The 57,671-nt window shown below is 71.1% G+C and carries 46 protein-coding genes (1 of these 46 running past the window's edge); 22 read left to right on the forward strand and 24 right to left on the reverse strand.

Translation table 11 applies throughout. From position 1 onward, the window contains the following. Nucleotides 1–62 precede the first annotated feature (62 nt). Both AB0M29_RS25940 and pulA read right to left on the reverse strand, forming a co-directional pair. Nucleotides 63–356, reverse strand: a complete 294-nt coding sequence (locus AB0M29_RS25940; RefSeq protein ID WP_365386593.1) for a hypothetical protein — start codon at nucleotides 354–356, stop codon at nucleotides 63–65. A gap of 88 nt (nucleotides 357–444) precedes the next feature. Further along, nucleotides 445–5,898, reverse strand: a complete 5,454-nt coding sequence (pulA, locus tag AB0M29_RS25945; RefSeq protein WP_365386595.1) for a pullulanase-type alpha-1,6-glucosidase — start codon at nucleotides 5,896–5,898, stop codon at nucleotides 445–447. A gap of 430 nt (nucleotides 5,899–6,328) precedes the next feature. Between pulA and AB0M29_RS25950 the strand changes: the two genes are divergently transcribed. From AB0M29_RS25950 to AB0M29_RS25975, 6 genes are all read left to right on the forward strand, one after another. Then, entirely contained in the window at nucleotides 6,329–7,630 is a 1,302-nt protein-coding gene (locus tag AB0M29_RS25950) for an extracellular solute-binding protein (RefSeq protein ID WP_365386598.1), read from the forward strand. Nucleotides 7,631–7,786: 156 nt separating this feature from the next. After that, a complete protein-coding gene (locus tag AB0M29_RS25955) occupies nucleotides 7,787–8,767 on the forward strand; it encodes a sugar ABC transporter permease (RefSeq protein WP_365386599.1) in 981 nt (326 codons plus the stop codon). A 13-nt stretch (nucleotides 8,768–8,780) separates the two neighbouring features. Then, nucleotides 8,781–9,689, forward strand: coding sequence for a carbohydrate ABC transporter permease (locus AB0M29_RS25960; RefSeq protein WP_365386601.1), 909 nt, complete (start codon nucleotides 8,781–8,783; stop codon nucleotides 9,687–9,689). 79 nt (nucleotides 9,690–9,768) lie between these two features. Continuing rightward, nucleotides 9,769–11,505, forward strand: coding sequence for a glycoside hydrolase family 13 protein (locus tag AB0M29_RS25965; protein WP_365386603.1), 1,737 nt, complete (start codon nucleotides 9,769–9,771; stop codon nucleotides 11,503–11,505). Between the two features lie 34 nt (nucleotides 11,506–11,539). Next, complete coding sequence (locus AB0M29_RS25970) at nucleotides 11,540–12,625, forward strand: LacI family DNA-binding transcriptional regulator (protein ID WP_365386606.1); 1,086 nt, start codon at nucleotides 11,540–11,542, stop codon at nucleotides 12,623–12,625. A gap of 43 nt (nucleotides 12,626–12,668) precedes the next feature. Beyond that, nucleotides 12,669–13,571, forward strand: a complete 903-nt coding sequence (locus AB0M29_RS25975) for a phosphatase PAP2 family protein (protein WP_365386608.1) — start codon at nucleotides 12,669–12,671, stop codon at nucleotides 13,569–13,571. Here AB0M29_RS25975 and AB0M29_RS25980 read toward each other — a convergent pair. Beyond that, nucleotides 13,559–16,624, reverse strand: coding sequence for a bifunctional [glutamine synthetase] adenylyltransferase/[glutamine synthetase]-adenylyl-L-tyrosine phosphorylase (locus AB0M29_RS25980; RefSeq protein WP_365386610.1), 3,066 nt, complete (start codon nucleotides 16,622–16,624; stop codon nucleotides 13,559–13,561). The two genes, AB0M29_RS25975 and AB0M29_RS25980, sit on opposite strands and share 13 nt — an antisense overlap. Nucleotides 16,625–16,928: 304 nt before the next feature. Here AB0M29_RS25980 and AB0M29_RS25985 point away from each other — a divergent pair, with 304 nt between their 5' ends. Genes AB0M29_RS25985 through AB0M29_RS25995 form a run of 3 tightly spaced genes read left to right on the forward strand, consistent with a single transcriptional unit; the run spans nucleotide 16,929 to nucleotide 20,211 of the window. Then, a complete protein-coding gene (locus AB0M29_RS25985) occupies nucleotides 16,929–17,816 on the forward strand; it encodes an alkaline phosphatase family protein (RefSeq protein WP_365386613.1) in 888 nt (295 codons plus the stop codon). Between the two features lie 3 nt (nucleotides 17,817–17,819). Further along, nucleotides 17,820–19,133: an MFS transporter gene (locus AB0M29_RS25990; RefSeq protein ID WP_365386615.1), complete on the forward strand. Its 1,314-nt coding sequence runs from the start codon at nucleotides 17,820–17,822 to the stop codon at nucleotides 19,131–19,133. 52 nt (nucleotides 19,134–19,185) lie between these two features. Next, complete coding sequence (locus AB0M29_RS25995; protein ID WP_365386754.1) at nucleotides 19,186–20,211, forward strand: TolB-like translocation protein; 1,026 nt, start codon at nucleotides 19,186–19,188, stop codon at nucleotides 20,209–20,211. Nucleotides 20,212–20,237: 26 nt separating this feature from the next. Here AB0M29_RS25995 and AB0M29_RS26000 read toward each other — a convergent pair whose 3' ends face one another. From AB0M29_RS26000 to AB0M29_RS26080, 17 genes are all read right to left on the reverse strand, one after another. Beyond that, on the reverse strand, nucleotides 20,238–21,152 hold the full coding sequence (locus tag AB0M29_RS26000; protein ID WP_365386617.1) for a class I SAM-dependent methyltransferase: 915 nt from the start codon (nucleotides 21,150–21,152) through the stop codon (nucleotides 20,238–20,240). Between the two features lie 157 nt (nucleotides 21,153–21,309). After that, on the reverse strand, nucleotides 21,310–22,671 hold the full coding sequence (gene glnA, locus AB0M29_RS26005; RefSeq protein ID WP_365386619.1) for a type I glutamate--ammonia ligase: 1,362 nt from the start codon (nucleotides 22,669–22,671) through the stop codon (nucleotides 21,310–21,312). A 145-nt stretch (nucleotides 22,672–22,816) separates the two neighbouring features. Next, nucleotides 22,817–23,551 carry a hypothetical protein gene (locus AB0M29_RS26010; protein WP_365386621.1) on the reverse strand — a complete coding sequence of 245 codons (735 nt, stop codon included), beginning with the start codon at nucleotides 23,549–23,551 and terminating at the stop codon, nucleotides 22,817–22,819. A 22-nt stretch (nucleotides 23,552–23,573) separates the two neighbouring features. Continuing rightward, on the reverse strand, nucleotides 23,574–24,167 hold the full coding sequence (locus tag AB0M29_RS26015) for a hypothetical protein (RefSeq protein ID WP_365386623.1): 594 nt from the start codon (nucleotides 24,165–24,167) through the stop codon (nucleotides 23,574–23,576). Between the two features lie 11 nt (nucleotides 24,168–24,178). Beyond that, nucleotides 24,179–24,895: a hypothetical protein gene (locus AB0M29_RS26020; RefSeq protein WP_365386625.1), complete on the reverse strand. Its 717-nt coding sequence runs from the start codon at nucleotides 24,893–24,895 to the stop codon at nucleotides 24,179–24,181. A 15-nt stretch (nucleotides 24,896–24,910) separates the two neighbouring features. Further along, nucleotides 24,911–25,366, reverse strand: coding sequence for a hypothetical protein (locus tag AB0M29_RS26025; protein WP_365386756.1), 456 nt, complete (start codon nucleotides 25,364–25,366; stop codon nucleotides 24,911–24,913). Nucleotides 25,367–25,476: 110 nt separating this feature from the next. Then, entirely contained in the window at nucleotides 25,477–26,772 is a 1,296-nt protein-coding gene (locus AB0M29_RS26030; RefSeq protein WP_365386627.1) for an MlaD family protein, read from the reverse strand. Beyond that, a complete protein-coding gene (locus AB0M29_RS26035) occupies nucleotides 26,772–27,893 on the reverse strand; it encodes an MCE family protein (protein ID WP_365386758.1) in 1,122 nt (373 codons plus the stop codon). The genes AB0M29_RS26030 and AB0M29_RS26035 overlap by 1 nt, the downstream gene beginning before the upstream one ends. 17 nt (nucleotides 27,894–27,910) lie before the next feature. Next, nucleotides 27,911–29,035, reverse strand: coding sequence for an MCE family protein (locus tag AB0M29_RS26040; protein WP_365386629.1), 1,125 nt, complete (start codon nucleotides 29,033–29,035; stop codon nucleotides 27,911–27,913). Beyond that, nucleotides 29,032–30,039, reverse strand: a complete 1,008-nt coding sequence (locus tag AB0M29_RS26045; protein ID WP_365386760.1) for an MCE family protein — start codon at nucleotides 30,037–30,039, stop codon at nucleotides 29,032–29,034. The genes AB0M29_RS26040 and AB0M29_RS26045 overlap by 4 nt, the downstream gene beginning before the upstream one ends. A gap of 89 nt (nucleotides 30,040–30,128) precedes the next feature. Beyond that, entirely contained in the window at nucleotides 30,129–31,160 is a 1,032-nt protein-coding gene (locus tag AB0M29_RS26050) for an MCE family protein (RefSeq protein WP_365386631.1), read from the reverse strand. Next, the gene (locus AB0M29_RS26055; protein ID WP_365386634.1) at nucleotides 31,157–32,425 is read right to left on the reverse strand and encodes an MCE family protein; all 1,269 of its coding nucleotides are present in this window, start codon (nucleotides 32,423–32,425) and stop codon (nucleotides 31,157–31,159) included. Before AB0M29_RS26055 ends, AB0M29_RS26050 begins: the two co-directional genes overlap by 4 nt. Next, entirely contained in the window at nucleotides 32,422–33,297 is an 876-nt protein-coding gene (locus tag AB0M29_RS26060; RefSeq protein ID WP_365386637.1) for an ABC transporter permease, read from the reverse strand. Before AB0M29_RS26060 ends, AB0M29_RS26055 begins: the two co-directional genes overlap by 4 nt. Before the next feature lie 3 nt (nucleotides 33,298–33,300). Next, on the reverse strand, nucleotides 33,301–34,107 hold the full coding sequence (locus tag AB0M29_RS26065; RefSeq protein WP_365386639.1) for an ABC transporter permease: 807 nt from the start codon (nucleotides 34,105–34,107) through the stop codon (nucleotides 33,301–33,303). Beyond that, nucleotides 34,104–35,084: an ATP-binding cassette domain-containing protein gene (locus AB0M29_RS26070; RefSeq protein ID WP_365386641.1), complete on the reverse strand. Its 981-nt coding sequence runs from the start codon at nucleotides 35,082–35,084 to the stop codon at nucleotides 34,104–34,106. The genes AB0M29_RS26065 and AB0M29_RS26070 overlap by 4 nt, the downstream gene beginning before the upstream one ends. 31 nt (nucleotides 35,085–35,115) lie before the next feature. Beyond that, complete coding sequence (locus tag AB0M29_RS26075; protein ID WP_365386642.1) at nucleotides 35,116–36,867, reverse strand: DUF6801 domain-containing protein; 1,752 nt, start codon at nucleotides 36,865–36,867, stop codon at nucleotides 35,116–35,118. Nucleotides 36,868–37,134: 267 nt separating this feature from the next. After that, complete coding sequence (locus tag AB0M29_RS26080) at nucleotides 37,135–37,761, reverse strand: hypothetical protein (protein ID WP_365386644.1); 627 nt, start codon at nucleotides 37,759–37,761, stop codon at nucleotides 37,135–37,137. 441 nt (nucleotides 37,762–38,202) lie between these two features. Here AB0M29_RS26080 and AB0M29_RS26085 point away from each other — a divergent pair, with 441 nt between their 5' ends. The 7 genes from AB0M29_RS26085 (at nucleotide 38,203) to AB0M29_RS26115 (ending at nucleotide 48,152) form a co-directional block, all read left to right on the forward strand. Beyond that, complete coding sequence (locus AB0M29_RS26085; RefSeq protein ID WP_365386646.1) at nucleotides 38,203–39,405, forward strand: helix-turn-helix domain-containing protein; 1,203 nt, start codon at nucleotides 38,203–38,205, stop codon at nucleotides 39,403–39,405. Between the two features lie 129 nt (nucleotides 39,406–39,534). Continuing rightward, nucleotides 39,535–40,560, forward strand: a complete 1,026-nt coding sequence (locus tag AB0M29_RS26090) for a LacI family DNA-binding transcriptional regulator (protein ID WP_365386648.1) — start codon at nucleotides 39,535–39,537, stop codon at nucleotides 40,558–40,560. Nucleotides 40,561–40,941: 381 nt separating this feature from the next. Beyond that, nucleotides 40,942–42,342, forward strand: a complete 1,401-nt coding sequence (locus tag AB0M29_RS26095; RefSeq protein WP_365386649.1) for an extracellular solute-binding protein — start codon at nucleotides 40,942–40,944, stop codon at nucleotides 42,340–42,342. A gap of 84 nt (nucleotides 42,343–42,426) precedes the next feature. Continuing rightward, on the forward strand, nucleotides 42,427–43,377 hold the full coding sequence (locus AB0M29_RS26100) for a sugar ABC transporter permease (protein ID WP_365386650.1): 951 nt from the start codon (nucleotides 42,427–42,429) through the stop codon (nucleotides 43,375–43,377). Between the two features lie 15 nt (nucleotides 43,378–43,392). After that, nucleotides 43,393–44,283: a carbohydrate ABC transporter permease gene (locus AB0M29_RS26105; protein ID WP_365386651.1), complete on the forward strand. Its 891-nt coding sequence runs from the start codon at nucleotides 43,393–43,395 to the stop codon at nucleotides 44,281–44,283. 123 nt (nucleotides 44,284–44,406) lie between these two features. Next, on the forward strand, nucleotides 44,407–46,065 hold the full coding sequence (locus tag AB0M29_RS26110) for a glycoside hydrolase family 13 protein (protein ID WP_365386653.1): 1,659 nt from the start codon (nucleotides 44,407–44,409) through the stop codon (nucleotides 46,063–46,065). Nucleotides 46,066–46,400: 335 nt separating this feature from the next. Further along, on the forward strand, nucleotides 46,401–48,152 hold the full coding sequence (locus AB0M29_RS26115) for an NAD+ synthase (RefSeq protein WP_365386654.1): 1,752 nt from the start codon (nucleotides 46,401–46,403) through the stop codon (nucleotides 48,150–48,152). 36 nt (nucleotides 48,153–48,188) lie between these two features. On the opposite strand, the gene AB0M29_RS26120 is transcribed toward AB0M29_RS26115, so the two are convergent. The 3 genes from AB0M29_RS26120 to AB0M29_RS26130 form a co-directional block, all read right to left on the reverse strand. Further along, entirely contained in the window at nucleotides 48,189–49,220 is a 1,032-nt protein-coding gene (locus AB0M29_RS26120; RefSeq protein ID WP_365386656.1) for an endonuclease/exonuclease/phosphatase family protein, read from the reverse strand. Between the two features lie 225 nt (nucleotides 49,221–49,445). Further along, nucleotides 49,446–50,060: a TetR/AcrR family transcriptional regulator gene (locus AB0M29_RS26125; protein WP_365386658.1), complete on the reverse strand. Its 615-nt coding sequence runs from the start codon at nucleotides 50,058–50,060 to the stop codon at nucleotides 49,446–49,448. Further along, nucleotides 50,057–51,646, reverse strand: a complete 1,590-nt coding sequence (locus tag AB0M29_RS26130) for an MFS transporter (protein ID WP_365386659.1) — start codon at nucleotides 51,644–51,646, stop codon at nucleotides 50,057–50,059. The genes AB0M29_RS26125 and AB0M29_RS26130 overlap by 4 nt, the downstream gene beginning before the upstream one ends. A 161-nt stretch (nucleotides 51,647–51,807) precedes the next feature. Between AB0M29_RS26130 and panB the strand changes: the two genes are divergently transcribed. The 6 genes from panB (at nucleotide 51,808) to AB0M29_RS26160 (ending at nucleotide 56,657) form a co-directional block, all read left to right on the forward strand. Beyond that, the gene (gene panB, locus AB0M29_RS26135) at nucleotides 51,808–52,671 is read left to right on the forward strand and encodes a 3-methyl-2-oxobutanoate hydroxymethyltransferase (protein WP_365386662.1); all 864 of its coding nucleotides are present in this window, start codon (nucleotides 51,808–51,810) and stop codon (nucleotides 52,669–52,671) included. 136 nt (nucleotides 52,672–52,807) lie between these two features. After that, a complete protein-coding gene (locus tag AB0M29_RS26140) occupies nucleotides 52,808–53,356 on the forward strand; it encodes a hypothetical protein (protein WP_365386663.1) in 549 nt (182 codons plus the stop codon). Next, nucleotides 53,356–53,967, forward strand: a complete 612-nt coding sequence (locus tag AB0M29_RS26145; RefSeq protein WP_365386666.1) for a sigma-70 family RNA polymerase sigma factor — start codon at nucleotides 53,356–53,358, stop codon at nucleotides 53,965–53,967. Before AB0M29_RS26140 ends, AB0M29_RS26145 begins: the two co-directional genes overlap by 1 nt. Next, entirely contained in the window at nucleotides 53,964–54,647 is a 684-nt protein-coding gene (locus AB0M29_RS26150; RefSeq protein WP_365386669.1) for a zf-HC2 domain-containing protein, read from the forward strand. The genes AB0M29_RS26145 and AB0M29_RS26150 overlap by 4 nt, the downstream gene beginning before the upstream one ends. A gap of 130 nt (nucleotides 54,648–54,777) precedes the next feature. Beyond that, on the forward strand, nucleotides 54,778–55,827 hold the full coding sequence (locus tag AB0M29_RS26155; protein WP_365386671.1) for an ATP-binding cassette domain-containing protein: 1,050 nt from the start codon (nucleotides 54,778–54,780) through the stop codon (nucleotides 55,825–55,827). Continuing rightward, entirely contained in the window at nucleotides 55,824–56,657 is an 834-nt protein-coding gene (locus AB0M29_RS26160; protein WP_365386673.1) for an ABC transporter permease, read from the forward strand. Before AB0M29_RS26155 ends, AB0M29_RS26160 begins: the two co-directional genes overlap by 4 nt. 23 nt (nucleotides 56,658–56,680) lie before the next feature. Here AB0M29_RS26160 and AB0M29_RS26165 read toward each other — a convergent pair whose 3' ends face one another. Continuing rightward, nucleotides 56,681–57,671: the final stretch of a BTAD domain-containing putative transcriptional regulator gene (locus AB0M29_RS26165; RefSeq protein ID WP_365386676.1), read on the reverse strand. Its footprint extends 2,795 nt past the window's final position; the window shows 991 of its 3,786 coding nt (coding positions 2,796–3,786); its start codon lies beyond the right edge, outside the window; it ends in the stop codon at nucleotides 56,681–56,683.

Here is a 57,671-nt window from a genome sequence, read left to right on the forward strand (position 1 = left end):
TCATCCTCGGACAACACCAGCTCGGCCACCGGCCGCCCCATCTTCGCCATGAACACAGCCTACTAATTCAACGAACTCCCGGCGCAGGACACTAGCACCGCGAAACCGGCGATCCGCCCGTCGCGTACCGCGCAGAGCACGACGCGCTCGTCGGACGCGATGGCCTTCTCCACCCCGGCGCGCTGCCGCTGCAGCTCCTCGGCGCCGCTGTAGTCCTCCGGGGGGAGGTGGCCTTCGTAGTACGTGGCGCGGGCGCGGGCGTGGATGTCCGCGATGGCGTCCAGGTCTTCTGCGATGGCCCGGCGGACCATGACGGACGGAGTGCTCATGTGGAACTTGACGCGCTGGACGGCCATTTGGTTCCCGTGATCATGACGCCGGGCCAGGACCCCCATAGTCCTGGCCCGGCGCGTTCTGTGTCGCGGCCCCGTCAGCGGGCGGGTGTCAGCCCGTCGTGCGGAAGACCGCCACCGTGCGGGCCGGGACCGTGAAGGTGCCGGTGCCGCTGGTGTAGCGGGAGGTCTTCACGACCGGGTCGCCGCCCTCCCGCTGGGTGGGGTGCAGGGCGTAACCGGTGCCCGCGAGGGCGGGGACGGTCTGGTCCTGCGTGGTGGGTGTGGCGTTGAAGACGATGACGAGGTCGCCGGCCTTCATCGTGATCACCCCCGGGGTCTCGTCCTTGCCCGACAGGGGGAAGGAGAGCTGCTGCTGCACCTGGGCCGCGGTGGTGAGGCGGAACGCCGGTTCCGCCGTCCTGATGCGGAGCAGGTCCTGGTACGCGGCGGAGGCCGCCGCGACGGTGGCGCAGCCGGGGTTGAGCGCGGGCAGCGTCAACAGGGGCTTGGCGTAGTCCCACTTGGCGGAGTTGTCCGCCGCCGGGGGCAGGCCGCGGCCGAAGCCGTTGGCCCCCGGGCCCGGGACGCAGGTCCAGTGGATGGCGTTGAACCAGTCGCCCGAGTCGAAGGAGTTGCGGTCCAGCGACTTGGAGCGCAGCAGGTCGGAGCCCGCCTGGTAGAGCGCGGGGCCCTGGGAGAGCGCCGCGGTGGCCTCGGCGAGGACCTGCATCCTGGCCCGGTCGGCGGCCGAGGTGGTGGCCGGGAGCTTGTAGGCGAGGGCGTCGTAGAGGGCTTCGTTGTCGTGGGCGTCCACATAGGCGAGGGCGTCGCCCGGCGCGTCGGCGTATCCGGCGGGTGCGCCGTTGTAGTCGATCTCGGAGCCGGTGACCTGCTTGCCGTCGGAGTCGGTGAAGGCGAACTGCCGCAGGTTTCCGGTGAGTCCGACCTTGATCAGGTCCTGGTAGTGCAGCAGCCGGGTCTTCTGCTCGGCCGGAGTGCCGTTGGCAGTCGAGGAGTTGGGGTCGGTGTAGAGGCCGGAGGCGAAGCCCTGGACGCCGGGGTCGGAGTCGAAGGGGCTGCCGCCGCGTACGGCGTCGCGGGCGCGGTCGGAGAAGGTGGCGATGCCGGTGCCCGCCATGTTGGCCTGGGTGGCCTGGACGAAGCGGGCGTTGTCGGCGACCTCGCCGAAGTTCCAGCCCTCGCCGTAGAGGATGATCTTCTTGCCGTCGACGCCGTCATGGGCGAGGGTCAGGGCGTCCAGCGCCTTGCGGACGGCCAGGATGTTGGCCTTCGGGTGGTGGCCCATCAGGTCGAAGCGGAAGCCGTCGACCTTGTACTCCTTCGCCCAGGTGACGATCGAGTCGACGACGAGCTTGCCCATCATCGCGTTCTCCGGCGCGGTGTTCGCGCAGCAGCTGGAGTTGGCGACGGAGCCGTCCGGCATCAGCCGCTGGTAGTAGCCGGGCACGATCTTGTCGAGGACCGAGGTGTCGGCCTGCCCGGCGGCGGAGGTGTGGTTGTAGACCACGTCCATGACCACCCGCAGCCCGGCGCCGTTGAGGCCCTGGACCATCCGCCGGAACTCGGTGGTGCGGGTCGTGCCGTCCGGGTTCGTGGCGTACGAGCCCTCGGGGACGGTGTAGTGGTACGGGTCGTAGCCCCAGTTGTAGGCGTCCTTGGCCGCGGCGGCCGTCACGCACGCCTGCTGCTGGTCGCTGTCGGGGGCGTACGAGGTGAGGTCGCAGGCGGGTGAGGTCTGGTCGGCGGTCTTCTCCGGGACGGTCGCGAAGTCGAACGCGGGCAGCAGGTGGACGTAGTTGACGCCTGCCTTGGCGAGGGCCCGCAGATGGGTCATGCCCGCCGACCCGGTGTCGGTGAAGGCGGTGTACTTGCCGCGGTCCGCGGCCGGGACGGTGGTGTCGGCGACGGAGAAGTCACGGATGTGGAGTTCCTGGATCTCCGCCCGGCTCATCGGCGCCGCGGGCGGCTTCGCCTGGTGCGCCCAGCCCTTGGGGGCCAGCTTCGGGTCGTCGAGGTCGACCAGCAGGCTCTGCTGCGAGTCGGCGGTCAGCGCGACGGAGTAGGGGTCGGTGACCTTGTTGACGACGAGCTTGCTGACGCTGGGCGCCCAGACCGTGACGTCGTACAGATACGGCTTCCCGGTCCAGGACGCCGGGCCGGTGACCGACCAGACGCCGCTGGTGTCGTCGCGGCGCAGGGGTACGGTCTTGCCGCCGATCTCCACCGACACGCTGTGGGCGGTCGGCGCCCACAGCGACAGCTCGGGCGTGCCGTGGTGGAACACCGGTCCGAGCGCGGCCTTCTGGGCGGCGGCCGCGTAGACGTCGTCGAGGACGCCTTGCGTCTGCACGCCGGTGGCGGCCAGCAGGGCACCGTTGGCCGCCCGCTGGGTGGCCAGGACCTGGCCGCGCAGCGCGGCGGTCGCCCGGCCGCGGTCGCGGGGGTCGATGGTGAAGGCCGAGTAGCCCTTGAGCTGCGGGAACCGGGCGAGCTGCGCGTCGGTGAGGCCGCCGTCGACCTTGGTCAGCCGCAGCCAGTGGCCCTCGTCGGAGAGCGCGCCGTCCTTGAGGGTGATGCCCCCGTCGGGGGCGTAGACGAGCTGCTGGGAGACGGACGGGGCGCTGGTCTTCCAGGCGACGGTGTACCGGTCGATCCACTGCGCCTCGGCCTTGCCGAGGTCGAGGTCGGCGCCGGAGCCCTGGGGCTGCGGCAGCAGGTACTTCTCGGTGCCGCCGAGCAGCCACACCTCGTGGCCGGAGGCGGTCAGGTCCAGGGACTGGTCGCTGGGCAGGTCCTTGGTGTCGCCCTTGTGGATGATGTAGCTCAGCGAGGTCGCGCCCGCGGCGAGCGGCACCTCGAACACCGCGCCGTAGGAGTCGATCCGGGCCGGCTGCAGCGGGGCGGTCCAGTCCGTCGGGTTCGCCGCGCCGGTCCAGTCGTGCAGACCCCAGCCGGTGTAGTCGTTGTCGGCGCGGTGGTAGTGGATGATCGCCTTGGTGGTGTCCTGCGGCGGGTAGGCGCCGGCGGGCGCGGTGGTGGCGACGTCCGGGCTGCCCTGCTCGACCCAGACCTCGCCGGTGGTGGTGAGGTCGATGGCGCGGTCGGCGTCGGTGTCCTTGACGCCGTTCTTGTCGACGACGATGAAGCCGACGCTGGAGGCGCCCGGCTTGAGCTTGACGTAGGCGAAGGCGCCGTAGGCGTCACGGCCGGTGAACGGGTGCCCCGCGGGCCAGGTGGTGGACTCGCCGTCGGCGATGTCGCCCCAGGTGTACAGACCCCAGTTCGTGTAGTCCCCGTCGGTCCGGTGGTAGTGGACGATCGCGTAGTCGCGGCTGACGGCGGTGGGCGGCGCCGCGACGGGCGGGGCGCCGGTGGTGGTGTCCGCGGTGGCGGCGGCGGTGTGCCCGGCGGCGTCGACCACGACGGCCTTGTAGCGCACCGCGGTCCCCGCGGGCACCTTCGCGCCGATCACCTGGGTGACCTTGTACGGGGCGTGGTCGGCGGAGCCGAGGATCTGCCACTTCGCGCTGCCGGTCTGGGCGGCGAAGACGACCCGGTTCAGTCCGCCGCCGCTGACGTCGGCGGCGACCTCGACGGTGCCGGTGGCGCCGGGGGCCGGGGCGGTGAGGGTGAGCGCCGGGGCCGCGGTGGGCGCGGGCAGCGGCAGGGCCGCCCGGTAGACCACGGAGCTGAGCGCGGGCACGGTGAGGGTGACCGCGCCGTCGCCGCCGGTGGTGACGGTGCCGGTGGCGCCGTAGATCGCCCTGTAGCCGGCGGCGGCGGTGTTGCCGGTGGGTACGGTCACGGTCTTCGCGGTCGTGGCGTCGTTGACCGCGACCAGGTAGTCGTCACGGGTGCTGCTGTCGGTGCGGGAGTAGGCGTAGACGCCGGCGCCGCTGCCGGGCTCGACGTACCGCTCGGTCTGCACACCGTCGCGCAGCGCCGGGTGGTCCTTGGTGAGCTCGGAGAGGGCGGCGATGTCCCGGTAGAGCGGGTGCGTCGGGTCGTAGGCGTCGCTGGCGTGGGTGCGGTCGGTGCCGATCTCGTCGTCGTCGAGGTAGTCGGCGACCTTGGAGGCGAACATCGTCTGCCGGGCGTCCTTGTCGCCGCCAGCGCCGGTGAAGCCCTGCTCGTCGCCGTAGTAGACGACGGGGTTGCCGCGGCCGAGGAACATCAGCTCGTTGGCGAGCTTGTCGCGCTGCAGCAGCTCGGCGTCGCCCGCCTTGGGGTTGTCCTGCTCCAGGAAGGAGCCGATCCGGCCCATGTCGTGGTTGCCGAGGAAGGTGACCTCCTCGTACGCGTTGGCCTTGTCGGTGGTGTAGCGGTAGTCCTGCCCGTAGAGGCTCGCCAGCTTGGCCGGGGAGGCGCTCTGCGAGGCGGCGGCGCGGGCGGCGTCCTGGAAGGGGAAGTCCAAGGTGGCGTCCAGGCGGCCCTGGGTGACATAGGGCGAGGTGACGGAAGGGTCGGCGGAGTAGGTCTCACCGAAGAGGAAGAAGTTCTTGCGGCCCTGCTTCGCGGCGTAGGCGTCCAGCGCGGTCGCCCACTGGGTCCAGAACGGCATGTCGACGTTCTTGACCGTGTCGATCCGGAAGCCGTCGATCGCGAAGTCCCTGACCCACTTCTCGTAGATCTTCTCCATGCCCTGCACGACCGCGGGACGCTCGGTCCACAGGTCGTCGAGGCCGCTGAAGTCGCCCTGGTCGGCGCTCTCGCCCGCGAAGGTGGAGTCACCGCGGTTGTGGTACATCGTCGGGTCGTTCAGCCACGCCGGGACCTTGGCGTTCTTCTTGTCCGCGGGCACGGTCGGGGTGCGCGGGAAGGACGCGGTGGTCACCTTGGGGAAGATCTTCGAACCGTCCGCGTAGTCGGAGTCGTCGAAGGGCGTGCCGTCCGCCGACAGGTACGGGAAGGCGCCCTTGGAGAGGTAGCCGTAGGTGTTGTCGGTGTTGCCGATGACATCGGCGGTGTGGTTGGTGATGACGTCGAAGAAGATCTTCATGCCCTTGGCGTGGGCGGCGGAGATCAGCTTCTTCAGGTCGTCGTTGGTGCCGAAGTGCGGGTCGACCTGGGTGAAGTCGGTGATCCAGTAGCCGTGGTAACCGGCCGAGGCGTCCTTGCCCGTGCCCTGCACCGGCTGGTTCTTGAAGATCGGCGCCATCCATATCGCGGTGGTGCCCAGACCCTTGATGTAGTCCAGCTTCTGGGTCAGGCCCTTGAGGTCGCCGCCCTGGTAGAAGCCCTTGTCGGTGGGGTCGTAGCCGGTCGCGAGACGGCTGCCGGTCAGTCCGCCGGTGTTGTTGGACGGGTCGCCGTCGGCGAACCGGTCCGGCATGACGAAGTAGAACTGCTCGCGGGTGTCGGCGTGCCGGGCCGGCTGCGCCGCGAGCACCCGGTCGGAGGGCGGCGGTGGCGGCGGGGAGGCGGCGTGCGCGGTGGCCGCGGGGATGACGAGGGCCGCTAGCGCGGCGAAAGCGGTGGCGGCGGCGGTACGCCGCACGCCGGTCCGCGAGCTGTACGCGGGCAGCCTGAACGGCAGGGCCACGGGCAGTTCTCCTTGCGGGTGTCCGTACGACGGGTGCCGACGGAGAAAGGACAGCCTCGCGCCGGGGCCCCACGCGCATGAAAACCCGGTGCTGCCCCGGCGTCGGTGCCGGAGCTGTCCGGGACCGTATCGGCCGCGGCGGCGTTGCAGCAAGACGTCGTAAGAAGTTCCAGCCCCCGGCGCGCACCCGGTGCGACAGCAGGAAAGTAATGTCCCGTCTGCCCCGATCAGAGCCTGGTGGACATCTGCAGGTCACAGGAATGTCACATCGCGATGATCATGGAGAAAGTTTCTTGCAGACTCTTTCGCAAGGGATTGCATCGCTGTTACGTTCCCTCCCAGCCCGAGCGAGCGGAGTCGGCCAGGAAACGGCCGGCTCCTGCCGGATCAGGGCGTTCGTTCGGGCACCACCCTCATCAAGGAGTCAGGTATGCGACGCGGCATATCCGTCGTGGCGATGGCCGCGGCCATCGTTCTCGGGGTCACCGCCTGTGGCGGCGGCAAGAGCGACAGCAAGAGCAGCGACAGCGGCAACGCGAAGGACCCCGCCTCGGTCTCCGGCACCCTCACCTACTGGGACACCTCCGACGCCAAGAACGAGGCGCCGACGTACAAGGCCCTGATCGCGGACTTCGAGGCGAAGTACCCCAAGATCAAGGTCAACTACCAGAACGTCGACTTCGGCACGGTGGAGCAGAAGTTCAAGACCGCCGCGCAGAACGGCAAGGGCGCCCCCGACGTCATCCGCACCGACGTCGGCCTCATCCCCGAGTACGCGTCGCTGCACTACATCGCGCCGCTGGACGGCACGACCGCGCTCACCGACACCAGCGACTTCCTGGCCGGTCCGCTGAACACCACCAAGTACGACGGCAAGACCTACGGCGTGCCGTCGGTCACCGACACCCTGGGCCTGCTCTACAACAAGGACATCTTCGCCAAGGCCGGGATCACCGCCGCGCCGACCACGTGGGACGAGCTGATCGCCGACTCCGCGAAGATCAAGGCGAAGGTGCCGGGCGTCGCGGGCACGTACGTCAACCCTGACTCGTACTTCCTCTTCCCGCTGCTCTTCGGCGAGGGCGCCGACCTGGCCGACCCGGCCGGCAAGAAGGTCACGATCAACTCGCCCGAGGCCGTCAAGGCCGTCACCGAGGCGAAGAAGATCTACGACACCTCCTCGCTCAAGGTCGACTTCGCCAGCGCCTACGACAACATGCAGACCTCGTTCAAGAACGGCAAGGTCGCCATGCTGATCCAGGGCCCCTGGTCGGTCAGCGACGACCTGACGGGCACGGCGTTCAAGGGCAAGGAGACCAACCTCGGTTACGCGGCGGTCCCGGCCGGCTCCTCCGGCAAGGCGCTCGCGCCCACCGGCGGCCACGACCTGGCGGTCTACCAGGGCTCCAAGAACCTCGACGCGGCCTACCTGTTCACGCAGTTCATGACGTCGTCGGCGAGCCAGCAGAAGATCGCGCTGAAGAACGGCACCCTGCCGACGCGTACCTCCGCGTACACCGCCGAGGTCACCGGCAACCCGGAGATCGCGGGCTTCAAGCCGATCATGGACACCGCCCGTCCCCGGGTCGCGCTCCCGCAGGTCGGCAGCCTGTTCACGCCGCTGCAGCAGCAGTACATCAAGATCCTGCAGGGCCAGGTCTCGGTCCAGGCCGGACTGGACGCCGCCGCCAAGGAGTTCGGCAAGCTGCTGCCGGGCTACACGGTCCAGTAGCGGGGCCGCAGCCGGTCCCAGACCCCGGACCGGCCGGCCGGGGCCCCGCCACCTGAACGGGCGGGGCCCACGCGCCCGGCCGGCCGGTCCGGTCCGCACCCCCAGCAGACCGCACGCAGACAGCACGCACCGCACCGTGGAAAGAGCCGAGGAGCGATGACCACCGCCACCGTGAACCGACCCGCCCGGGGCAAGGCCCCCCGGCCGGGCCTCATGACGTCGTTGAGACGGTCCTGGGACAAGTACTGGTACGCCTGGGTCATGGTCGCCCCGGTGATCATCGTGATCGGCGTCCTGGTGCTCTACCCGCTGGCGTACGGCATCTACCTGTCGTTCACCAACGCCACCGAGCAGAACGTCGCCAAGAACATCGGCCCCTTCCATGTCGACGCGACGTACCACTTCATCGGGCTGCACAACTACTGGCAGATCCTCTCCGGCCACGACGGCGACTTCTACCCGCGCCTGGAGTGGACGGTCATCTGGACCGTCTCCTGCGTGGTCATCACCTACGCCATCGGGCTGGGCATGGCGATGCTGCTCAACCGCCCCGTGCGGTTCCGGCTGTTCTACCGGCTGGCGCTGATCCTGCCGTGGGCGGTGCCCGCCTTCATCGGCGTCTTCGCCTGGCGGCTGATGTTCAACTCGCAGTACGGCGTGTTCAACGAGATCATCACGCACCTCGGGATGCCCGCCCAGGACTGGCTGGGCACCCCCTTCGCGCAGAAGATCGCGGTCATCACGGTCAACGTCTGGTGCGGTGTGCCGTTCATGATGGTCGCCACCCTCGGCGGCCTCCAGGCCATCCCCAGCGAGCTGTACGAGGCCGCGGAGATGGACGGCGCCACACCGCTGCAGCGCTTCCTCAACGTGACGCTGCCGGGGCTGCGCCCGGTGACCAGCACGGTGATCCTGCTCAGCACCGTCTGGACGTTCAACATGTTCCCGATCATCTACCTGCTGCTCGGCAACAACACCACAGGGGACACCGACATCCTGGTGACGTACGCCTACGAGAAGGCGTTCACCGGAGTGTCCGACTACGCGGGCGCGGCCACCTACGGCATCGTCATCCTCCTCATCCTTGTGGCCTTCTCCACCTTCTACCGCCGCCAGTTGAAGCCCGAGCAGGCCTAGGAGCCGGATCACCATGAGTGCCACCACCCACAGCGGCCCGGCCGCCACGACCCAGCAGCGCCGCCGTGCGGCCGCCGCCCCCAAGACCGCCTACCGTCCGCGCGGCTCCCGCGGCCGCGGCGCCTCGCTCGCGCTGCACGCCACCCTGCTCACGGCGAGCGCGATAGCGGTCTTCCCCGTGTTGTGGATCGTCTTCATCTCCATGGGCCCCAGCACCGCCTGGCAGCAGCCGGGCGAGGTCGTGCACCATCTGGGCCTGGGCAACTACCGGTTCGTGCTGTTCCACAGCGACTTCCCCAAGTGGTTCGTCAACTCGGTGATCGTGGCGGGCGCCACCACGGTGCTGGGCGTGCTGATCGCCTCCAGCGCCGGCTACGCGATCTCCCGGATGAAGTTCCCCGGCCACAAGTCGCTGATGTGGACCTTCCTGATCACCCAGATGTTCCCGGTCGCCGTGCTGATCGTGCCGCTGTACAACCTGCTGGCGCAGCTCGACCTGCTGGACACCTACCTCGGCCTGGTGCTGGTCTACTGCACCATCTCGGTGCCGTTCTGCGCCTGGATGCTCAAGGGGTACTTCGACACCATCCCGCGGGACATCGACGAGGCGGGCCGGGTCGACGGCCTCACCCCGTTCGGCACCTTCTGGCGGCTGATCGTGCCGCTGGCCCGGCCGGGTCTGGCGGTCACCGCCTTCTACAGCTTCCTCACCGCGTGGGGCGAGGTCGCCTACTCCACGCAGTTCATGACCGACCGCACCACGCTGGCCGCCGGAATCCGCACCTTCGCCGCCGACCAGCGCGCCGACTGGGGCAGCATGACGGCCGCCTCGGTGCTCATCGCGATCCCCGCGGCGATCGTCTTCCTGGTCGTCCAGAGACACCTCGTGGCGGGTCTGACCGCCGGTGGCACCAAGGGCTGAGCCCATGCAACGCCTCTCCGCACGCACGCCCGTTGTCGTTCCCCCGCTCACCAGCGCCAAGGGAAAACAGAAGGAATCCATGAGCCAGCACCTCACCGACGCGCCCAGCTCCGCCACCGCCCACTCCGCTGGTGGCGCCGAGCGCAGAGACTGGTGGCGCGAGGCGGTCATCTACCAGGTCTACCCGCGCAGTTTCGCCGACGGCAACGGCGACGGGATGGGCGACCTGCCGGGCGTCACCGCCCGGCTGCCGTACCTGCGCGACCTCGGCGTCGACGCGGTGTGGCTGTCGCCGTTCTACGCCTCCCCGCAGGCCGACGCCGGCTACGACGTGGCCGACTACCGTGCCGTCGACCCGATGTTCGGCTCGCTGACCGACGCCGACGACCTGATCAGGGCCGCGCACGCGCTGGACCTGAAGGTGATCGTCGACCTGGTGCCCAACCACTGCTCGGACCAGCACGAGTGGTTCAAGCAGGCGCTGCGCGAGGGCGTGGGTTCGCCGCTGCGCGAGCGGTTCCACTTCCGCCCCGGCAAGGGCGCGGACGGCGAACTGCCGCCCAACGACTGGGAGTCCATCTTCGGCGGCCCCGCCTGGACCCGCACGGTGGAGCCGGACGGCACCCCCGGCGAGTGGTACCTGCACCTCTTCGCCCCCGAGCAGCCCGACTTCAACTGGGACCACCCGGCGGTGCACGACGAGTTCCGCTCGGTGCTGCGCTTCTGGCTGGACCTGGGCACCGACGGGTTCCGGATCGACGTGGCGCACGGCCTGGTGAAGGCCGCGGGCCTGCCCGACATCGGCCACGGCGAGCAGCTCACCCTGCTGGGCACCGCCGCGATGCCGTACTTCGACCAGGACGGTGTGCACGAGATCTACCGCGGCTGGCGCACGATCCTCGACGAGTACGCGGGCGACCGGATCGCGGTGGCCGAGGCGTGGACGCCGACGATCGAGCGGGCCGCGCTCTACCTGCGCCCCGACGAGCTGCACCAGGCGTTCAACTTCGAGTACCTGAGCACCCCGTGGGACGCCGCGGCGCTGCACCAGGTGATCGACAAGTCGCTGAACGCGATGGGCGCCGTGGGCGCCCCGGCGACCTGGGTGCTGTCCAACCACGACGTCACCCGGCACGCCACCCGGTTCGGCAACCCGCCCGGTGGCACCCAGCTGCGCGACCCCGGCGACCGTGAACTCGGCCTGCGCCGGGCCCGCGCCGCGGTGATGCTGATGCTGGCGCTGCCGGGCTCCGCGTATCTGTACCAGGGCGAGGAGTTGGGCCTGCCGGACGTCACCGACCTGCCGGACGAGGTGCGTCAGGACCCGTCGTTCTTCCGCGCGGCGGGCCAGGACGGTTTCCGTGACGGCTGCCGGGTGCCGATCCCGTGGTCGGGCACCGAGGCGCCGTACGGTTTCGGGCCGGTGGCGGGCGGGCCGAGCTGGCTGCCGCAGCCGGAGAGCTGGGCGGAGCTGAGCGTGGCCGCGCAGACCGGCGACCCGGGGTCCACCCTGGAGCTGTACCGGGCGGCGCTGGCGCTGCGCCGGGAGCTGCCGGCGCTGGGCGCGGGCACCGAGGTGACCTGGCTGGACGCGCCGGAGGGTGTGCTGGCCTTCCGCCGCGAGCCCGCCGCGGGCAGCGGCGGCGACGCCTTCGTGTGCACCGTGAACCTGACCGGAGAGCCGGTAACGCTTCCGCTTCCCGGCCGGGAGCTGCTGTCCAGCGCCGCGGGCGTACCGTCCGACGCCGGTTCCGCCCCGATCGACGGCATTGACGTGACAATCGCCGCTGACACGGCAATTTGGTGGGCGATCTGACGTGGTGGCGTTCCGTCCCCTAGCATCCGGTGCTGTGACCGCGAGGCTTGCCGACATCGCAGCCCAGGCGGGGGTCAGTGAAGCGACGGTCAGCCGGGTGCTCAACGGCAAGCCCGGGGTCTCCGCGACCACCCGTGAATCCGTGCTGGCCGCACTCGACCTCCTGGGGTACGAGCGGCCGGTACGGCTGCGCCAGCGCAGCGCGGGTCTGGTCGGGCTGATCACGCCCGAGCTGGAGAACCCGATCTTTCCCGCCTTCGCGCAGATCATCGGCCAGGCGCTGACCCGGCAGGGGTACACCCCGGTGCTGGCCACCCAGACGCCGGGCGGCTCCACCGAGGACGAACTGGTGGAGATGCTGGTGGAGCGGGGGGTGGCCGGGATCATCTTCGTCTCCGGGCTGCACGCCGACTCCACCGCCGACATGGAGCGCTACACCAGGCTGCAGGGCCAGGGCGTGCCGTTCGTGCTGATCAACGGCTTCTCGGAGAAGGTCGACGCGCCGTTCGTGTCCCCCGACGACCGGGGTGCGATGCGGCTGGCCGTGACCCATCTGGCGGCGCTGGGGCACCAGCGGATCGGCCTGGCGGTCGGGCAGAAGCGCTTCGTGCCCGTCCAGCGCAAGATCGAGGGCTTCGTGGCGTCCATGGGCGAGGTGCTGGGCCTGTCGCGGGACGCGGCGGAGGGGATGATCCAGCACTCTCTGTTCACCCTGGAGGGTGGTCAGGCGGCCGCCACGGCGCTGATCGCCTCCGGCTGCACCGCGATCGTCTGCGCCTCGGACATGATGGCGCTGGGCGCGATCAGGGCCGCCAGGCAGCAGGGGCTGCGGGTGCCGGGGGACGTCTCGGTGGTCGGTTTCGACGACTCGCCGCTGATCGCCTTCACCGACCCGCCGCTGACCACCATCAGGCAGCCGGTGGCCGCGATGGGCCAGGCCGCGGTGAACGCGCTGCTGGAGGAGATAGGCGGGACGCCCGCGCCGCACAGCGAGTTCGTCTTCCTGCCTGAGCTGGTAGTTCGTGGTTCAACAGCCGCCGGGCCGACGGCGCGGAGCACACCTCTCCCGTCCCAGCAGCCACCCGCCGCGACCACCGGGGGGACCCCGGAACGGCCCTAGGCCAGATCGGCAAGCCGTGCGGAATCTGGCAGACTGGTGTCCCATGGGGGAACCGACTGCGAAGACCATGGATGGCCGTTCGGCCGCCCCGCCGCGCTCCACCGGTTCCACTCCCCCCGATGGAGCGACGGGCGTGGTCCGTACGGAGGCCCGGCACAGCCTGCTGAGGCGGATCCGCACTCCCCGTAGACCCCGGCTCTGGTTCGAGATACTGCTGATCGGCGTCAGTTACTGGCTGTACTCACTGGTCAGGAACGCGGTTCCGGAACAGCGGGCGGCGGCGCTGCGGCACGCGGACTCGGTGTGGTCCCTGGAGCACCATCTCGGTCTGGCCGTCGAGCACGCCGTCAACCACGGTATGAACTCGGTGACCTGGCTGATCGTCGGGATGAACTACTACTACGCCACGCTGCACTTCATCATCACCATCGGTGTGCTGGTCTGGCTCTACCGCTGGCATCCGGGGCGGTACGGGGCGGCCCGGATGGTGCTGTTCGTGACCACCGCGCTGGCCCTGGTCGGGTTCTACCTCTATCCGCTGGCCCCGCCGCGGCTGATGGTCGGCGGCGGGTTCATCGACACCGTGAAGGTGCACGACACCTGGGGTTCGATGGCCTCGGGCAACCTGGCGCACGTCTCCAACCAGTACGCGGCGATGCCGTCGATGCACATCGGCTGGTCGCTGTGGTGCGGGCTGACCATCGCGATGCTGGCCAGGCCGCTGTGGGTGAAGGTGCTGGGCCTGGCCTACCCGCTGCTGACCCTGACGGTGATCGTCTCCACCGGCAACCACTTCTGGCTGGACGCGGTGGGCGGTGCGCTCTGCCTGGCCATCGGCTTCACCGCGGTCTACGCGGTGTACGGCCGCTGGGTCTACCGGCTTCCCCGCCATCCGGCGCCCGCGGCCACGGCGCCGTCAGCCTCGGCGCCGGCTCATCCCTCGTAGAACAGCCGTTCCATGACGGCCCGGGCGCGGCGGGTACGGCGGCGGTAGTCCTCCAGCATGTCCCCGACGTGGCCGGGCGCGTACCCGAGGTAGCGGCCGACGGCGGCCAGCTCGCGGCCGTCGGAGGGGAAGGTGTCGCCGGGCCTGCCGCGTACCAGCATCACCGCGTTGCGTACCCGGGTGGCCAGCACCCACGCCTCGTCCAGCACGGTGGCGTCGTCCGGCTCGATCAGCCCCGCCTCCCGGGCCGCGGCCAGGGCGACGCGGGTGCCGGTGGTGCGCAGTGACGGCAGCCGGCCGGCGTGCTGGAGCTGGAGGAGCTGGATGGTCCACTCGACGTCGGACAGGCCGCCGCGGCCGAGCTTGGCGTGGGTGGTCGGGTCGGCGCCGCGCGGCATCCGCTCGGACTCCATCCGCGCCTTGAGCCGGCGGATCTCCCGTACCGCCTCCTCGTCGAGACCGTCCTCGGGGTAGCGCAGCGGGTCGATCAGCGCGAGGAAGCGCTCGCCGAGGCCCGCGTCGCCCGCTACCGGCTGGGCCCGCAGCAGCGCCTGGTTCTCCCACACCAGCGACCAGCGCCGGTAGTAGGCGGCGTAGGAGGCCAGGGTGCGCGCCATCGGGCCGCTCTTGCCCTCGGGGCGCAGGTCGGCGTCGATGAGCAGCGGCGGGTCGGCGGTGGGGATCTGCAGCAGCCTGCGCAGCTCGTCGGCGACGGCCAGCGCGGCACGGCTGGCCTCGGACTCCTCGGTGCCCTCGACCGGCTCGTGCACGAAGAGCACATCGGCGTCCGAGCCGTATCCCAGCTCCCGGCCGCCGAAGCGGCCCATGCCGATCACCGTGAAGCGGGTGGGCAGCGGGCGGGCGTCGTTGTCGGTGACGGCGTTGACGGCGGCGCGCAGGGCGCCCGCCACGGTCGCCGAGGTGAGGCCGTAGACGGCGGTGCCCACCCGGTCGACCAGCGAGGCGGCGTCCACCGGCCGCTCCGCCGCGGCGGCCGCGGCCGCGGAGTCCGCCGGTTCGACCGCGTCGGCGGGCTCCGCGTCGTCCCCGTAGGTGTCGATGAGGTCGGCGGCGGCGGTACGGAACAGCTCACGGCGGCGCACCCCGCGGACCGCCGCGATGGCCTGCTCGGGGCCGGAGGCACGGCCGACGGCGGCCAGCACCTCCTGTTCCAGCGCCCCGTGCTCACGCGGCACCAGGCCGCCCGGCGAGCCGAGCAGGGCGACCGCCTCGGGGGCGCGCAGCAGCAGGTCGGGGGCGAGCCGCCCGGACGACAGGACGCGGGCCAGCCGCTGCGCCGCGGCCCCCTCGTCCCGGAGCAGCCGCAGGTACCAGGGCGTCTTGCCGAGGGCGTCGGAGACCTTGCGGAAGCCGAGCAGCCCCGCGTCCGGGTCGGCGGAGTCGGCGAACCAGCCGAGCAGCACCGGCAGCAGGGTGCGCTGGATGGCGGCCTTGCGGCTGACGCCGCTGGCCAGCGCCTCCAGGTGCCGCATGGCCGCGGCGGGGTCCGCGTAGCCGAGCGCCTGCAGCCGCTGCCGGGCCGCGTCGGTGCTGAGCCGGGTCTCCTCGCCGCCGAGCTGGGCGACGGCGTCCAGCAGCGGCCGGTAGAAGAGCTTCTCGTGCAGCCGCCGTACCTCCATGGCGTGCCGCTTCCACTCCCGGTTGAGCGCGGCCACCGGGTCGGCGCGGAAGCCGAGGCCACGGCCCAGGCGGCGCTGTCCGGTCTCGTCGTCGGGCACCAGGTGGGTGCGGCGCATCTTCTGGAGCTGGATGCGGTGTTCCATCAGCCGCAGGAAGCGGTAGGCGTCGTCCAGCGCGGCCGCGTCGGCGCGGCCCACGTAACCGCCCGCGGCCAGTTCGGCCAAGGCGGTGAGGGTGGTGCCGCTGCGCAGCGTCGGGTCGGTGCGGCCGTGCACGAGCTGCAGGAGCTGGACGGCGAACTCGACGTCGCGCAGGCCGCCGGGGCCGAGCTTCAGCTCCCGGTCGACGTGCGCGGCCGGGATGTTGTCGATGACGCGGCGGCGCATCTGCTGGACGTCGGTGACGAAGTGGTCCCGCTCGGCGGCCTGCCAGACCAGCGGCCGGATCGCGGTCAGGTACTCCTCGCCGAGCGCCTCGTCGCCGGCCACCGGCCGGGCCTTGAGCAGCGCCTGGAACTCCCAGGTCTTCGCCCACCGCTTGTAGTAGGCGAGGTGGCTGGACAGGGTGCGCACCAGCGGCCCGTTCTTGCCCTCGGGCCGCAGGTTGGCGTCCACCGGCCAGATGGTGCCCTCGGCGGTGGTGTCGGAGCAGATCCGCATCATCCGGGCGGCCAGCCGGGTGGCGGCCTGGAGCGCGGCGCTCTCGGCGCCGTCCTGGGTGGCGGAACTGTCGGCCGGTTCGGCCACATAGATGACGTCGACGTCCGAGACGTAGTTCAGCTCGTGGCCGCCGCACTTGCCCATGCCGATCACCGCCAGGCGGCAGGCGGCGGCGTCCCGCGGGCTCTCGGCGGCGGCCATCGCGAGCGCGGCCCGCAGGGTGGCGGTGGCCAGGTCGGCCAGTTCCGCGGCGGTACGCGCCAGGTCGCTGGTGCCGCACACGTCGCGGGCCGCTATGCCCAGCAGGCAGCGCCGGTAGGCGGCGCGCAGGGTGTCGGGGGTGGTCGCGGAGGCCAGGCCGTTGACGAACTCGGCCACCCCGGGATGCAGGTCGGCGGCCTCGTAGGTGACCAGCGCGTGCCAGTCGGCGGGGTGCCTGGCCAGGTGGTCGCCGAGTGCCTCGGAGGCGCCCAGCACGCCCAGCAGCCGGTCGCGCAGCGGCTTGGCGGTGGTCACCGTGTCCAGCAGGGTCCGCCGCTCGCCCTCGTCCAGCGCCTCGGTCAGCCGGACCAGACCGAGCAGCGCCTGGTCGGGGTCGGCGGTGACGCCCAGCGCCTCCAGCAGCACCGGATCGGCCCGTACCGAGGAGAGCACGGGCAGTTCGAGCAGCCGCTCGGCCGCGGCCGGATCGGTGAAGCCGTGCCGCAACAGCCGTGAGAAGGTGCTGCTCCGGCGTCCGTGCGGCAGTGACATCAGCCCTCCGGGCGGGTCTGGGACGAGATCGGGCCCGGCCCTCGACCCGGCGCTGCGGCGGGGCCGATCAAGGGCCGAGTCGAGCGTAACCGCCGCCGCCCCGCCCCGAAACGGCACGGTCGGCCGGGTGCGCGCCCAGGTGCGCTTTCACAAGGTTTGTCCGGGAAACGCCGGGGCACCCACTGGGCGTGAACCGTTTGCGAGGTCTTCACCCACCGCATCCTCCCCGCGACGCACAGGAGCCCCTAACCTTGACATGCACACTACTGCTCTCCCCCGTCGTCCCCTTCCCCGGAGGTAAGCCGTGCCCGGCTGGTCCCTGCCCCGCCGTAGCCGTACCGCCCTGATATCCGCCGTCGGCCTCGCGGCCGCCTCGGCCGGCCTGTGGGCCGGTCTGGGTGGTTCCGCGCACGCGGCCGGTGCGCTCCCCACCCCCGATCACACCATCGTGGTGATCATGGAGAACCACGCGTACAGCCAGGTCATCGGCAGCTCCAGCGCGCCGTACATCAACAACACGCTGAAGGCCGGCGGCGCGAACCTGACGCAGCAGCACGCCATCACGCACCCGAGCCAGCCGAACTACTACGCGCTGTTCTCCGGGTCCACCCAGGGCGTCACCGACGACAGCTGCATCACCCCCGGCTTCAGCTCCGCCGCGAACCTCGGCTCCGAGGTCATCGCCGCGGGCCAGTCGTGGGGCAGCTACAACGAGACGCTGCCCAGCCAGGGCTCGACGGTGTGCAAGAGCGGGAACTACGCGCAGAAGCACAACCCGTGGTTCGGCTTCAGCAACATCCCGACGTCCACGGCGAAGACCTTCGCGCAGTTCCCGACGGACTACTCGACGCTGCCGAAGATGTCCTTCGTGACCCCGAACCTGTGCAGCGACATGCACGACTGCTCGGTGTCGACCGGTGACACCTGGATCAAGAACAACCTGGGCGCGTACGCCACCTGGGCGAAGACCCACAACAGCCTGCTCGTGGTGACCTTCGACGAGGACAACTCGCAGAGCGGCAACCGGATCCCGACCGTGTTCTACGGCCAGCAGGTGACCCCGGGCAGCTCCAACGGCACCACCTACAACCACTACAACCTGCTCCGCACCCTGGAGGACCTGGTGGGCACGTCGACGCACGCGGGCCAGGCCGCGTCCGCGTCCGACATCACCGGCATCTGGACCAACTGACCGATGTACGTCAGCGAGAGCCGCGGCAGCACGCCCGCGGCGACCGCGCCGACCGTCCGGGGCCCGTTCCCCGGGCGGTCGTCCGCTGTCACCACGACGGTGTTCGCGCTCGGCGCGGTCAGTCTCATCACCGATGTCTCGTCCGAGATGGTCACCGCGGTGCTGCCGCTGTACCTGGTGACCGGGCTGGGGCTCTCCCCGCTCGGCTTCGGCCTGCTCGACGGCGTCTACAACGGCTTCAGCGCGCTCGTCCGGCTGGTCGGCGGCCATCTGGCCGACCGCGGCGCACGCCACAAACGCGTCGCCGCGTTCGGCTACGCCCTGTCCGCACTGTGCAAACCCCTCCTGCTGGCGGTCCACACCCTGCCGCTGATCGGCGCGGTCCTGGCCGCCGACCGCACCGGCAAGGGCCTGCGCACCGCCCCCCGCGACGCCCTGATCTCGCTGTCCTCGACGCCTGCCACCCGGGGCAGGGCGTTCGGGGTGCACCGGGCGATGGACACCACCGGCGCCCTCCTCGGCCCGCTCGTCGCCTTCCTGATCCTGCGCCAGGCCGCCGAGGGCTACGACGCCGTCTTCACCGTCAGCTTCTGCGTCGCCGCGCTGGGCGTGGTCGTCCTGCTGCTGTTCGTGCCGTCCCGGCCGCCGGGCGCGGCGGTGCGGAGTTCCACCGCGTCCGCCGCGTCCGCCGCCTCCGCCGCCTCCCCTGCCGAGCGGCCGTCTTTGCGGGCCGCGGTCGCGCTGCTGGGGCGCCGTGAGCTGCGCGCCCTGACGTTGTGTGCGATGGCGCTGGGCCTGGCCACGGTCAGCGACTCGTTCGTGTACCTGCTGCTGCAGCGGCGGCTCGGGGTGCCCGACCGGTGGTTCGCCCTGCTGCCGCTGGGCACCGCCGCCGCCTTCCTGCTGCTCGCCGTACCGCTGGGCCGGTGGGCCGACCGGGTGGGGCGCTGGCGGGTCTTCGTCGGCGGCCACCTGGCCCTGCTGCTCGCCTACGGCCTGCTCCTGTCCCATCTGCGGGTGGGCGTGCTGCCGTACGCGGTGCTCACGCTGCACGGCGCCTTCTACGCCGCCACCGACGGTGTGCTGATGGCCGCCGCCGCGGGCTCGGTGCCCGCCGCGCTGCGCTCCAGCGGCCTGGCGCTGGTGCAGACCGGCCAGGCGGCGGCCCGTTTCGTGTGCTCCCTCGCCTTCGGGGCGGCCTGGACCGCCTGGGGCGACCGCTCCGCGCTCGCCGGAGCGGCACTCGCGCTCACCCTGAGCGTCGCCATGTCGGTACGGCTGCGGCCGGTCGAGAGCCAGGAGGCCACCCATGACTGAGACGACGGATCGGCGTGTGGAGGCCGCGGTGGACGACGATCCCCCCGAATCGATGACGCTGGGTGCCAAGCTGCTGGCGTTCGTCATCTGCGTGGTGGTGCTCGCGTGTGTGGCGGGCGTGTCGGTGTGGCGGGCCTCGGACCGGGCCGACCGGAAGAACCACGCGCAGGCCGGCGGTCCCGTGGTCACCGCCGGGTCGGTGTCACTGGCCACCGGCGGCGGCCCGCGGATCGTCTTCCGCTCGATGGCGTGGGGCCCGCACCGCGACGAACTCGCCACCGTCCCCGCCGCCACCCCCAACGGTCCCCGGACCGCCTCCGGCGTGAAGTGCCTGCGCTTCTACGCCGCCGCCGGCACCGGCATCTGCCTGCAGGCCAAACGCGGCCCGGTCACCGACACCTATGACGCCGTCGTCCTGGACTCCTCGCTCCACCCCACCCGCCGCGTCTCCCTCGGCGCGGGCATCCCCACCCGTGCCCGCGTCTCCCCCAGCGGCCACCTGGTGGCCTGGACCGTCTTCGTCGGCGGCGACTCCTACGCCGGGACCCACTTCTCCACCCGCACCTCGATCCTCGACACCCGCACCGGCGCACTCCAGCCGACGCTCGAGGACTACGCGGTGACCCGTGACGGCAAGCGGCTGCGGGCCGCCGACCTCAACTACTGGGGCGTCACCTTCGCCGACGACCGGTACTTCTACGCGACCGTCGCCACCGGCGGACACACCTACCTCATGCACGGCGACGTGACGACGAAGACCGCCACCACCGTCACCGGCAACGTCGAATGCCCGTCGCTGTCCCCCGACGGCACCCGTATCGCCTTCAAGAAGCGCGTCGCCGGAGCCTCCCCCGACGCGCCCTGGCGGCTGTACGTACTGGACCTGGCCACCTTGCGCGAACACCCCGTCGCCGAACACCGCGACATCGACGACCAGGCCGTCTGGTCCGACAACCACACCCTGGTCTACGCCATGCCCGGCGACTACGGGTCCGACCTCTACACCGTCCCCGCCGACGGCTCGGGCACCGCCCACCGCCTGGCCACCGCGGCGCTGGCCCCCGCCTGGCTGGACTGACCGGCCAGGCGGGGGCCCGGTGGGGACTACGCCCTGTCCGGCCGCTTCGCGGAGACGACCGCCTTGGTGATGAAGGGCGGCAGAACGTTCACCGCGAGGCGGCGCAGCGGGCGGGAGGCGGGCCGGGGCGCGGCGGCGGCCACCGGGACCGGCTCGGCCTTGGGCGCGGCCTTGACGGCCCGCTCGGGGTGGCGGGACTTCGGCTGCGCGGGCAGCTTGGCCTTCTTGCCGCTGATCCGGATCAGCGTCTCGCCCGCGACCGACTGCACCTCGTGCCACATGTCGTCGCGGGTCGCCAGCCACTCCAGCAGCTCGGCGCGGATCGCCTCCGGGTCGCCCCAGGTGCCGTACATCTTGGTGCCGGTGATGCACAGCACGTGCAGGCCGCCGGTGGTCACGGCCTGCCACGCGGCCGCGGCGACACCGGGACAGTGCTCGGCGCGGAAGTCGTCCAGCACCACGACACCGGCCGGGGTCAGCAGCTCCCGGACGTTGGTGATGTCGCCGTGCACGTGCTCGTACAGGTGCGACGCGTCGATGTGCGCGAAGCGGCAGCTCTTGGGCTCCACGTGGTCGGGCACCACCGACGACAGGCCCTGGATCACGACCGGCAGCTCGTCGTGGAAGGACAGGTAGTTCGCCTCGAACGCGCGCCGGGTCAGCGTCGAGTACGACCTGGCCATCTCCTCGCTGTTCGCCGTGTCGTCGGCGGGCCCGTCGAACAGATCGCACACGGTGAAGCGCTCACCCACCCGCTGGTAACTGCCGGTGAAGATGGCGCTCTTGCCCATGTACGCGCCCACCTCCAGCAGGTCGCCGGGCTCGGCGCGCTGTTTCTGCCGGGTGAGCAGCCAGTCGAAGAGCAATTGGTCCGCCGCGAAGAACCAGCCCTTCACATCGGCCAGGCGAGCGGGGGCGGGGAGCTGCTCGGTGTCTTCCAAAACGGTTCCGTTCGAAGATCGCGGACGCCGGTGAGGCGAGGGGCCGGGAGAGAGCTGCCCGGCACGCTCCTCGCCCCCGGTGTCCCCCAGGTGTTCCCCGCACGACGCCCCCGTGAACCGGCGAGCAATTCTCCCCCGCCCCGGGGGCCCGCACCGCCTACAGCACCGGCAGGTTCTTCATCAGTTCGAAGGGGGTGACCTGGGAGCGGTACTCCTCCCACTCCTGCTTCTTGTTGCGGAGGAAGAAGTCGAAGACGTGCTCGCCGAGGGTCTCGGCGACGAGTTCGCTGCGCTGCATGAGTTCGATGGCCTCGCCGAGGTTCTGCGGGAGGGGTTCGATGCCGAGGGCGCGGCGTTCGGCGTCGGAGAGGGCCCAGACGTCGTCGTCGGCGCCCGCGGGGAGCTCGTAGCCCTCCTGGATGCCCTTCATGCCCGCGGCGAGCAGGACGGCGTAGGCGAGGTAGGGGTTGGCGCCGGAGTCGAGGGAGCGGACCTCGACGCGGGTGGAGCCGGTCTTGCCGGGCTTGTACATCGGGACCCGGATCAGGGCCGAGCGGTTGTTGTGGCCCCAGCAGATGTACGAGGGTGCCTCGCCGCCCGCGCCCGCGGTGCGCTGGGAACCGCCCCAGATCCGCTTGTAGGAGTTGACCCACTGGTTGGTGACCGCGGAGATCTCGCCGGCGTGCTTGAGCAGGCCCGCGATGAAGGAGCGGCCGACCTTGGAGAGCTGGAACTCCGAGCCGGACTCGTAGAAGGCGTTGCGGTCGCCCTCGAAGAGGGAGAGGTGGGTGTGCATGCCCGAGCCGGGGTGCTCGGAGAACGGCTTGGGCATGAAGGTGGCGTGCACGCCCTGCTCCAGCGCGACCTGCTTCATCACCAGCCGGAAGGTCATCACGTTGTCGGCGGTGGAGAGCGCGTCGGCGTAGCGCAGGTCGATCTCCTGCTGGCCGGGGGCGCCCTCGTGGTGGGAGAACTCGACGGAGATGCCCATCGACTCCAGCATGGTGATGGCCTGGCGGCGGAAGTCCATGCCCACGTTCTGCGGGGTGTGGTCGAAGTAGCCGGAGTTGTCGGCCGGGGTGGGCCGGGCGCCGTCCAGCGGCTTGTCCTTGAGCAGGTAGAACTCGATCTCGGGGTGCGTGTAGAAGGTGAACCCGAGGTCGGAGGTCTTGGCCAGCGCCCGCTTCAGGACATAGCGCGGGTCGGCGTAGGAGGGCGAGCCGTCGGGCATCAGGATGTCGCAGAACATCCGGGCGGTGCCGGGGCTCTCCGCGCGCCAGGGCAGGATCTGGAAGGTGCCGGGGTCCGGCTTGGCGATCATGTCGGACTCGTACACCCGGGCGAAGCCCTCGATGGCGGAGCCGTCGAAGCCGATGCCCTCGTCGAATGCCTGTTCCAGCTCGGCAGGAGCGACGGCGACCGACTTCAGGTAGCCGAGTACGTCGGTGAACCACAGCCGAACGAAGCGGATGTCGCGCTCCTCCAGGGTGCGGAGAACGAACTCCTGCTGCTTATCCATATCCATCCATCCTTGCCTCACGCCACCTGCTCCCCGCCGCGGGCCACATCGGGGAACCTGAGCATCCCACCTCGCCGTTTCCGTGGCGTTGCGGGTGCCGCTTCCCCCATAGTGCATGCCCGGGGCCGGGCCTTCACCCTCCTCTTCAGCCGAAGGTGTCGATGGCGGCGATCTTCCAGGTGCCGTCCTGGCGGACGGCGTCCACGGCGAACATCGCGGCGGCGTAGGTGGTGGACGCGGGGGTGGCGGATTTGGCGGTGGCGGTGTTGCGCTGGTCGGCGAAGACCAGCAGCCGGGCGCGGTCGGCGGTGAGGGACTCCACGCCCGTGTCGGTGACGGTCGTGGTGAGCACCAGCTTCTGCGCCGGGGCCTGGGCGCGCACCTGGGCGAGCATGGTGGCGTACTGCTGTACGGCCCGGCCGGTCAGCACCCTCTTGGCGGCGCTGTCGGTGCGGGCGGTGTCGGCGTAGTCGTAGGAGAAGACGGCGTTCACGTCCTGGGCGATGGTGCCCTTGACCTCACTGGTGCGGGCGGTGTCGGTGAGCGCGGTGTTGCCGGTGGCGACCGAATCGTGCAGCGCCGAGGCCCGGCTCGCGGACCAGGCGGCGAGGCCGCCGAGCAGCACGGTGAGCAGCGCGAGGGCAGCGGTGAGGACGGTGGCGCGCCGCGGCCGGGTGCGGCGCGGGGCGCGTACGGGCTCGTCGACCGCGTCGGCCCGCTCGGGCTCGTCAGGAGCCGGTGCCTCGACCGGCTCCTCCACCGCGACCGGTGGCGCGGTGCCCGGGGTGCCCGGGCGGGGGCGGGCGGCGGGGCGCTCCCGGGTCGGCGGGGCGGCGGCCAGCCTGCGTTGGCGGTTGATGAGGTGGCGGGTCGTCGACATGGCGGCGGTCCTCTCGTACGGCTTACTGACCGGCTGACGGCTGCGGCGACGGCTGCTGCGGGGAGGCCGCGCTGTCGCCCATCGGCGCCTGTCCGAGGGCGCTGAGCTTCCAGCCGGTGGAGGTGCGGGTGAGTTCGCCGAGCATCCGGCTCTCCTTGACCGCGGGCTTGGCGCTGGGCGCCACGACGGTGATCCGCAGCGCGATCATCACGCTGGCCCTGCCCGTCCTGGTGTCGAGTTCGGTGACCGCGCCGGAGAGCACCTTCGCGGTGCTCACCGTCTGCGCCTGGGCGACCTGCTTCTCGAAGTCGGCCCGCCCCTGGACCAGTTGGGTGTGCAGGTCGCCGGTGGTGGAGCTCTCCCAGATGTCCAGGCCGTGGTCGAGGTCGCCGTGGTCGAGGGTGTTCATGTTCTGCACGGCCTGCTCGCCCGCGGCCAGTACGGTGTCGCGGGTCCTGGCGAAGGCCGCGTCGTCGTCGTGCGCGGCGCCGTACCAGGACCATCCGGTGAGCGCCGCCGCGACCGCGGCGGCCACGGCCAGGGCGAGCGCCACCGCGAGCAGCGGATGGCGCGGGGCGCGCCGGGCGGGGAGGCCCTTGAGGGGGTTGCGTGCCATCTGCCTGCCTCCTAGCGGGCCGTGAGGTCGGTGATCCGCCACTGGCCGCCTTCGAGCCGGGCGGTGACGGAGAGCTGGGCGGCGGCGCTGGTGGCGGGGGCGCCCTTGCGCTGGGCGGTCTGGTCGAGGAAGACCAGCAGCCGGGCCCGGTCGGCGGTGAGCGTCACGACGCCCGCCCGCACCACCCGTGTGGTGAGGGTGAGTTGCTGCTCCCCCACGCGCTGCCGGATCTGCGCGAAGAGCGCCTGGTACTGGCGGGCCGCGGTCCCGTCGAGCAGATCGCGGGCGGCCTGCTCGGTGGCGGCGGTGCTGTCGGGGGTGTAGGCGAAGATCTTGCCCAAGGCGTTGCTGACGTCGCCGGTCACCCGGTCGGTGGCGGCGCTGTCGGTGAGCGCCCGGTTTCCGGCGGCGGCCGGATCGGCCAGCCGGTGGTCGGCGTACCGCAGCCCGCCGGCCGCCAGCAGCAGCGCGGCCAGCGCGGCGACGGCCGCCGTCCGGCGGGTGGGTCGGCGCAGCCACGCCCGGCCGGGCGCGCCGCCGGACTCCGCGGCCGATCCACCGCCGGGCTCCCCGGCGGGCTCGGGGCCACGTCCCCCGGCCGGACCCCGCCGGGTCCACGCCGTCAACCGCCGCCAGCGGCGCCGCCGTTCGGGCGGTGGGGCGTTCTCCGGGGAGGTGCGCGGCGCCGGGATCGTGATGTCCGGGGCCGGTTCGCTGGTGGTGCTCACGCTGTCCGCCTCTCCCTAACTCGCGCCGACCGGCACGGCGGTGAGCGCCGTGAGCTTCCAGCCGTCCGGGGTACGGGACAGGCCCGCCTCGAACCGCTTGCGGTCGGTGGTGGCCGTGCCGCTCCGGGGCGCGATCCGGACCTGCACGGTCGCGATGACCTTCGCCGTACCGGCCCGGGTGTCGAGTTCGGTGACCGCCGCGTCGGTGACCGTGCCCCGGGTGGAGGTGCCGGACGCCTTCAGTGCGGCGGTGTCGGCGGTGTGCGTACGTGACAGCTGGTCGTGCAGCGGCCCGGTCGTCGCGTCCAGCCACCCGCCGAGGTCGCGGTCGAGGTGTGCGGCGTCGACGGTGTTCAGCCGGGTGATGTCCCGCTGTCCGGCGGCCAGTACGGTGTCGCGGGCCTTGGCGTAGCCGAGCGCGGAGTCGCCGCGGGTGTCCGCGTAGGACCAGGCGGACAGCGCGCAGAGCACGGCGGCGACGGCCCACGCCGTACCCCACGCGGTGCGCCGGACACGGCGGTTGGCGCCGAGGGCGGCGCGGGCGGCGCGGGCGGCGCGAGCGCGGGTGAACCGCGGGGCCCTCACGGCCGGTTCCCCAGACCCAGCAGGTCCGCCATGGTGCCGGAGCTCCCGGTCGGCAGCGACGGCAGCGCGAGCGCGCCGGGCAGCGGGGGCGACACGCCTCCGTACCCGCCGCTGGTGGGCGTCCCGTAGGTGGTGGCGGTCGGCAGCACCGAGCCGGGCTGGGCCGGGACCGGGACACCGCCGCCGCCCGGCGCGTTGGCGGAGCCGCGGACATCGGTGCCGGAGGACGGCGGCGCGGTGCAGCGGGCCGCGGTGTTGAGGGCGGTGGCGGGCGCCGCGGTGTCCAGGCCGTTGCGGTAGGTGGTGCCGCCGTAGCCCGAGGTGCAGGGCAGCGGCGCGAAGAAGGTGACGGCCAGGCCGAAGTGGGCGCCCTTGCTGTCGATGGCCGTCGACCCGGCGGCGACCACCTGCGGCACCTTCACCAGGAACTCCTCGATGCCGCGCTGCCGGGTGACCGCCACGTCCGAGGTGGTCAGCAGATTGGCGAGCACCACGCTGAGCTGCGGGCCGACGTCCCGCAGCAGCGCGGTGACCTGGCCCGCCGCCTCGGGCGCGGCCTCGATCAGCCGCCGCAGGTCGGTGTCGGAGGTGTTGAGCTGCGCGGCGAGCTGACTGGCGCTGGTCGCGAAGGACTTGATGGCGTCGCCCTCGTCGGCCTGGGTGCGCAGCACGGTCCGCCCGTCGACCATCAGCGTGGTGTCGCCCGGCAGGTTGGCGTCGGCCGCGGAGATGAACCGGCCGCCGGCGTCGAGCAGCGACTGCAGGTTGTCGCCCTGCCCGCTGAACGCGTTGCCGAACTCGTCGACGACCGTTTGCAGCGAGTGCAGCGGTACGGACCCGGCCAGGTCGTTGACGCTGGTGAGCAGGTTGGTGACGGGGGCGGGGACGGTGGTGTCGGCCTCGGCCACCCGGGAGCCGTCGCGCAGATACGGTCCCGCGTCGGTGTCGGGGCGCAGGTCGATGTACTGCTCGCCGACCGCGGAGAGGCTGGCGACGACGGCCTTGAGGTGGGACGGGATGTGCGGCGCGGAGTCGTTGATCCGCAACTGCGCCTCGACACCGTCGTCGGTGAGGGTGATCGGGCCGACCCGGCCGACCGAGACACCGCGGTAGGTGACGTTGGCGTGCTCGAACAGACCGCCCGCCTCCGGGAGTTCGACCTTCACCGTGTAGTAGCCGCGCAGGCCCACATAGCGGCCGAGGTCGGCGTACCTGACGCCGATGTAACCGAGCACGAGGACGGCGATCAGCAGGAAGGCGAGGTTCTTCAGCACGGTGGCGCGGGTCAGCATCAGCGGCCTCCGCTCCGTGCGGACCCCGTGACCGGGGGAAGCGGCAGCGGGATGCCCGCCTTGCGCAGCCTCTTGTCCAACTGGGCCTTGGACGCCTGTGGTTGGTCGGGCGGCGGCGGGTAGACGTTGCCCGACGACGGCATCTCGGGGATGAGCTGGGTGCCGGGGGCCGCGGTCAGGTCCAGGTAGATGTTGAGGTAGTCGCCCTTGACGCCGTTGATCACCTCGTCGGTGAACGGGTAGGTGACCAGCACCTGGAGGGAGTCGGGCAGCGCCTTGCCCGCGTCGGCGAGCCGTTGCAGGGTGGGCGCGAGCGCCCTGAGGTCGGCGACCATGTCGTCCTTGCTCTTGTTGACGGTGTCCACCGCCACGCCGGACAGGGTGTCGAGCGCGCGGAGCATGGTGACCAGCGAGCCGCGCTGCTGCTCCAGCACCTTCAGCCCGGGGCTGAGCCCGGTCAGTACGGTGCCGATCTTCTGGTCGCGCGCGGCGAGTGTGGCGGACAGCGCGTTGACGCCGTCGAGGGCGTCGGTGATGTCCTGCTTGTGGGTGTCGAGGTCGGAGACCAGCGTGTTCACCTGCGAGAGCATCGAGCGGATCTGCGGCTCGTTGCCGGTGAGCGCCTTGTTCAGCTGCACGGAGATCGTCTTGAGCTGGCTGACGCCGCCGCCGTTGAGCAGCATCGACAGGGCGCCGAAGACCTCCTCGACCTCCGGGTTCCGGTTGGTGTGCGACAGCGGGATGCTGGCGCCGTCGGCGAGGGTGCCGGTGGCCGCCTCGGTGCCGCTGGGGCCGGAGAGCTGGACGTACTTCTCGCCGAGCAGGCTGGACTGCTCCAGGTGCGCGTAGGCGTTGGCGGGCAGGTGGACCTTGCCGTTGACCTTCATGGTGACCACGGCCGACCAGCCGTCGGGGCCGAGCGCGATCTTGGTGACCCGGCCCACGGCCACGTCGTTGACCCGTACCGACGCCTGGGGCACCAGGTCGAGGACGTCAGCGAACCGGGCTCTGACGGTGTAGGGGTGGCTGCCGAGGTCGGCGCCGCCGGGCAGCGGGATGTTCTGCACCCCGCCGAACGCGCAGCCGCCCAGGGTGAGTCCGAGCGCCACGCTCGCGGCCACCGCCGCCGTGCCCCGCCTCACCGCCCCGCTCCCTTAGTCGCGCCGGACGCCTTGGCGCCGCCGGTGTAGACGGTGCCGACCGGTGGCAGCGGCAGCGGCAGGGTTCTGGTGCCGGGGGCGGCCGGTACCAGTGCGGTGGTGTCCGACGCCGGGTCGACACTGCCGCCCATGCTGAGTTCGTTGATGTCGGCGCGGCCGTCGAGGGTGCCGTGCCGCGGGTCGTACGCGTTCAGCACGTTGTCGGCGGCCAGCGGCGCGGTGTCGAGGAGTTCGGCCAGGGAGGCGCGCTGGTCGACCAGGGTCTGGGTGATCGGGGCGAGCTTGGCGACGCTGGTGCTCAGCCGGCTCCGGTTGTCCTTGATGAAGGTCTTGACCTGGCCGAGCGCGGTGGAGAGCTGGTGCAGGGCGCCGCCGAGGTCCTCCTTGTCCTGGGCGAGGAAGCCGGTGACGGTGGAGAGTTGGGTGGCGGCCGCGCGGACCTTGCCGTCGTTGTTCTTCAGCATGGTGGTGAAGGACTGGAGGTAGGAGAGGGTGGCGAACAGGTCGCCGCTGTGGCTGTCGAGGGTCTTCGCGGCCTGGCCGAGCTGGGCGATGCTGCTGCCGATCGCCCTGCCGTTGCCGTCGAGGTTGCGGGCGCCGGTGTCCAGCAGGTCCGACAGCGCGCCGGTGGCGTTGGCCCCGCCGGGGCCGAGGGCCTTGCTGAGGGCGGTGACGCTGGCGTAGAGCTGGTCGATCTCGACCGGGGTGGCGGTGCGCGCCGCCGGGATGACGGCGTGGTCGGCCAGCCGCGGACCGCCGGTGTACGCGGGGGTGAGCTGGACGTAGCGGTCGGCCACCACGCTGGGGGCCACCACCACGGCGCCCGCGTCCGCGGGCACCTTGACCCCGTGGTCGAGGCTGAGTTCCACCTTCACCCGGGTGCCCTGCGGCGTCACCGAGTCGACGGTGCCGACCTTGACGCCGAGCACCCGCAGGTCGGAGCCCGCGTAGACACCGACGGCGTGGTCGAAGTACGCGGTGACGTGGGTGCCGCCGGGGCCGCCGAAGAGCAGCACTCCCCCGGCGACGGCGGCGCCGACGACGACCGCCAGCGCGGTGCCGAGCGCGGCGAGCCGCCGCCACCGCGACGGTGACGCCCTCATGACTGGCCTCCTGTGGCCTTGGGCGGCATGCACCCGGTCTTCGGCGGGGTGCCCGCGGGCAGGTAGTCCTTGGGCACCAGCCCGCACAGATAGCTGTCGAACCAGCGACCGTTCCCCAGGGCGTTGCCGACCAGCCGGTAGTACGGGCCCGCCAGGGCGAGCGCCCGGTCGAGACTGGACTGGTTGGTGAGCAGCACCCCGGTGACCCGGTCGAGCGCGTCCAGGGTGGGCGCGAGCTGCCGGTCGTTGTCGGCGACCAGGCCGTTCAGCTGGGTGCCGAGGTTCTGGGTGCCGGTGAGCAGGGTGTGGATGGCGTCGCGCCGCTTCTGGATCTCGCCGAGCAGCAGGTCGCCGTCGGACAGCAGGGTCTGGAAGCGGGTGTTCTGGTCGGCGAGCGTCTTGGTGAGCTGCTTGCTTCCGCTGAGCAGGTCGGCGAGTTGGGCGTCCCGGCTGGAGATGGTCCGCGACAGCGACGACAGGCCGTCGGCGGCGCTGCGCACCGATGCCGGGGTGTTCCTGAAGGTGTCGGAGATGGTGCGGAAGCTCGCCGCGAGCTGCCGGGTGTCGATCGCGCCGAGGGTGTTGCCGAGCCCGTCGAGTGCCTGCGTGACGTCGTACGGCGAGGTGGTGCGGCTCCTGGGGATGCGCTGTCCGGGGTCCTGGGCGCGGTTGCCGAGCGGGTCGACGGCCAGGTACTTCTCGCCGAGCAGCGTCTTGATGCCGATGGCGGCGGTGCTCGCGTCGCCGATCCAGGTGTGACGTACCCGGAAGGCCACCTTGACCTGGTCGCCGTCCAGCGAGACTGCGGTCACCTTGCCGACCTTGACGCCCGCGACCCGCACCTCGTTGCCCGGCTTGAGCCCGGCGGCCTCGGTGAAGGCGGCGCTGTACGTGGTGCCGCCGCCGATCAGCGGCAGCGCCTGGGCGTTGTACGCGACCAGGCCGGTCAGCGCGAGCACCAGCAGGCCGACGGCGCCGACGACGACGGGGTTGCGCTCGCGCATCGGGCGGAAGAGGGGGCGGCCGCGGCGGGCCGGGTTCCGCAGCCGGATCCGGGGACGGAGGCGTATGCGCGGACGGAGGCGGGGGCGGTTCATGACCGGCACCTCGATTCGGTGATCGCTATGCCGGTGGGCGGCCTGCTGCCGTCGGCCGTGGTCACCCCGGTCACCTTCGCCTCGCACAGGTAGAGGTTGAGCCAGGAGCCGTAGGAGGCGAGGCGGCCGATGGTCTGGAACTTCTGCGGCGTCTTCCGCAGGAAGTCCTGGAGTTGCGGGGTGCTGTCGGCCAGATTGGTGGAGAGCCTGCCGAGTTGGGCGATGGAGTCCTTGAGCGGCTCCCGTCCGTCCTGCAGCAGCCCCGCCGTACTGGTGGTGAGCTGCGAGAGGGCGCTGATGGACTGGCCGATGGGCTCCCGGTCGGAGGAGAAGCCGGTGACCAGTTCCTGGAGGGTGGCCACCAGGTCGTTGAAGCCCGTCTCACGGGTGTTGACGGTGGTCAGCACCGCGTTGAGGTTGTCGATGACCTGGCCGATCACCTTGTCCTTGGCGGCCAGGGTGGTGGTGAGCGAACCGACGTTGCTCAGCAGCGAGTCCACGGTGCCGCCCTCGCCCTGGAGCACCTGGATGATCTCGCCCGCGAGCTGGTTGACGTCCCCCGGCGACAGGCCCTGGAAGAGCGGCTGGAAGCCGTTGAACAGCTCGGTGAGGTCGAGCGCGGGGGTGGTGCGGGAGAGCGGGATGGTCGCGCCGGGGGCCAGCGTCTGTCCGACCGGCCCCGTGCCCTGCTGGAGGTCGATGTACCGCTGGCCGACCATGTTGAGGTACTTGATGGTGGCCGTCGCGGATGCGGGCAGTCTGCGGTCGCGCTGGACGGAGAAGTGCACCTGGGCGATCCGCCGGTCGACCACCTTGATCGAGTCGACCTGGCCGACCTTGACCCCGGCGATCCGGACGCTGTCGCCGGAGGCCAGCCCGGTGGTGTCGGTGAACCGGGCGTTGTAGCCGGTGGTGTCGCCGACTCCGGCGCCCGCGATGCTGACCGCGAGCACCGCGGTGGCGAGCGCCGTGACCAGGATGAAGATCAGCGACTTGACGACCGGTCCGACGAGGCTGCGGCGCTTCACTTCACGGTCACCTCCGCCCCGCGGTAGACCGGCCCGGTCAGCAGGCTGCTCCAGTCCGGCAGCGTCCCGGGGTCGGTGTTCATGCCGGGCGCCAGCAGTTCGTTGACAAGCTCGTTCTCCTGCGGGGAGTTGGCCAGCGGCGCGGTCCCCCGGCCGGTGTACGGGACCGGGTAGCACTGCGGGCCGCCGCTCGCGCCGTACACCGGGGTGTCCTTGCCCGGCAGGTACCTGCCGCGGGACGGGACGCTGGTCACGTCGACGTGCAGCCCGGGCTCCCCCGTGCCCTTGCCGAGCGCCTTGTCCATGACGGGGACGAAGGCGGCCAGGGTGCGCAGGGTGCACGGGAAGGACGGGGCGTATTTCGCGAGCAGCCCGAGGGTGCCGCGGCTGTCGGCCGACAGCCGGATGATGTTGTCCTTGTTCTGCCGCAGGTAGGTGGTCAGGTCCTGGGCGGTGGTGGTCGCGCTGCCGTACAGGGTGGACAGATTGGCCTGCTGCTCAGCGATGGTGCCGCTGGTCCGGGTGAAGTCGGTGAGGGCCTGCACGATGCCGGGCGCCGCGGTGTCGTAGATCCGGCTGACGGTCACGAGCTGCTTGATGTCGTCGTTGAGCACCGGCAGTTGGGGGTTGAGTTTGGTCAGGTAGCGGTCGAGCTGGACCAGGGTGGTGCCGAGCTGGGTGCCGCGGCCCTGGAGGGCGGTGGCGACCGCGTTGAGGGTGGCGGCGAGCTTCTGCGGCTGCACGGCGGTCAGCAGCGGCAGCACGTTGTCCAGGACCTGCTGGAGTTCCACGGCGTCGCTGGAGCGGTCCTGCGGGATGGTGCTGTGCGCGGCGAGCGTCGGGCCGCCGGCGGGGGTGCCCGCCGGCGGGACGAGGGCCACGAAGCGCTCGCCGAACAGGGTGGTGGGGAGCATCTGCGCGGTGACCCCGGCGGGGATGCGCTTCAGCTGGCCCGGGTCGAGGGCGAGGGTGAGCCGGGCGCCGTCGCCGTCGGCGCTGATCGACGCCACCCGGCCGACGACGACGCCGCGCAGCTTCACGTCCGCGCCCGGGTGCATCTCGTTGCCGACGCTGCCGGTCTCCACGCGCACGGTCGCGGAGTCGGTGAACGTCTTGTCGTAGACGGCGACCGCCAGCCAGGCCAGCAGCGCGGGCACCAGCAGGAAGACGATCCCGGCGGTCCTGCGGCGGGCGGTGGCGGCGCGCTCGTGACGGTGCGGCGCGAGCGGCGCGGCGGTGCCGGTGCGGGCGTCGGTACTGGTCATCCCGCCACCCGTACGGTCGTGGTGGCGCCCCAGATCGCCAGGCTGAGGAAGAAGTCGGTGATGCTGATGATCACGATGGCGTTGCGCACCGAGCGGCCGACGGCGATGCCGACGCCTGCCGGGCCGCCCTTGGCGGTGAAGCCGTAGTAGCAGTGCGCGAGGATCACGATGACGCTGAAGATCAGCACCTTGAGCGTGGACAGCAGCACGTCCTGCGGTGACAGGAACAGGTTGAAGTAGTGGTCGTAGGTGCCGGGCGACTGGCCGTTGACGAGCACGGTGACCAGCCGGGACGCCACGTAGCTGCTGAGCAGCCCGATGCCGTAGAGCGGCACGATCGCCACCACGCCGGCGATGATCCTGGTGGTGACGAGGTACGGCATGCTGCGTACGCCCATCCCCTCCAGCGCGTCGACCTCCTCGTTGATCCGCATCGCGCCGAGCTGGGCGGTGAACCCGGCGCCGACGGTGGCGGACAGGGCGAGTCCGGCGACCAGCGGGGCGATCTCGCGGGTGTTGAAGTAGGCGGAGATGAAGCCGGTGAAGGCGGCGGTGCCGAGCTGGTTCATCGCCGCGTAGCCCTGGAGGCCGACGACGGTGCCGGTGGCGAGGGTCATGCCGATCATCACGCCGACGGTGCCGCCGATGACGCCGAGGCCGCCGCTGCCGAACACCACTTCGGCGAGCAGGCGTTGCACCTCCTTGAGGTAGCGGCGCAGGGTGCGCGGGATCCACAGCACGGCGGTGACGTGGAAGATGAAGTGGTCGCCGGTCTCGTCGAGCCAGCGCAGCCAGCGGGCCGGCCGCCACCGGCGCTCCTCGCGCGGCGGGGGCGGTTCCGAGGCAGGGGCGTCCTTGTCGAGGAGTGCCATCGCTCAGGCTCCCTTCTGCGGGACGAGCTGCAGGTAGATCGCGGTGAGCACCACGTTGACGAAGAACAGCAGCAGGAAGGTGATGACCACCGACTGGTTCACCGCGTCGCCGACGCCCTTGGGGCCGCCCTTGGGGTGCAGTCCGCGGTAGGCGGCGACGATGCCCGCGATGAAGCCGAAGACCAGGGCCTTGAACTCGCTGATGTAGAGGTCGGGGAGCTGCGCGAGGGCCGAGAAGCTGGACAGGTACGCGCCGGGCGTGCCGTGCTGGATGATCACGTTGAAGAAGTAGCCGCCGGCGGTGCCGACCACCGAGACCAGGCCGTTGAGGAAGACCGCGACGAGCATGGTGGCCAGCACCCGCGGCACGATCAGCCGCTGCACCGGCGAGACGCCCATCACCTCCATCGCGTCCAGCTCCTCGCGGATCTTGCGGGAGCCGAGGTCGGCGCAGATGGCGCTGCCGCCGGCGCCCGCGATGAGCAGCGCCACGATCAGCGGGCTCGCCTGCTGGATGACGGCCAGCACACTGGCCCCGCCGGTGAACGACTGGGCGCCCAACTGCTGGGCGAGTGAGCCCACTTGCAGGGCGATGACGGCGCCGAACGGGATGGACACCAGCGCCGCGGGCAGGATCGTCACACTCGCCACGAACCAGAACTGCTCGACGAGTTCGCGCATCTGGAACGGCCCCCGGAAGGTGTCACGGACGGTCGTGGCGGCGAGCGTCATCAGCTGGCCGGTCTCGCGCAGCGCCCCGGTGCCGGGGATCGTACGGCGCGGCGCGGGGGCGCGGACGGGCGCGGTCATGCGGGCTCCCCCTGCACCGGGGCGAGCCCGGACTGTACGGCTTCCCGTGCGGCGGCGGGCAGTTGGTCCCACATGGCCAGCACCCGCGCCCTGCGCCGCTGTACGGCCTGCCGCGGTGGCAGCCCCGGGGTGGGTTCGAGCTGCGGCGCCACCCGGCGCGGCGCGGGCCGCGTGTCGGCGCCGCTGAGCTGCTCGCGGGCGAGGGTCGCCTCGTCCTTCTCCTCGGACATCCCGATCGGCCCGGCCCGCCGCCCGCTGAGGAACTGCCGTACGACCGGCTCGTCGCTGGTCAGCAGCAGCTCGCGGGGGCCGAAGGCGACCAGCTCGCGCCGGAAGAGCATGCCCATGTTGTCGGGCACGGTCGCGGCGATGTCGAGGTTGTGGGTGACGATCAGCATGGTGGCGTCGATCTGCGCGTTGAGGTCGATCAGCAGTTGCGAGAGGTACGAGGTGCGGACCGGGTCGAGGCCGGAGTCCGGTTCGTCGCACAGGATGATCTGCGGGTCGAGGACGAGGGCGCGGGCCAGCCCGGCGCGCTTGCGCATGCCGCCGGAGATCTCGCCGGGCAGCTTCCCCTCGGCGCCGAGCAGGCCGACCATGTCCATCCGCTCCATGACGATGCGGCGGATCTCCGACTCCTTCTTGCGGGTGTGCTCGCGCAAGGGGAAGGCGATGTTGTCGAAGAGGTTCATCGAGCCGAACAGGGCACCGTCCTGGAACATCAGGCCGAAGAGCTTGCGGGCCTCGTAGATGTCGCGCTCGGGGCTGTTGACCATGTCGACGCCACCGACGAGCACCCGGCCGCGTTCCGGTTTGAGCAGGCCGATCACGGACTTCAGGAAGACGGTCTTGCCGGTTCCTGACGGGCCGAGCATCACGCTGACCTCACCGGGCGGCAGCGTGAGCGTCACGTCCTGCCAGACGGTCTGCCTGCCGAAGGACTTCGTCAGGCCCTCGACGATCACTTCGATTCCCATTGCACCTCCCGGAGGCGGGGACGGACGGCGGTCAGTGGTGCGGCGGTTCCGGAAAGGCGATCTCGGGATCGCATCCGGACTGCGCGACGGGGACGCACAGCGGACCCTGGATGAGGTTGAGCGAGTTGCCGTGGCCGGATACCGACGAGGTGAACAGGGCGTCGAGGTCCTCGCCGTGGGAGGCGCAGCCGGTGAAGGCGGGGATGAACAGCTCGTCCTGGGCCAGCGGGCCGCCGGTCTGCACGCTGTAGTCCTGCGGCCTGGTGGGCACCCCGGTCAGCGAACTGCGGTCGTAGCCGACGAGCTTGAGGTCCAGCGGCCGCACGGTGTGGCAGTCCGGGCCGACGTCCAGCGGCACCCCGTTGACCTTGACGTCGTAGAGCCGCAGGTCGAGTTGGCCGTAGATGGTGCTGGTGCTGATGGTGCCGAGCGTTCCGGCGCCGACGGTGACGACGGTCATCAGACCGCGCGGCACCATCGACATCTTGGCGGTTGTCGGCACGAACCCGTAGGTGAGGAAGGTGGAGTCGGCGGGCGGCAGGCTCAGTTTGGCGATGGAGTCCAGTTCGAAATACCACTGGGTGGGGTCGTCGGAGGAGAAGTCGGAGGCGATGGACTTCTGGACGACATTCACCAGCTGCGGGTGCTGCCGTAAATCGTTGACGACCGCCGCGCCGCGCAGTTTCCCGACATTGGCGTATCCGGTGACGAATCCGCACTGGGAGTACGGCGGGAAGGGCGGGTCGCCGGGGCCGGGGGTGACGACCGCGCCGGGCGGGCGGTGCTGCTGGGCGATGATCGCCGGGTCGGGACTGCCGGACGGCGGCGCCGGGCAGTCGTGCAGTCCCGAGTGCGGCGGCGGGGTCACATGGATGGTGCCGCTGTGGCCGCTCGTGGCCGGGTCGGTGGCGCCGCCGCCCACCGGGCGGGGGTCGCTGTTCCCGGCGGTGCCGGTAGCCGGGCCGCCGGGCGCGCGCGAAGGGGTGGTGGCCCCGCGCGAGGTGCTCGTGACGGGCACGGTGCCGAGCAGGGTCGGCGTGCCGTCCTTCGGTACGCAGGTGCCGGTGAGGTCGGCGAGCGCGGTCCTGGGGGCGATGGTGACCTGCGGGGCGCCGCCGGCCGCGGGGGTGCCGGTGGTGTCCGCGGTGGTGGTGGGCGCCGTGCCGGGTGTGCCCGGGGGCGTGCCGCCGGGCGGCGGGGTCGCCTGGCCGGTCCGCGGGTGCAGGGTCAGGCTCAACCGCCCTGCGGTGAACCGCACCTGACCTGCGGCGGTGACCGTCAGCGGCGGCACCGTACCGCCGAAGGTGAGGACCAGGTCGCCGTCGCCGGCTGGCGCCTCGGGGGCGGTCAGTCCCGGCCACTCGGCGGCCGCCTTCGACGTGCCCTCGGTGACGGCCGCGGTGAGTGCCGCGGTCCCGCTGACCGCGGCGGTGCCCGCGGGCAGCAGCGCGGCGACCGCCTCCTTGGGCACGGTCACGGCGGCGGTGAGCGGGCCCGGCTGGATGTCCTTGCCGACCACACCGCTCGACGGGAAGTCCTGGGTGAGGGCGACGTCGACCTCCTGCGTGCCGGAGGTGCCGGACGGGCCCGACGTACTTGGCGTACCCGACGTACCCGACGTGCTGGACGCACCCGACGGAAACGCGCACGCGTAGCCGACGTGCACCGTGCCGTCGGGACCGCTGGCCACCGAGTCGGTGCCGGGCAGCAGCCCCGCCACGAGCGCGGCCGTCGCGACGGCGGCGAACCGCACCGTACGGCGCGTGCTCACGGCACCCCTCATCGTGGACACTCCTCAGGCAGGCGTCGGCGACGCAGGACATTACGGTCGGGTAATAAGGCCGGACAAGTGAGCGAACCGACCGGAATCACGGAGCCCTCGCGCGGCACCGTTTCTTGTCACCGGACGACAAATGCCAGCCGGAATTTTGTCGTCCGTTGCGTGGTCGCCGATCCGGCGGGGGCCCCGGCGGCGGCCGGCCGCCGGGGCCCTCAGAGGTGTGCTCCGGCCGTGCGCCGCGCGGCACCCGCGCGGCGGAACGGCTCCGGGTCAGCTGGCGTTGATGGCCAGCGTCGACGGGGTGACGACGTAGTTGGCCTTGTAGGTGACCGAGTCGCCGTTGTTGATCAGGCCGAGGCAGAGCCCGGAGACGCCGGACACCGTGAGGGTGCCGTTGTCGATGACCAGGGTGTGGGTGGAGTTGGAGTAGTGGCCGGTCACGGAGCCCGTGATCGTCGCGGTGCACAGACCCGACAGCTTGGCCACCACACCGGTCAGCGAGCCGGGCGTGTTGCCGCTCGCGTCCGTGACGTTGGTGATGTTGACGTTCCACGGCAGGGAGTTGGACGTGACCGAGAACGTGATGCTGTTCAACTTGCAGGTGTTCCAGGTGGCCGCGGTGATGGTGCCCACCTTCACGGGGGCGGGCCCCGCGTGCGTGCCGTTCGGAATGCTGGCCGACGCGGCGGCCGAGGTGCAGGTGAGCTTGGTGCCCGTGGTGTTGTCGGTCAGGGTGGGGGCGCTCGCGGTCGCCGTGACGGCTCCCGTGGAGCTTCTTCCACTGACCACCACCGACGAGACCGCGGCGGACGCCGGACTCGCGGCGAGGCCGATCGCGGCGATGAACGCGGCGCCCGTCACCGCGGTGCCCGCCGCCGTCCTGGAGAACTTGCGCATTGGTTGATCCTTCCTGGGAGATTGAGTACCGATACCTTCAGAGAACCCAGTCCGCGCTCTGTGCAGGCGGGAATTCGGTTACGACTCACTACCTGGATGCGGTACCGATTGCGCTCGGTTGCCCTTGCGGTGAGGGACGTTACGCACGGGTAACCCGGGGGCGCAATAATCCCGGCCAAGATTCTCCGCCGGACCTTACTCCCGGGTATTTTTCTGTCACGGAACCCACATCGGACCAGGCGTTTTTATAAAGGAGTGAGCAGTACGGGCGATCATGGCGACGGAACGGAACCAGCCACGGAAGATCGCCGGCATGGTCGTTCCGCGGCCAACCGCCAGGCGGGCGAGAACGTTTCCGTGTCCGAGGTGCTGCGCTCTGTGCACGGGTGGTCTATGTTTCAGCGAGCCACGATCAACGGGCGGGGAAGGGTGGGGACGGGGATGACGGTAACGCGACAGACACCGGAGCAGGCGGAACCGCTCGGTCCGATTCCCCGGGAGTTCGCGGCCATCATGCGTCCCGAACTCCCGAGTCTTTTAAAAGAGATGGCCACGGAAATCGTCACGACGATCCCGGAATACGGCCATCTCATGGAGGGACCCAACGCGCGGGTGGTCAGGATAGGGATCGAGCAGGCCATCGCCACATTCGTGGACCGGGTCGCCGCGCCCACCGCGACCACCGCCTTACGCGACGACCTGTGCCGCCAGTTCGGCCGGTTCGAGGCGTACGAGGGCCGGAGCCTGGACAATCTGCAGGCGGCCTACCGCGTCGGCTGCCAGGTCGCACTGCGCCGGGTGCGCAGCGTCGGCCGCCGCTACAACCTCTCCGCGTCCTTCATGCTCACCTTCGCCGACGCGCTCTTCGCGTACATGGGCGATCTGGCCGAACTCTCCCGCGAGGGCTATGTCCAGGCGATGGCGGAGCTGGGCGAGGAACCCGACAACCGGCGGCGCCGGCTGCTGCGCCGGATCCTCAACGGCGCCTCGGTGGCCCGCAGCGCGCTGGCCGAACTCGCCGAGCACTCCGCGTGGCCGCTGCCCGAGGAGGTGACGCTGGTGGCGATCGCCGCCGACACCCGCCCGGCCAAGTCGGCGCTGGACCGGGACATCCTGCTGGACTTCGCCGACCCCGAACCGCATCTGCTGGTGCCGGGGCCGCTCACCCCGGAGCGCCGGGCCGCGCTGGACACCGCACTGCACGGCTGCCGGGCGGCCGTCGGGCTGACCACCTCGCTGAGCGAGGCCGCGGACTCGCTGCGCTGGGCGCGGCACACCCTGGCGCTCGCCGACGCCGGGATCATCGACGACCGGCCGGTGGCGCTGAGCGAGGACCATCTGCTGCCGCTGTGGCTGCTGGGCGACCCGGCGCTGATCGGGCAGATCGCCAAGAGGTACCTCGGACCGCTGGTCGGGCTGACCGCCACCCAGCGGGCCCGGCTGATCGAGACCCTGCGGATCTGGCTGACCACCCGCGGCACGGCCGCGCAGGTCGCCGAGCAGCTCGGGGTGCACCCGCAGACGGTCCGCTACCGGATCCGGATCCTCGACCGCGCCTTCGGCGACCAACTCGCGCACCCCGACGAGCGGTTCGCCACCGAGATCGCGCTGCGGGCGCTGCATCTGCGGGAGTCGCACGGCTGACGCGCAACCTGGGGATGCCGGACACGGGCCAGCAAGATGGCGATCGGATTTCGCAAAACTTGGATGACTTGCAGAGATCCCGCAAATAGCCCGCAAGAAACTTGCGCCACCTGTACTAGAATCGACGGCATGACACGACGACTTGCCGAGGTGGCAAAGAAGGTCGGGGTGAGCGAGGCCACCGTCAGCCGTGTGCTGAACGGGAAACCCGGCGTCTCCGACGCGACCCGGGCCGCGGTCCTCACCGCCCTTGACGTGCTCGGATACGAACGGCCCACCCAGCTCCGCGGGGAACGCGCCCGGCTGGTCGGCATGGTCATGCCCGAGCTGCAGAACCCGATCTTCCCTGCCTTCGCCGAGGTGGTCGGCGGAGCGCTCGCCCAGCAGGGCTTCACGCCGGTGCTGTGCACCCAGACCGCGGGCGGCGTCTCGGAGGCGGACTACGTGGAGCTGCTGCTCAGCCAGCACGTCTCCGGGGTGGTCTTCTTCGGCGGGCTCTACGCCCAGGCCGAGTCCCCGCACGACCACTACGCGCGGCTGGCGGAGCGCAACCTGCCGACCGTGCTGATGAACGCGGCCATCGACCATCTCGACTTCCCACGGGTCAGCTGCGACGACGCGGTGGCGGTCGAACAGGCCATGAACCACCTCATTTCGCTCGGCCACCAGCGGATCGCGCTGGTGCTGGGACCGCCGGATCACGTGCCGTCCCGACGCAAACTCGCGGCAGCCCGACGCGTGGATCCGACGGTCACCGTGGAGCACGCGCTGTTCACGCTGGAGGGCGGCCAGGCGGCGGCCAGCAGGCTGCTGTCCCGCGGCATCACCGCCTTCATCTGCGCCAGCGACCTGCTCGCCCTGGGCACCATCAGGGCCGCCCGCAGGCGGCGGCTGTCCGTACCGGAAGATGTGTCGGTAATCGGTTACGACGACTCGTCGCTGATGAACTGCACCGAGCCGCCGCTCACCACCGTCCGGCAGCCGATCGAGGCGATGGGCCGGGCCGCGGTCGACCTGCTCGCCGGGGAGATCAGCGGTGCGGCGGTCGACCACGACGAGCTGTTCTTCGAGCCCGAGCTGGTAGTACGCGGTTCCACCGGACCGGCCCCGCATGCCGCCCGTATCCCGCATCCGGAGGCGCGCACCAACGTCTGACCGGCGCCCGGACCACGTCCGGGCAGCCACAGCGGCCCCACACGACGCCGGGGCGGGGACTTCTCCCCGCCCCGGCGTCGTCACGCCCGGCCCCCCGCAGGCCCCCTGACGGCCCGTCGGCGCCCCCGGGAGGGCCTTCGCGCGCCTCCGCCACCCCACCCGCCGCACATCCGCTTCCGCTTCCGCGGCGTGCCGACGTCGTAACCGAGTCGTGTCTTTGCGAAATTCGCGCGACATCTTGCGGACATCTATCGGGTTAAGTACGTTGAGCCAACCCGAAACGGCGGCGTGCACCTGCGCCGAGCATCATGTGCATCATGTGCCGCGGGGGTCCCAAGTGCAGTCCGACGACGCGCAGTGGTTCAGGGGAAGGGTTTGATCATGAGCAGAATCCGCTACCGCAGACTGGTGGCAGTTGCGCTGGTCGCAGGCATCGGTTTGACCGGAGCCGCGTGTTCCAGCAGCAAGGACAAGAGCGACACCGGCAGCAAGCCGAGCGCCGGCGCCGGCACCCCCTTGGACCCGAAGACCAAGGTGACGATCAGCGTCGACTGCGAGCCGCCGACCACGAAGAAGGCCGAGCGTCAGCAGTGGATCGACGACGTCGCCGAGTTCAACAAGACGTACCCGAACGTCACGGTGAACAGCAAGGACGCCTTCCCCTGTGAGGACCCGGCCAAGTTCACGGCCATGCTCCAGGGCGGCAGCCAGACCGACGCGTTCTACACCTACATGACCGACCTCCAGCAGGTGCTGGACGCCGGACAGGCCGCGGACATATCGGCGTACGTCAACGACAAGACCATCCCGAACCTCAAGGACATCGACCCGGGCGTGCTCTCCGTCCTCAAGGACGGCGGCAAGCTCTACGGCCTGCCGACGTCGAACTACCAGATGGGTCTGATCTACAACCGCAAGATCTTCACCGACGCCGGTCTCGACCCCAACAAGCCGCCGACCAGCTGGGACGAGGTCCGGCAGGACGCCAAGGTCATCCAGGACAAGCTGGGCAGCAAGGGCATCAACGGCTACATGGACAACAGCGCCGGCAACCAGGGCGGCTGGCACCTGGTGTCGGAGATGTACGGCGTCGGCAGCAAGGCCGTGGACGACAGCGGCCAGAAGGCCGCCTTCAACGACGACGGCACCAAGGGCATCCTGACCACGCTGCACGACATGCGCTGGACCGACAAGAGCATGCCCGCCACGCCCGGTCTGCAGTGGGGTGACGTGCAGAAGGCGATGGGCACCGGCAAGATCGGCATGTACGTGGGCGCGCCCGACGACATCCCGCTGGTCGTGCAGCAGTACAAGGCGAAGTTCGAGGACATCGGCATGGCGCCGATCCCCGGCGGCAAGACCGCGCTGTTCGGCGGCGCCGACTACATGTTCAAGAAGTCGGCCACGCCCGACCAGATCAAGGCCGGCATCGCCTGGGTCAACTTCAAGTTCCTGACCCTGGAGAAGGGCCAGTTCAACTACCCGCGCAACAAGACCGACGGTCTGCCCGTCGGCCTGCCGCAGCCGTTCTTCTTCACCGGCGCCTCCAAGGCCAAGGACACCGCGACCAAGACGGCCAACGCCACCGTGCCGATCGACAACTTCAAGACGTACGTGGACGCGCAGGTCCCGGTGAAGCCCGAGCCGCCGAACGCGCAGAAGATCTACACCGTGCTCGACTCGGTGATGTCCGGTGTGCTGACCAACAAGGGCGCCGACGTCTCCAAGCTGCTCTCCACCGCCGAGACGCAGGTCAACCAGCTGCTGGCGGCCAGCCAGTAACAGCGCGGCCCGCGGGGGCCGGTCCCGACCGGCCCCCGCCACGGCGGCAGACCTCCGGTACCACGATCAGCCGAGGAGCACCCCATGGCGGCGACGACCGTCCCCGAGAACACGACCAAGCGCCACGCCAGGCGCCCGGCCGGACAGACCGGCGGACCGGCGCCGTCCGGCAACGGCCGCAAGCTGCGGCGCAATCTGCAGGCCCATGGGTTCCTCATCGGGGCGGTGCTCTGCTTCCTGATGTTCTCGTGGTACCCCATGGTCCGCGAGGTCATCATGAGCTTCCAGGAGAAGAAGCGCGGGGTGACGTCGTGGGTCGGGATGAAGAACCTCGACCGCGTCTACCACGACCCGTACTTCTGGACCGCCTGGAAGAACACCGGTGAATTCACCGCCTACGCGCTGGTGATCGGTTTCGCGGTGCCGTTCGTGGTGGCGATCGTGCTCAACGAACTGCGGCACGCGCAGGCTTATCTGCGCATTCTGGTCTATCTGCCGGTGATGCTCCCGCCGGTGGCCGGAGTGCTGCTCTTCAAGTACTTCTACAACCCGGACTACGGCCTCTTCAACCATGTGCTGAAGACGCTGCACCTGCCGACGTCGCAATGGCTCGACTCGTCGCACACCGCGATGATCTCGGTGGTCATCGCGGCCACCTGGATGAACATGGGCGCGGCCACACTGATCTATCTGGCGGCGCTGCAGAACATCCCCGGGGAGCTGTACGAGGCCGCCGACCTGGACGGCGCCGGCCTGTGGAGCAAGATCTGGCACGTCACGATCCCGCAGACCCGCATGGTGCTCTCGCTCATGCTGCTGATCCAGATCGTGGCGACCATGCAGGAGTTCACCAATGTCTTCCTGCTCACCAAGGGCGGCCCGGAGAACTCCACGATGACGGTCGTCTACATGGTTTACCAGTACGCCTTCAACTACAACAACTTCGGCAGCGCGGCGGCGCTCGGCCTCTTCCTGCTGCTGGTACTGGCCGTGTTCTCCGGCCTGTACACGCGGCTCAGCAAGAACGTCGACTAGAGGGGACAACGGATCATGGCAACGTACACTCCGCAGACCCGCACCCTGATCTCGTCGGCGACGCTCAGCCGGCGGCGCGGGAAAATCATCTACTGGACCGTGCTCTCGGTGGTCCTGGTGGTCTTCACCCTGATTTTCGTGGGGCCGCTGTACTGGATGGTGACCGGTGGTTTCAAATCCGCCTCCGAGGTGGTGCAGAATCCGCCGACGCTCTTCCCGAAGCACCCCAAGCCGGGGAACTTCAAGGACGCCTGGTCGGACTTCACGATCGCCCGGCTGCTCTTCAACACCATGTACTACGCGTTCGGCGCGCTCGCCTTCCAACTGGTCTTCGACGTGGCGGCCGCGTACTCGATCTCCAAGCTCCGCCCCGTTCTGGGCAAGCTGATCCTGGGCGCCATGCTCGCCACGCTGATGATCCCGGCCGCGGTGCTGGTGGTGCCGCAGTACATGACGGTGCTGGACCTGCCGGTGCTGCACATGAACCTGATCGGCACCCCCTGGGCGATCTGGCTGCCCACGGTCGCCAACGGCTTCAACATCTTCCTGCTCAAGCGGTTCTTCGACTCGATCCCCGAGGACCTGATGCACGCGGCGGCCATCGACGGCGCCAGCCCGCTGCGCACCCTGTGGTCGATCGTGCTGCCGATGTCCCGGCCGATCCTCGGGGTGGTGTCCATCTTCGCCGTGGTGAACGTCTGGAAGGACTTCCTGTGGCCGATGCTGGTGGAGCCCGACCCGAAGAAGCAGCCGATCAACATCGGCATCAACTCGCTGTCGCAGGGCGTCCCGCAGAACGTGATCATCGCCGGTCTCGCCATCTCCGCCGTGCCGACGCTGCTGATCTTCCTGCTCTTCCAGCGCAACATCATGTCCGGCCTGACCGCCGGCAGCCTCAAGGGCTGACCGCTCCGCACCGCCTCCTCCCGTAACGCACCACCCCACAGCACTCCGCCGCCGGCCCCTTTGTCCACATCCCCGCCTCCCGGGGCCGGCGGCGGGGTCCCACCTGCCCGAAAGGACGTTGACGTGGCAGACACCCCTCAGCCCGAGGCCGACGAGAACTGGTGGCGCGGCGCGGTCATCTACCAGGTCTACCCGCGGAGCTTCGCCGACAGCAACGGCGACGGAACCGGCGACCTCGCCGGGGTGCGGTCCCGGCTGCCCTATCTGGCGGAGCTGGGCGTCAACGCCCTCTGGTTCAACCCCTGGTACCCCTCGCCGATGGCCGACGGCGGCTACGACGTGGCCGACTACCGGGACATCGACCCGGTCTTCGGCACCCTCGCGGAGGCCGAGAAGCTGATCTCCGAGGCCCTGGCGCTGGGTATCAGGACCATCATCGACATCGTGCCGAACCACATATCGGCCGCCCACCCGTGGTTCCGCGAGGCGCTGGCTGCGGGCCCCGGCAGCCCGGCGCGGGACCGCTTCTGGTTCCGGCCCGGCCGCGGTGAGAACGGTGAACTGCCGCCCAACAACTGGCCGTCGCAGTTCGGCGGGCCCGCCTGGACCAGGACCACCGACCCGGACGGCACGCCCGGCGACTGGTTCCTCAACCTCTTCGACTCCGAGCAGCCCGACCTCAACTGGGACCACCCGGACGTCCGCGAGGAGCACGAGGACGTGCTGCGCTTCTGGTTCGACCGGGGCGCCGGCGGGGTGCGCATCGACTCCGCCGCGATGGTCACCAAGGACCCGGCGCTGCCCGACCTGCCGACCGAACCGGGGCCGCCCGGCACACCGGCCGCACCGCACCCGTACATCGACCGCGACGACCTGCACGAGATCTACCGCGGCTGGCGGCGGATCGCGGACTCGTACCCCGACACGCGGATCCTGGTCGGCGAGGTGTGGATGCCGGACGCCGAACGCTTCGCCCGCTATCTGCGGCCGGACGAGATGCACACCGCGTTCAACTTCGACTTCCTGGCCTGCCCGTGGGAACCCGCGAAGCTGCGCACCTCCATCGACACCACGCTCGCCGCCCACGAGCCGGTGGGCGCGCCCGCCACCTGGGTGCTGTGCAACCACGACGTGACGCGTACGGTGACGCGCTACGGGCGGGCCGACACCGGATTCGACTTCGCCACCAAGGCGTTCGGCATTCCGAGCGACCCGGAGCTGGGGACGCGCAGGGCGCGGGCCGCCGCGCTGCTCACCCTGGCGCTGCCCGGCTCGGTCTACCTCTACCAGGGCGAGGAGCTGGGGCTGCCCGAGGTCGAGGACATCCCCGCCGGCAGGCTCCAGGACCCGATGTACCTGCGCTCCGGCGGCACCGATCCCGGCCGGGACGGCTGCCGCGTCCCGCTCCCCTGGTCGGGCGGCGCCACCCCGTTCGGCTTCAGCCCCGAGGGCTCCGCCGAGCCGTGGCTTCCGCAGCCGGCGGAGTGGGGGCGGCGCACCGCCCAGGTGCAAGCCGGTGACCCGGGGTCGATGCTGTCCCTGTACCGCGCGGCCATCGCGCTGCGCGCGGGCGAGGTCGGGCTCGGTGACGGGCCCATGCGGTGGCTCGGGGCCGAGCCGGGCGTTCTCGCCTTCCGGCGCGGGCCCGAGTTCGTCTGCGTCGTCAACCTCGCCGCCCATCCCGTGGGGCTGCCGCCCCACTCCCGCCTCCTCCTCACCTCGGGCCCCCTCGGCCCCGACGGGCGGCTCCCCCCGGACACCGCGGTCTGGCTCCGCGGCTAACGCCCCGGGGTTCGCCCCGAAGGGGCGCGGGGAACTGCGCGACCAGCCGTCGCGTGCCTGCACGTCACCACCGGCCCCAGAGGGGCAGATCGGTTGTCTTCGGACCACCGGCCGGTGGGGGCGGGCCGCGCAGTTCCCCGCGCCCCTTCGGGGCACTACCGGCGTGACCGGCGACGCAAGCGCAGCGCGCTTCCCCGCGCCCCTTCGGGGCACTCCGGTGCCTGGGCCTCCGCAAGCGCAGCGCGCGTCAGCGCGAGCGCCGGGGCACTCCGGTGTGACCGGGGACGCCAGCGCGGGCGGGACATTGTGTCGGGGTGACGATTATAGTGGGGGGCGTGCCTCAACTACGCCTTGCTCTGAATCAGATCGACTCCCGGGTCGGCGACATCGCCGGGAACGCGGAGTCGGTCGTGCGCTGGTCCCGGCACGCCGCCGGGCAGGGGGCCCACTTGGTGGCGTTCCCCGAGATGATGCTCACCGGGTACCCGGTGGAGGACCTGGCCCTGCGCTCGTCGTTCGTGGAGGCGAGCCGCACGGCTCTCGTCGCGCTGGCGAAGCGGCTCGCAGCCGAGGGGCTGGGCGAGCTGCCGGTGGTGGTCGGGTACCTGGGCCGCAGCGCGGACGCGCCGCGCTCGGGGCAGCCCGCGGGCGCCCCGCAGAACTGCGCCGCGGTGCTGTACGGCGGCGAGGTCGCGCTCCGCTTCGCCAAGCACCACCTGCCGAACTACGGCGTCTTCGACGAGTTCCGCTACTTCGTGCCGGGCGACACCATGCCGGTGGTCCGGGTGCGCGGGGTCGACGTGGCGCTGGCGATCTGCGAGGACCTGTGGCAGGACGGCGGCCGGGTGCCGGCCGCGCGGACCGCGGGAGCCGGTCTGCTGCTGTCGGTCAACGCCTCGCCGTACGAGCGGGACAAGGACGACACCCGGCTGGAGCTGGTCCGCAAGCGCGCCCAGGAGGCGGGCTGCACCCTGGCGTATCTGGCCATGGTCGGCGGGCAGGACGAGCTGGTCTTCGACGGCGACAGCATCGTGGTCTCCGAGCGCGGCGACGTGATCGCGCGGGCCCCGCAGTTCGCCGAGACCTGCGTGATCCTCGACCTGGACCTGCCCGCCGCGGCGGAGGAGACGCCGTCGGGCCGGGTGCAGGACGGCCTGGAGATCCGCCATGTGACGCTCTCCGAGGAGCCGGTGGAGCCGTACGAGGCAGCGTTCCCCGGTGTCGAGGTCGAGCCGCTCGACTACGACGCCGAGGTCTACGGGGCGCTGGTGACGGGCCTGCGCGCGTACGTGGAGAAGAACGGCTTCCGCTCGGTGCTGATCGGCCTGTCCGGCGGCATCGACTCGGCGCTGGTGGCGGCCATCGCCTGCGACGCGATCGGCGCGGCGGACGTGTACGGCGTCTCGATGCCGTCGCGGTACTCCTCCGAGCACTCCCGGGGCGACGCGGCCGAACTGGCCCGCCGTACGGGGCTGAACCTGCGGACCGTCCCCATCGCCCCGATGTTCGACGCGTACATGGAGTCGCTGGGCCTGACCGGGCTCGCCGAGGAGAACCTGCAGTCGCGGCTGCGCGGGGTGACCCTGATGGCAATCTCCAACCAGGAGGGCCACATCGTGCTCGCGCCGGGCAACAAGAGCGAGCTGGCGGTGGGTTACTCGACGCTGTACGGCGACTCGGTCGGCGCGTACGGCCCGATCAAGGACGTCTACAAGACGACCGTCTTCCGGCTGGCCCGCTGGCGCAACGCGGTCGCGGCCGAGCGCGGCGAGACACCGCCGATCCCGGAGAACTCCATCAGCAAGCCGCCGAGCGCCGAGTTGCGCCCCGGCCAGGTCGACACCGACTCGCTGCCGGACTACGACGTCCTGGACCGGATCCTGGAGCTGTACGTGGACCGGGACCAGGGCCGCGAGGAGATCGTCGCGGCCGGGTTCGACCCGAAGCTGGTGACCCGGATCCTCAAGCTCACCGACACCGCCGAGTACAAGCGCCGCCAGTACCCGCCGGGCACGAAGATCTCCGCGAAGGGCTTCGGCAAGGACCGGCGGCTGCCGATCACCAACGCCTGGCGCGAGGGCGAGTAGCCCCCGCGCCCCCGCGCCCCCCGCGGGCCGGGGTTCCTACGGCAGTTGCAGACGGGCGGCGACCGGCAGATGGTCGCTGCCCGTCCTCGGCAGCGTCCACGACGACTTCGGCTCGATGCCCTTGACCATGATCTGGTCGATCCGGGCCATCGGGAAGCTCGCGGGCCAGCTGAAGCCGTAGCCGTTGCCCGCCGCGCCCTGCGTGGAGCGCATCTGCGAGGTGACCGAGGCCAGCGCCCGGTCGTTCATGGTGCCGTTGAGGTCGCCGAGCAGCACCACGCTGCTCAGCGGCTCGGCCGCTATGGCCTGGCCGAGCGCGCCGGCCGCGTTGTCCCGCTGCCCGGCGGTGAAGCCCGCGTTGAACTTCACCCGCACGGAAGGCAGATGCGCCACATACACCGCCACCTCGCCGTGCGGGGTGTGCACATCGGCGCGCATCGCGCGGGTCCAGCCCATCTTGATGTCGACCGGCCGCACCCCGCTGATCGGGTACTTGCTCCACAGCCCGACCGTGCCCTGCACCGTGTGGTACGGGTAGGCCGCGGCCAAGTCGCGGGTGTAGCGCGGGGCCTGACTCACCGCCAGCTCCTCCAGCGCCACGATGTCCGCGCCCGCGGCGACGACGTCCCGCGCGGTGCCGTCGGGATCCGGGTTCTGCGCGTTGACGTTGTGGGTCAGGACGGTCAGGTCGCCGCCCGCGGAGGTCTTGTCGGTGAGCAGCCCGCCGAAGAGGTTGAGCCAGACCACCGAGGGGACCAGGACGGCGATCAGCGCGGTGGCCGAGCGCCTGACGACCGCCAGGACCAGCAGCGGCGGGATCGCGAGCCCCAGCCAGGGCAGGAACGTCTCCAGCAGGCTGCCGAGGTTGCCGATCCGGTTGGGCACGTCGGAGTGGAGGAACAGCAGCAGCGCCAGGGCCAGCGCGAGCACCGCCAGGACGATGCCGCGCCGCCAGGTGCCTTCCGGCTGCCACCAGCGGATGAATCTGGCGCGGGCTCCGGATGCGCCGCCCCGCGGCGGCTCTCCGCCGTCGGTGGTCGCGTCCGTGCTGCTCTGCGCCTGAGTCATAGAAATCCTCACTGCCTTGCCGCCGTGCCGAGTGCTCCGACCCTAGGGGATCGTTATGAGAAGCGACGGACCGCGGGGGGCGGCGGGTTCCGCTTCCGGCCGGGACGGGGCGGGCTGTGACAGGACCAGGACAGCGGTGGGACCGTACGGTCTTCTTCCGCACGTCTTCGTCAGATGGGCCGCACACGCGCGGAACACGGCTCGAAACACGGCTCGAAACGCGGCTCAGGCGCGCGGCCGCATCCCGTCGATCAGGGTGTCCACCACCCGCTCCGGCAGGTCGTCGGCGAGCGGCGCGTCCGGGTGCAGCACGGCCCGGGACAGCACGGGGCCGACCACCATGTCGACCAGGAGTTCCATGTCGTCGCCGAGTTCGGGGCGGATCTCCCCGTCGGCGATGCCGCGTTCCAGGATGCGGGCGACGGCGCGGCGCCGGGTCAGCACGATGGTGTCGTTGTAGCGCCGCCACAACTGGGGGTTGCTGTGGATCTGCGTCAGCACGTTGCGCATGAGGACGGACTCGCGTTTGGCCACGCTGCGCAGCCTGACCGCATCGACGACGGCGACCAGGTCGCCGCGCAGCGAGCCGGTCGCCGGTTCGTGGGGCTGGGGGTCGAGGGTGGCGAGCACGTCCAGCAGCAGTGCGTCCTTGCCCGGCCAGCGGCGGTAGACGGTGGCTTTGCCGACCCCGGCCTCGCGGGCGATGCCCTCCATGGACAGGTCCGCGAAGCCGGCGCCCTCGGCGAGCAGCCGCAGCACCGCCTCGACGACCGCGCGGTCGACGGCCTCACGGCGCGGGCGTCCGCGCCGCGAAGCCGTCGTACCGGGCGGCTGGGTCACTGCTCGGCACCCACCTTCTGGGGTTCCGTGGTGCCGCCGGGGGTGGCCTCCGACCGCTGCTTGGCGGGCAGGAACAGCAGGACGACGACGGTGCCGACGAAGGCGACGGCCGCCGAGCCGATGGCGGTCAGGTGCATGGCGTGGATGAACGCGTCGTTGGCGGGCTGGATCAGCGGCTGGCCCTTGGGGCCGAGCTTCTCGGCGATGCCGAGGGTGGCCTCGATCGACTCACCGGCCGAGTGCCGGGCGGCCGGCGGCAGCGTCCCCAGGTGGTCCTGGACACCGTGCCGGTAGACGGTGGACAGCAGCGAGCCGAGTACGGCCACGCCGAGCGCGCCGCCGACCTGCCGGAAGGTGTTGTTGACCGCGGAGCCGGAACCGGCCTTCTCCCGCGGCAGCGACGACATGATCATGACGGTGGCGGGCGGCATCACGTGCGCCATCGCCGTACCCATCAGGAAGAACAGCACTTCCAGCACCCAGATCGGGGTGGACTGCCCGAGCAGCAGGAAGCCGAGGAAGGACACACCGGTCAGGGTCAGGCCGCCCGCGCAGACGGCGCGGGCGCCGAAGCGGTCCACGACCAGCCGGGCGCGCGGGGCGAAGACCATCTGGGCGGCGGCCAGCGGGAGCAGCAGCAGACCGGTCTGGAGGGGGCTGTAGCCGCGTACCGACTGGGTGTAGAAGACGATGAAGAAGGTCACGCCCATGAGCGCGAAGAAGACCAGGCCGATGGCGGCGACGGAGGCCGAGAAGCGGCGGTCCTTGAAGTACGCCACGTCGAAGGCGGGGTGGTCGCTGCGCGCCTCGTACCAGACGAAGAGGGCGAGGATCGCGAGGCCGCCGAGCGCGGTGCCCCACACCTCGGGGCGGGTGAAGTCGCCGAACTGGCCGCCCTTGATGATGCCGAAGATCAGCAGGACCAGGCCGACGATGGACAGCAGCACACCGGGCGGGTCCAGGCGGCCGGGCCGCGGGTCCTTGGAGTCGGGCACGAGGACGAACATCGCGATCACGGCGACGACGACGATGGGCACGTTGACCAGGAAGACCGAGCCCCACCAGAAGTGCTCCAGCAGCGCGCCGCCGGTGATCGGGCCGATGGCGATGGCCAGGCCGACCACACCGGTCCAGATGCCGATGGCCTTGGGCTGCTCGTCGCGCTCGAAGACGTTCATGATGATCGCGAGGGTGGCGGGCATGATGAAGGCGCCGCCGAAGCCCATGACGCCGCGGAAGGCGATCAGCTCGCCCGCGGAGCCGGAGAAGGCCGACAGCGCCGATCCGGCGCCGAAGACCACCATGCCGAAGAGCAGTACCTTCTTGCGGCCGAGCCGGTCGCCGAGCAGGCCCGCGGTGAAGAGCAGGCCCGCGAAGACCAGGGTGTAGGAGTTGATCGCCCATTCGAGCTGGCTCTGGGTGGCGCCCAGGCCCTTCGGGGACGGCTGGGCGATGGTCTTCATCGCCACGTTCAGGATCGAGTTGTCCAGCACCACCACGAGCAGGCTGAACAGCAGGACGGTGAGTATCGCCCAGCGGCGGCGGTGGACCGCCTCCGGTACGGCGTCTGTCGGTTTCTCGGCCATGCCGCCCACCCTAGATTCGATTTACGATACGGGACCGTCTCGTATCGTAAAGCTGAGGCAAAAACGGGCCTGGTCTTTGCTCAGGGGCCCGCGCGTGCCAGCATGGAAGGGATCCGGGGACGCCGTCAGGGCGCCTCGAGATGAATGAAGGAGCCGTCACCATGACGCAACTTCCGGCTGCCCAGAAGTCCTCGGACGGCGTGAAGACGCTGTACGGAGGCACCGGCACCCGTCGCATCACGGTCCGCGATCTCGCCGCCGCCAAGGAGCGCGGTGAGAAGTGGCCCATGCTCACCGCCTACGACGCGATGACGGCGTCGGTCTTCGACGAGGCGGGGATCCCGGTGATCCTCGTCGGCGACTCGATGGGCAACTGCCACCTCGGCTACGACACCACCGTCCCGGTCACCATGGACCAGATGACGATGCTGGCCGCCGCCGTGGTGCGCGGCACCAGCCGCGCACTGGTCGTCGGCGACCTCACCTTCGGCTCGTACCAGGAGGGCCCGGTGCAGGCGCTGCGCAGCGCCACCCGGCTGGTCAAGGAGGCCGGGGTCGGCGCGGTCAAGCTGGAGGGCGGCGAGCGCTCGCTGCCGCAGACCGAGGCGATCGTCCAGGCCGGTATCCCGGTGATGGCGCACCTGGGCCTGACCCCGCAGTCGGTCAACACCATGGGCTACCGGGTGCAGGGCCGCGGCGACGAGGACGCCCACCGGCTGGTCAGCGACGCCAAGGCGGCGCAGAACGCGGGCGCCTTCGCGGTCGTGCTGGAGATGGTCCCGGCCGAGCTGGCAGCCGAGGTCACCCGCTCGCTGCAGATCCCGACCATCGGCATCGGCGCCGGGCCCGACACCGACGCCCAGGTGCTGGTGTGGACCGACATGGCCGGGCTGACCGCCGGCCGCACACCGCGCTTCACCAAGCAGTACGCGCAGCTCAGGCAGGTGCTCGGGGACGCCGCGAAGGCGTTCGCCGAGGACGTGGTGGGCGGCGGCTTCCCGCTGGAGGAGCACAGCTTCCACTGACCGGCGGCACCGGTCGGCGAGGCGGCGGAGCCGGGTGCAACCCGGCTCCGCCCCTTTTGAGACAAACGGCCACGTCTTCCGTATATGACGATGAGCGCCGCTCAGGCGGCGACCACCGCAGCAACGGGAAGTCATCATGGCCTTCACCACCCGCCGGGGAACGGCCACCGCGGCAGTCTTCGCCGCGGGGCTGTTCCTCGCCGTCTCCGCGTGCAGTTCCTCCTCCGGCTCGGGTTCGAGCTCGTCCTCCCCGTCTTCGAGCATGTCGACGTCGGCCGGTGCCTCGGCCGCCGCCGTGCACACCGTGAAGGACGCCTCGCTCGGCACGATCGTGGTCAACGGCAAGGGCTTCACGCTCTACCGCTTCGACAAGGACTCCGCCAGCCCGCCCGCCTCGCACTGCACGGGCGCCTGCGCGACCCTGTGGCCCGCCGCCCCCGCCACCACCGCGAGCAGCGTCCAGGGCGTCGACCACAAGCTGATCGGCAGCGTCACCGGCACCAACGGCGCCAAGCAGCTCACGATCAACGGCTGGCCCGTCTACACCTACTCGATGGACACCAAGGCCGGTGACACCAACGGCCAGGGCGTCATGGGCACCTGGTTCGCGGTCACTCCCACCGGTGGCAAGGCCGCCGGTACGTCCGGCTCCTCGTCGTCCTCCGGCGGCGGATACGGGTACTGATGTCCCGACCCGCGACCCGTGAACTCGACCGGCGGCTGCCAGTGCGGCAGGATGCCGCCGTGGACGGACCATCGTCAGGTCCTCCGGAACCGGCCGAACCGGTTCCGGAGGAGGAGCTCATGCGAGCGCTGTACCGCGAGCACGCGGGCGCGCTGTTCGCGTATGTGCTCCGGCTGGTCGCGGGCGACCGCTACCTCGCCGAGGACATCGTCCAGGAGACGCTGCTGCGGGCGTGGAAGAGCGCCACCCGGCTGGACCCCGCCGCCCGCTCGCTGCGGCCCTGGCTGGTGACCGTGGCCCGGCGGATCGTGATCGACGGCCATCGCAGCCGCCAGTCCCGTCCGCCGGAGACCTCCCCCGCCGCCCTGGAGCAGGTCCCGGCCCAGGACGAGCTGGAGCGGTCGCTGCGGCTGATGACCATCTCCGACGCCTTGCAGGACCTGTCCGACGCGCACCGGGAGGTGCTGGTCGAGACGTACTTCAGGGGACGTACCGTGAACGAGGCGGCCGATGAACTCGGCCTGCCCCAGGGGACCGTACGCTCCCGGGTGTTCTACGCGCTGCGCGCCCTGCGGAACGCGCTGGAAGAGAGAGGGGTGACCACCTCATGACAGACCATGTCGACGTGGGCGCCTATCTGCTCGGGGCGCTGGACGAGCCGGAGATGGCGGCCTTCGAGGCCCATCTGGCCGACTGCGAGGTGTGCGGCGCGGCGCTGGACGAGCTCAGCGGTGTGCTGCCGGTGCTGGACGAGCTGCTCGAGGACGGCGGGCTGGCGTTCGTGGAACGGCCCACCGGTGACGCGATGCTGCAGCGGCTGCTGGCGCAGGTCGCCGCCGAGCGCGGGGGCCGCAAGCGGCGGCGGCTGGTCGCGGTCGCCGCGGCGGCCGTGCTGGTGATCGGCGGCCCGACGGCCGCGCTGATCGCCACCAACGACAGCGGCAGCCAGCCGGTCGCCGCCCCGACACTGGCCGCCGAGCAGCACTCGGCGACGAATCCGGCGACCGGCGCCTCGGCGACCGTGGGGATCGCCGACAAGGGCTGGGGCAGCGCCGTCGACCTCCGGCTGGCGGGCATACGCGGCCCGCTGACCTGCAGCCTCATCGCCGTGGGGCAGGACGGCAGCCGCCAGACGGTGGCCACCTGGTCGGTGCCCGACGCGGGGTACGGCACCAGCAGCCAGCCCGTGCCGCTGACCGTGCACGGCGCGGCAGGTCTGCACAAGGACGCCATCAGCCACTTCGACGTCCGTACCACGGACGGCACCCTGCTGGTCAGCATCCCCGTCTGAACCCGGGCCGCCGCCCGCGCCCGGCCGCGGCCCCGCCGACAGCGCGCTGACAGCGGGCCGATCGCCGGTCGCCCGGCCCTGTCGGCGGGATATCGGTGGCATGTCAGCGGCGCCCGCCATGGTGGTCCCCATGACGACGCGACTGACGAAGAACGGCGGCGAGAACGCCGTCGAGGTGCGGGGTCTGGTCAAGCACTACGGCGCGACCAAGGCTCTTGACGGGGTGGATCTCGACGTACGGCAGGGCACGGTGCTCGGCGTACTCGGTCCCAACGGGGCGGGCAAGACCACCCTGGTGCGGGTGCTGTCCACCCTGGTGCAGCCCGACGCGGGCACCGCCCGGGTGGCGGGCTACGACGTACTGCGGCAGCCGAGGGAGCTGCGCCGGGTGATCGGGCTGACCGGGCAGTACGCCTCGGTCGACGAGAAGCTCTCCGGCCGCGAGAACCTCTACATGATCGGGCGGCTGCTGGACCTGTCCCGCAAGGACGCCAGGGCCCGCGCCGACGAGCTGCTGGAGCGCTTCTCGCTGACCGAGGCCGCCAGGCGGCCCGCGATGCAGTACTCCGGCGGTATGCGCCGCCGCCTCGACCTCGCGGCGAGCATGATCGGCCACCCGGCGGTGCTCTACCTGGACGAGCCGACCACCGGCCTCGACCCGCGCACCCGCAACGAGGTGTGGGAGGAGGTGCAGCGGATGGTCCGCGACGGCGCCACCGTGCTGCTCACCACCCAGTACATGGAGGAGGCCGAGCAGCTCGCCAACGAGCTGACGGTCATCGACCGCGGCCGGGTGATCGCCAACGGCCGGGTGGCCGAGCTGAAGGCCAAGGTCGGCGGACGCACCCTGGTGATCCGCCCCACCGAGCCGGCGCTGGTGACCGCGATGGCCGCCGCCATCAGGGACGCCGGGCTCGACGGCGTGGCCGGTGCCACGCCCGACATCGAGGAGGGCGTGGTGAGCGTCCCGATCCTCAGCGACGACCAGCTCACCGCCGTGGTCGCGCTGCTGGGCTCGCGCGGCTTCTCCATCGCCCACATCGGCACCCATCTGCCCAGCCTGGACGAGGTCTTCCTGGCCATCACCGGCAAGAAGTCCGACGCGGCGGAATCCGGCTCCGGCGGCTCCGCCGCGTCCGACGCCGCCACCCGCAACGACGAAGTGGAGGTCGCGGCATGAGCGCGGCAACGGCGACGATCACCGCGCCCGCACAGGCGGCCGCGGCCGGCGAGGGCCGGATCAGCCTGCGGGCCAACCTGCGGCACATCGGCGCGCTGGCGCGCCGCAACATGCTCCAGATCAAGCAGGACCCGGAGTCGATGTTCGACGCGGTCCTGATGCCGATCATCTTCACCCTGCTGTTCGTGTACGTCTTCGGCGGCGCGGTGTCCGGCAAGGGACACCAGCAGGAGTACGTGAACTACGTGGTCCCCGGCCTGATGGCGATGATGGGCATGAACATCGCGATGGCCGTGGGCACCGGTGTCAACGACGACTTCAAGAAGGGGGTCATGGACCGGTTCCGCACGATGCCGATCGCGCGGTCCTCGGTACTGATCGCCAAGATCGTCGTCGAGGTCGGACGGATGCTCGTCGCCACGGCGATCCTGCTGGGCATGGGCTTCGCCCTGGGCCTCACCATCCACACGGACGTACTGCACCTGTTCGCGGCGATCGTGCTGTCGGTGGTGTTCGGTGCCTCCCTCATGTGGATCTTCATCCTGCTCGGACTGACCATGAAGACGGCACAGGCCGTTCAGGGGGTCGCCATGCTGGTTCTGATGCCACTGCAGTTCGGCAGCTCGATCTTCGCGCCGCCGACCACGATGCCCGGCTGGCTGGAGGGCTTCACCAAGGTCAACCCGCTGTCCAACCTGGCGGACGCGGCCCGCGCGCTGATCAACGGCGGGGCCGTCGCCCACTCGGTGTGGGTGACGCTGGCCTGGGCCGTCGGCATCACCGCGGTGACCGCGCCGCTGGCGGTGGCGCGGTTCCGCAAGAAGACCTGACCGCGGTCCGGCGCCGGCCGGTGTCAGTCCACGTCGCGCATCAGGGCGACGGCCTCGTCGAGCGAGAGGCCGTCGCCCTCGGCGTACGCGGCCGCGTACGCGCCGTCGCCCACCGCGCCGAGGGTGGCGCGCAGCAGTTCCTCGGCGCGGTCCATGTCCCGGCGCTCGGCCGGGGCCATCGCGGCCGGGCGCAGCTTGTCGTGGGCGCCGAGCACGGCCACCGCGCGGCGGGCCCGACGCAGCCGCAGCTCCTCGGGGTCGTCAGGGCGCGACGACGGGCCGGGCGCCGTCGAGCCGGGGGTGAAGGGCTCCCCGGTGGCCAGGATCGTCAGCAGTTCCACGGCGCCGGGGGCGAGCAGGATGGCCATCCGCGGGGCGATGACCGAGGCCAGCGGGTGGGCGTTGAGTGCGTCGAGGCCGTCGGCGAGCTGGCGGAGGCCGGCCTCGGGGTCGCCGGTCCTGCCGATCAGGAAGCCCTGCATGGCGCGGAGCATCCCGAGGATGAAACCCGGGACGCCCGAGGTGCCGCGCTCGCTCTCGACGATCGCGTCGTCGATGAGCCGCCGCGCCTCCGCCAGCGCGCCACGGCGGCTGAGCACCCCGGCCAGCAGCAGCTTGCCGTAGAAGGCGGCGCCGTCGTGGGCGGCGCCGAAGCGCTCGGCGTCCTCGACGCCCTCGCGCAGCATCCGCTCGCCCTCCTCCGGCTCGCCCGCGTTGACCAGGGCGTCGCCCAACCGGACGGTGAGCACCGGCACATGCTGGTGCGAGCCGATCCTGCGGGCCAGCGCGATGCCCTCACGGCAGCAGGCGGCGGCGCGGGCCCAGTCGCCGTTGTTGGCGGCCGTCTCGGCCTCCGCCGAGAGGGTCTCGGCGGTGCCCCACTCGTCCCCGAGGCGCTCGAAGAGCCGCCGTCCCTCCTGGATGTCGCGCAGCGAGTCGGCCCGCTTCTCGGCGATGTCGTTGTTGATCTTGGCGCGCAGCTGCAGGACGAACGCCAGCTCCCACGGCCGGTCG

This window comes from Streptomyces sp. NPDC051976 (assembly GCF_040680795.1).
Classification (GTDB): domain Bacteria; phylum Actinomycetota; class Actinomycetes; order Streptomycetales; family Streptomycetaceae; genus Actinacidiphila.

What these genes read in the sequence shown, in the direction of transcription:
- AB0M29_RS25960 (WP_365386601.1), top strand. Translation starts at nt 8,781, where the DNA reads ATGAGTGCCACCACCCACAGCGGCCCGGCCGCCACGACCCAGCAGCGC.
- glnA (WP_365386619.1), bottom strand. Translation starts at nt 22,671, where the DNA reads ATGGATAAGCAGCAGGAGTTCGTTCTCCGCACCCTGGAGGAGCGCGAC.
- AB0M29_RS26120 (WP_365386656.1), bottom strand. Translation starts at nt 49,220, where the DNA reads ATGACTCAGGCGCAGAGCAGCACGGACGCGACCACCGACGGCGGAGAG.
- AB0M29_RS26030 (WP_365386627.1), bottom strand. Translation starts at nt 26,772, where the DNA reads ATGCTGACCCGCGCCACCGTGCTGAAGAACCTCGCCTTCCTGCTGATC.
- AB0M29_RS26130 (WP_365386659.1), bottom strand. Translation starts at nt 51,646, where the DNA reads ATGGCCGAGAAACCGACAGACGCCGTACCGGAGGCGGTCCACCGCCGC.
- AB0M29_RS26015 (WP_365386623.1), bottom strand. Translation starts at nt 24,167, where the DNA reads ATGGCACGCAACCCCCTCAAGGGCCTCCCCGCCCGGCGCGCCCCGCGC.
- panB (WP_365386662.1), top strand. Translation starts at nt 51,808, where the DNA reads ATGACGCAACTTCCGGCTGCCCAGAAGTCCTCGGACGGCGTGAAGACG.
- AB0M29_RS26100 (WP_365386650.1), top strand. Translation starts at nt 42,427, where the DNA reads ATGGCGGCGACGACCGTCCCCGAGAACACGACCAAGCGCCACGCCAGG.
- AB0M29_RS25995 (WP_365386754.1), top strand. Translation starts at nt 19,186, where the DNA reads ATGACGCTGGGTGCCAAGCTGCTGGCGTTCGTCATCTGCGTGGTGGTG.
- AB0M29_RS26065 (WP_365386639.1), bottom strand. Translation starts at nt 34,107, where the DNA reads ATGACCGCGCCCGTCCGCGCCCCCGCGCCGCGCCGTACGATCCCCGGC.
- AB0M29_RS26045 (WP_365386760.1), bottom strand. Translation starts at nt 30,039, where the DNA reads ATGCGCGAGCGCAACCCCGTCGTCGTCGGCGCCGTCGGCCTGCTGGTG.
- AB0M29_RS26055 (WP_365386634.1), bottom strand. Translation starts at nt 32,425, where the DNA reads ATGACCAGTACCGACGCCCGCACCGGCACCGCCGCGCCGCTCGCGCCG.
- AB0M29_RS25965 (WP_365386603.1), top strand. Translation starts at nt 9,769, where the DNA reads ATGAGCCAGCACCTCACCGACGCGCCCAGCTCCGCCACCGCCCACTCC.
- AB0M29_RS26150 (WP_365386669.1), top strand. Translation starts at nt 53,964, where the DNA reads ATGACAGACCATGTCGACGTGGGCGCCTATCTGCTCGGGGCGCTGGAC.
- AB0M29_RS26090 (WP_365386648.1), top strand. Translation starts at nt 39,535, where the DNA reads ATGACACGACGACTTGCCGAGGTGGCAAAGAAGGTCGGGGTGAGCGAG.
- AB0M29_RS26010 (WP_365386621.1), bottom strand. Translation starts at nt 23,551, where the DNA reads ATGTCGACGACCCGCCACCTCATCAACCGCCAACGCAGGCTGGCCGCC.
- AB0M29_RS26095 (WP_365386649.1), top strand. Translation starts at nt 40,942, where the DNA reads ATGAGCAGAATCCGCTACCGCAGACTGGTGGCAGTTGCGCTGGTCGCA.
- AB0M29_RS26145 (WP_365386666.1), top strand. Translation starts at nt 53,356, where the DNA reads ATGTCCCGACCCGCGACCCGTGAACTCGACCGGCGGCTGCCAGTGCGG.
- AB0M29_RS25955 (WP_365386599.1), top strand. Translation starts at nt 7,787, where the DNA reads ATGACCACCGCCACCGTGAACCGACCCGCCCGGGGCAAGGCCCCCCGG.
- AB0M29_RS26155 (WP_365386671.1), top strand. Translation starts at nt 54,778, where the DNA reads ATGACGACGCGACTGACGAAGAACGGCGGCGAGAACGCCGTCGAGGTG.
- AB0M29_RS26105 (WP_365386651.1), top strand. Translation starts at nt 43,393, where the DNA reads ATGGCAACGTACACTCCGCAGACCCGCACCCTGATCTCGTCGGCGACG.
- AB0M29_RS26070 (WP_365386641.1), bottom strand. Translation starts at nt 35,084, where the DNA reads ATGGGAATCGAAGTGATCGTCGAGGGCCTGACGAAGTCCTTCGGCAGG.
- AB0M29_RS25975 (WP_365386608.1), top strand. Translation starts at nt 12,669, where the DNA reads ATGGGGGAACCGACTGCGAAGACCATGGATGGCCGTTCGGCCGCCCCG.
- AB0M29_RS26040 (WP_365386629.1), bottom strand. Translation starts at nt 29,035, where the DNA reads ATGAGGGCGTCACCGTCGCGGTGGCGGCGGCTCGCCGCGCTCGGCACC.
- AB0M29_RS25950 (WP_365386598.1), top strand. Translation starts at nt 6,329, where the DNA reads ATGCGACGCGGCATATCCGTCGTGGCGATGGCCGCGGCCATCGTTCTC.
- AB0M29_RS26160 (WP_365386673.1), top strand. Translation starts at nt 55,824, where the DNA reads ATGAGCGCGGCAACGGCGACGATCACCGCGCCCGCACAGGCGGCCGCG.
- AB0M29_RS26075 (WP_365386642.1), bottom strand. Translation starts at nt 36,867, where the DNA reads ATGAGGGGTGCCGTGAGCACGCGCCGTACGGTGCGGTTCGCCGCCGTC.
- AB0M29_RS25980 (WP_365386610.1), bottom strand. Translation starts at nt 16,624, where the DNA reads ATGTCACTGCCGCACGGACGCCGGAGCAGCACCTTCTCACGGCTGTTG.
- AB0M29_RS25990 (WP_365386615.1), top strand. Translation starts at nt 17,820, where the DNA reads ATGTACGTCAGCGAGAGCCGCGGCAGCACGCCCGCGGCGACCGCGCCG.
- AB0M29_RS26085 (WP_365386646.1), top strand. Translation starts at nt 38,203, where the DNA reads ATGACGGTAACGCGACAGACACCGGAGCAGGCGGAACCGCTCGGTCCG.
- AB0M29_RS26140 (WP_365386663.1), top strand. Translation starts at nt 52,808, where the DNA reads ATGGCCTTCACCACCCGCCGGGGAACGGCCACCGCGGCAGTCTTCGCC.
- AB0M29_RS26080 (WP_365386644.1), bottom strand. Translation starts at nt 37,761, where the DNA reads ATGCGCAAGTTCTCCAGGACGGCGGCGGGCACCGCGGTGACGGGCGCC.
- AB0M29_RS25940 (WP_365386593.1), bottom strand. Translation starts at nt 356, where the DNA reads ATGGCCGTCCAGCGCGTCAAGTTCCACATGAGCACTCCGTCCGTCATG.
- AB0M29_RS26060 (WP_365386637.1), bottom strand. Translation starts at nt 33,297, where the DNA reads ATGGCACTCCTCGACAAGGACGCCCCTGCCTCGGAACCGCCCCCGCCG.